This is a genomic window from Roseococcus sp. (assembly GCF_965227005.1).
Lineage (GTDB): Bacteria > Pseudomonadota > Alphaproteobacteria > Acetobacterales > Acetobacteraceae > Roseococcus.
This window is the reverse complement of the sequence record NZ_CBDDFJ010000017.1, coordinates 1-55,013: the sequence shown is the minus strand read 5'-3', so window position 1 is coordinate 55,013 and position 55,013 is coordinate 1. Positions and strand designations below refer to the sequence as shown.

The window sequence follows — 55,013 nt, the reverse complement described above, 5'->3', positions numbered from 1 at the left end:
GCGCCGGCTCGATGAAGCGCGGCTCGATGATGCGGCGCACGATGAGGAGCTTGGACGGCTCCTCGGGCGGCGGCTCCACCTGCTTCTCGCGCCAGCCAGCCCGCGCCTTGAGCCAGAAGATGCTGGCGCCGATGTTGCCGGGGGTTGTCGCCTGCTTGAACAGGCACTGCGCGACGCGCCTGTTGGCCTCAATCACGGCAACATCCAGCTCGTGGCGGAAGTGCTTTCGCAGCGTGCGCGAGGTGATGCCGATCACAACTGCGATGTCGTCCTGCGGCACGCCGTAGCCGGCCATCGCGTGGACCATGCGACGCTGCTCCGGCGTGGGGGCGAAAGCGGGCGCGCCCATCAGTGGAGCCCGTCGGGTTTGTAGGTCGGGAAGCTACGCTGCGGCATGTCGGGCCTCTCTAGTTCCTGCCGGGATTCTAACGAATCATTGGCGCGAGCGCATCGCGACATGATTGCGACGGAGTTCCTTGTTTTGCGATGTGGAGATTACGAGCCGGATGCGCAGAATGTCCGGGTCGGGACCGCTCCGAGCATGCGGCACTCATAAGCGGGCGCACCGCGGACAAGACGACCATTGCCCAGTCGGCTTTGTAGATCGCAAAGGCCAGCGCCACGTCGCGCGGAGCAGTGAAGTTCAGCTGGTGGATATGGTGGGTTTAGTGGATGTCTCCTGGCCCCATTCTGATAACTGTCACACACGCACGCCTTGCATGTGATGAGGAGATAATAACTATCCTCTGACAGTTTCCGCGTGGGGTTGACCAGACATCCACTAAACTCACCACATCCACCAAATTACGCTGCCGCGGCATGGCTCTCCTCCATCTCCAGCTTCCAGCGCTGGTTGCCCGACTGCATGGGCGCGCGCGCGATGCGCAGGTTGCTCACAACCCGCGCATGGTGATCTCCTATCCACCGGCCCAAACGTCGACTGTTGATCGCGCCGTTGTCGCCAGCCACGACCAGCAAAGCTTCGCGAAAATCAGGGCGGACGAATTCGAGCCGCGGGTAACCGATCGACCCTCCAGGGCCCGTCCGCTGCTCCGAGGCGCAGGCGATAATCTCCCGCACGGTCACCGCACTGGCACCGAGGCTCTGGTGCCAATGCTCAATCACCGTGACCAAGGACTCCAGTCGGGGGTCCTGAGCCCGAACGGTTTCCATGGTCAAAACTGGATCCGCGCGCCCAAGCCAAAGCAGCGCGCCCCGTACCCAGGTTGACCAGGTTTCGAAGGAGCCCAGTGGGGTCGGCGCATTCGGATATCCCGCGACGTGATATGCCCTCAGCACAGTCAACGCAGACACAAGCAGCTCGGGCCGATGCAAATGCGCCTCGCGCAGTGGGTCGCGATCGAAGGCGCGCAGCTCCGGTCGCTCGACGTGAGGGTCCAACTGGGACAGGACGGTGCGGCGGGTCATGTCGCCGAGCAGCGTGAGGTTATTGCCGGTCGCTGTCAGAAAGCTGTTGCAGGGAAGTTCAGGCGCCTCAGACCGACCTAGGATACGGCAGCGCACGAACTCTTGCGTGATCAGAGAACATAGGAATTCCCCACCCAGCGGCGTCTCGCAATTGTCGATGGCGATGACCTGTTCCCCGTTCAGAAGAAGGGCGCCGAGCCGCTTTTCGAGTTCCTCCTCGGTCCGCCCCTGCGCGATCACACCCGCCACTCGGCCGGTCGCGATGATGCTGCAGAGATCGACCAACATGGATTTGCCGGAGCCTGCCACTGGTGCGGTGTAGCCATGCAGCGGGGCCGTGCGGAGGGATCGGCGAATACTGGCGGTCAGGAGACCGGACAGAGCCACGCTGCGACTGGCATCGTCCACAAACGGAAATGTCGCAATGAGATCGATGAGGCGATCCAGCGCTACCTTGGCATCGGCATGGCTTGGTTGGTCAGGTATCACAGGGAAGTGCGTTTTGCGCGTGGCCAGCAAAAGACCGGTCGCAGGATCATAGCCAGGCTGGTCCAGGACCGTCCCGTCCGCGCGCAGCGTCGGAGCAGATAGAATGCCGGCTAGTACCGGCAGTTGCCAACGCCCACGTCGCTGCAATAGCACCGTGGCGACCTTCGTCGGCGCATCGATGTCGACCCATTCATTACTGCGGCCGTCGAAACGCTGCCAATGGGCGCAGAGCGTCATAGCCTCGGCCAGAGCCTGATCCTCAAGTTCGATGATCTGCAAGCTGGTGCGTGCGACCGCGTCGCCCACGCCGAGCCGGATCAGGCCCGGACGGACCAGGAAGGACCCGCGTTGATATGCCCCATGCGGCGGACCGATAAGTGCCTGTTCGGCATGTTGCACCACCTCCGGGAGATTGCCGCCCGTGACCCGGATCAACGGCTTTGGCGGGGGCGCCGTTGGCTGGAACTTCGCGCTCTGAAGGTCATCGATCGTTAGGCTTTTCTGCTCCAGCAATTGGCGCAGAAAGACGAGGCGGTCGCGGTCATTGCAATGGGCATGCCGGCAATGAATGACGAAGCCGTCGCTTTCTCCGGCACCGGGGTTGCAGATGAAGGTGGCAGCATCCGGATCGGTCCCCGTATGGGCATCGGCATTCGGACAAAGGATGTGATGGCGAACGTCGCCCGCGACCTTGCCAACGAACAGCTGGGGACTGCGGGACTTCAGGGCGGGAACGATTTGAAAGTGGCGCCCTGACTTGCGCGCCCACTTCCGCAGATCGAGAATCTCGCCAGTGTCCGCGTCCGAATAGGAGAGATCAGGGCTGAGGCCGAAGTCGATGCCACTGCGATCCTGATCTGGTTGGGTCGCTTTGCGGCTGCCTGGGGCGGCGCTACCGGCCTGCCGGCGCCCCCTCTTGCTGCTATTCGCGGAAGGCCCCTCGGGTTCGGGCGGGTCCAGCGCGAAGATGTCGCACCAATCGCCTTCGAGGATCTGCGTCTCCACCGGCGGACCATCTGCCGACCGACGCGGCAGAAAGAAGAGCCGCGACACATCCGAGCAGGAAATGTCATGCTGCAGGCGCAGAGCATGGGCGAGTGCGGCGTACTGCCGTTCCCAAGCCTTGGCGGCCTGGGCCTGGGTCTCGTAAGCCGCGGCCACCCAGGGGCGGGCCAGAGGTAGGGCGATCCGGAACTTTGGGCAGGGCTGGTGTGAAACGGTGACGAAGGTCTCGTCCTGCGCGGTGATCGTGGCGCCCTTGGCAACGCGAAGCAGCATCCCCTTTTCCTGAGCCAAGAAAGCTTCTGCCGCGCCCGGGTCATCGTTCAGCTCATTTTTGAGGACCCAGGTCTCGAATGCACCACGCTTAACTCGCGTTTCCGTGTTGAGATGTGAGTGCGTAGAGCTGACAACCGCGGCCAAACCAAGAAGGCCAATGGCCGCAACAATCTCATCCAATGTGGCGCCGCTGTCGCTATCCAGCATCACGACCTCGATGCGGCTGGCGTCTTTCTTGTTCCGATGGATGCCCCTGAACGCCGCAGGAACAATGCAGGTGCCTTCCTTGGGCCCGAGCTCGTGCGTGGTCAGAAGCGTCGCGAGCTTGGGCCAAGGCATCTCGCGACTGTCGGTCCAGGGCGTCGTCTGGTTGTAGATGCCGAAGGTGCAACGCAGGAGCGCTGCCCTCCCAACGCCCGCTTCCGGATCGGGGCCGAATGGAACGCTCACTGCGCGCCGCCGGTCTGCCGCTGCGCAGCTTCATAGGACTCCACGTCCTCGAGCGTGTAGACGACCCGCCCACCGACCTTGATGTACGCCGGCCCGGACTTAATCCAGCGCCATCGCTCAAGAGTACGCTCGGAGATGCGCCAGCGCTCAGCGAGATCGTGTTGGTGAAGATGACGAGTGGCCATGTCGATGTCCTCGCAGCAGGGTGAACTGATGCGGGATTCTGTGCCGCCCTGGCGGCGAACAGGCAGGGATCCAGAGGGCGAACAACAGGGCGAACAACTGCTAGAGTCTGAACCGCCAGCCTTCAGCGCTTTGCTCGAGGAGGGGCTGGAGCTTCTTCCAGTTTCCCGGGCCGAAGAACCTCCGCAGGGATCCGTCGCTGGTAACTTCCGTCGCCCTCGTCCACCCGCCCGATGCGGAGGTTGAAAGCAGCTTTCGTATGGCAGCCCTCCGATCTGGGCTCCTGAGTCGGATGATGATGGCGGAGCCGAGCATGAGGCCACCTTCATCCGCTGAGAGGTGAAGGCGGTCGGGCGCCTTGCCCTCCGGCGGACCGCGGAGCCGGCCGCCAAGGAACTCGGGAGAGAGCGAAAGCCGATCTGGGGAGAGAAGTAGTTCTTCCAGCGGGACGACAATGACCCCCGCCGGTCGCTCTCCCTGTTCGACGGATCTGCTGCTCGTTACGATCACTCGCAAACGCTCGGTGGGTCTGCTTTCTACAGCCTGCTTCAACGTCCACTGGACTTCTGGACGGTCACTCCGGCGGACGAACCAAAGCGAGTGGATGGAGCTTCGGAAAAAGCGGGGCGAGCCAAGATCCCAAATCACCCCGGGTACCAGCTCATGAGGAGGATGACGCAGCACGAACTTTAGCGCCTCAACCATGGAGCCGAGGAAGGCCGGGATGTTTACCCGATACATCATCAGTCGTTCGGGCTCGATAGAGACTGGGCCGTGCTCAGCATCAAACACGCCCAGCGATCCGTCGGCCAGCCGGATCACCGGCAATGGTACGTCGTCATCGCTCGCGGGCGATACGGCGACCGGTTCATGCCCGTGAGCGATCAATAAGCCAGCCTCGCGAAGCTGCCCCGCCGCTGGCTCGGCGACTTCGATCGCGGCGGCAGATATCATGGCACTCGGCGTCTCGAGCAGCTCGAGCAACAGATCAACCGCCGCTGGAGTAAGAGCCGACGGCGCGAGTCTACGCTGGGGCAACGATCCCCCAACGCGCGAGATACTTCCGCCCAATCAACTGCTCGCGTTTGGTCCGGTCCTTCACATCGCAGCCGGCCGGCAGGGTCACCGTCACGGGCATGGTTCGCTTGCCATGCGGCCCATTGAGATTGAAGTGCACGTTGAACGAGGCTCTCGTAATCCGATGGCCTCGCCGGAGCGGGTCGTTTTCGCCGAACTGATCAGCAGCGAGCTGCCATAGATCGCGCTTGGTTCCTCTCATACATTCGAGCGTGATTCTATCTCCTGGCGCATCGAACGGGATCAAACGGAGCGACTTGAGTTGAACGTGTTCGATCCCGTCCGACGGGTCTGTCGGGAATGGAAACCGTCGACGTAGGATATCGAGATTGAATCTTCTTAGCTGGACGCGTTCGCCGGATAGCGGCTGCTGAAGAAGGTGTTGAGATACCATATGCGCCAGCTGAGCCGGTGCACCTTCGTCCTGGCAACAACCTCTATCACGCCAATGTCCGGCTCATAAGTAAGAGAGGCTGCAACCACCGGTTTCGTTGGAACATGTTCTAGCTGGTCCCCCGTGAACTGACGGCGTAGCTCTGCCCGGCCCTCGCGGTATATGGCGATCTGGATGAGCCTCTTGGTGCTCTCATCTTCGAGCCGCGTCCGGTCACAGATCTCGACCATGGTGCGCTTGCTGTCAAAGTGATCGGCAATCGCCTTGCGCAGTCCCTCAACTACCTTGGCCGTTCGAAGGATCTCAATGCCTTTATCGGTTATGAAGGAATCCCACTGGTGACCGAGACGTCGGTCATCCGTGAAGCGAACCTCCTCACAACGCTCGAACAGCGTCGGGCGATGCAGCAGAAACCACAGACAACGGGCGTGGCTGCTTCTGTGCGACCGGGCTGATTCTTCGGCATAAGGGGCGACGGCATCGATGGCAGCCTGCCCAGCGTCGTCCGCCATGTGGCCCACACGTTCGGCATCTTGAAGTACGCGCTGGACTACGCCGGGCCCGAGCTTATCCAACATGGACGGGGAGACACTGACACGCCGCCCGCTCCCCTCGGACCAAACCATGTGCTCGCCAAGGTCAATTCCGCGCTTCTGGAAATACTCTGCGAGTTCCTCGGAACTGAAACTGCGCAGGAAGTCGGCTAGCGTCATCTCGAAACCCCCACACTGCCGATCCCCCGATTCGGCAGTCAGACCCAGCGAACTTATCACAACTACTCACTAGCCTGTTCCTTTGTTTTCGCTCGAATTCGCTGATTGCGATTTAGGCCTGTTGCTCCTGGGTGGCGATCGCGATGCTAGTTCTATGCGCAGCGAAGAACCAAATCCCCAACTGCCGCCTCACCTTCGGGAGGTATGCTCAATCCTATGCTTGGGACTGCTGCGGCTTCGGCGCCTCACAGATAAAGCCTCCGTCTGTTTGTTGGCGACCGCCGGGGAGAGTTCGCTACACTTCCTGGCCGACCAGAGCGGTCATGCGAACCTCGCAACTCGGAGAGCCGCATGAACCGCGCCACGAAAATCAAAGCCAAGCCTGTCGCCGGACCGATGATCGCCGCCATCCCCCCCGGCCGATGTGCTGGGCCGGCTGGCGGCCCTTAAGACCTCCTCCACGCCCGACCTGAAGCAGCAGTGGCGGGAGCTTTTCGCCACCGAGCCACCGCCCTACAATCGGCGCTACCTGGAAAGCCGCCTGGCCTATCGGATTCAGGAGCTGGCCTATGGCGGCCTGAAGCCCGAGACGATCCAGCGCCTCGAAGCGCTGGGTGAACAACTCGATGGTGGCAACCCCGTCCTGCGGCGCATCCGCGGCGACGACAAGCCGATTACCGGGACGCGGCTGATCCGCGATTACCATGGCGTCGAGCACAGCGTGACGGTGCTGCACGACGGCTACGAGTATCAAGGTCGCCCCTACCAGTCGCTGTCCTCCATCGCCCGCGCCATCACCGGCACGCGCTGGAATGGCTGGCTGTTCTTTGGCCTGAAGAATCGGAGGGGTTCGGCATGAAGCGCAAGCCAGCCGCCGACGCCGCCATGCCGGCCACGGTGAGGAAGATCCGCGCCGCCGTGTACACGCGGAAGTCGAGCGAGGAGGGGCTCGACATGGAGTTCAACTCGCTCGACGCCCAGCGCGAGAGCTGCGAGGCTTACGTCGCCAGCCAGCGGTCGGAGGGCTGGGTGCTGGTACCCGACCGCTACGACGATGGGGGCGTGTCTGGTGGCACGCTGGAACGGCCGGCGCTGCGGCGCCTGCTGGCCGACATTGAGCGCGGCCTGGTCGACGTGGTGGTGGTCTACAAGATCGACCGGCTGTCGCGCGCGCTGATGGACTTCGCCAAGCTGGTGGAGGTGTTCGACGCGAACAGCGTGACCTTCGTGTCCGTGACGCAGTCCTTCAACACGACCACCAGCATGGGGCGGCTCACGCTGAACATCCTGCTGTCGTTCGCGCAGTTCGAGCGCGAGGTGATCGGCGAGCGGATCCGGGACAAGGTGGCGGCGTCGCGGGCGAGGGGGATCTGGATGGGCGGCTTCGTGCCGCTCGGCTACGACGCGCGGGACCGCAAGCTGCTCGTGAACGAGCCCGAGGCCGAGCTGGTGCGGCGCATCTTCACAGGCTTCGTCGAGATCGGGTCGGGGACAAAACTGGTGGCGGCGCTGCGGGCCGAGGGCAGCCTCACCAAGCGCGGCCGCGCCTTCACGAAGAGCGACGTCTACCGCGTGCTGAGCAACCGGACCTACCTCGGCGAGGCCATGCACAAGGGGAAGTCGCACCCGGGCGAGCACGCGGCGATCGTGCCGCAGTTCATGTGGGACGCGGCCCATGCTGTCCTTACCGTGAGCCCGCGGGTCCGGGCCAACCGCACGCGCAATCAGACGCCGGCGCTGCTGCGCGGGCTGATCTTCGGCAGCGACGGCCGCGCCATGTCGCCCACGCACACACGCGGGCGCAGGGGCCAGCAATACCGGTACTACGTTAGCCAGTCCGTGCTGAAGGGCAGCGCCGCGGACGGGCCGGCTGTGGCTCGCATATCGGCCAAGGAGATTGAGGGTGCCGTTGTTGCGCAGGTTCGAGGCTTACTGCGGCAACCGGAAGTGATGCTCGGAACGTGGCAGGCCGCTCATAGCGCCCAGCGAGAGATCTCGGAGGAAGAGGTGAGGGGGGCGCTGGAGCAGTTGGAGCCGCTCTGGGAGCAGCTATTTCCAGCCGAGCAGGCGCGCATCGTTCAGCTGATGGTGGCTCGGGTCGATATCGGCGCCGATGGTGCAGATGTGCGGATGCGCGTGGATGGCCTTGCAACGCTGGCACGCGATCTCCGGCCATCGGCAACAAGGGCCGCGGCATGATCGCTTCGGAGCAGATGCTCACCGTCCGCGTGCCACTGGCTCATCGAAAGCAGGGAGGGCGCAAGCTGGTGGTGGCGCCTGCCGGCGGAGTTCTGCATGTCCCGGCCCGGATGGAAATGACGTTGGCTAAGGCGTTGGCGCGGGCGTTTCGGTGGAGGAGGCTGCTGCGCGAGGGGCGCTACAACTCGCTTGAGGATCTGGCGGCCAAAGAGGGTATCAGCCCGTCCTACGTCTCACGGGTGCTGCGGCTCACGCTGCTGGCACCGGTCGTCATCGAGGCGATTTTGGAGGGCCGGCAGCAGGACGGGCTTTCGTTGGCGGCGCTGATGCAGCCGTTTCCAGTCTGTTGGGTGGCGCAGGGTGATGCCTTTGGAACTCGGCTCGCTGCGGCGACGAGATAAGCGGCGTTTATCGAGGGCGAGCAGGGGAACGATCTAGATGCCCCGGTCCATCAGTTGCGAAACCGGATCGAATCAATAGATTCTATCTCATCAAATCGTTGGAAGCAGCTATGGTACTCCCACGATCGCATTCTAAATCATGAAATAAATCACCCAAATGATCGCCGCCCCGCCAGTAAGAAAATTTCCCCCATGGTTGCGCCTCGGAAAAGTGACGCTTGCCGCGGCAGGTCTGGCAATCGCCTGCTCGTCGCATGGCACGGCACAGACGGAGCGGGCAGTGCGCCCGCAGAATGAAGCAGATCGTCATCTGCGCTCGTGCAGCGCAGGAAACATCGACACAAGACGCCGATGCGAAACCGGTCGACAAACTTTCCTGCGAGCTTATGCCGGCGCCTTCAGGGGCGAATACGACGCGCAACGCATGGTCGCGCGCCTACTTGCCGCAGCCGCGGGAAGCCAGTCCGCTCAGACGCCATCTAGCGCCGTGATCCCCGACCAGGTTGAGGCATGTGCATGGAGGAGGGTTCTCATTAATCAGGACCAACTCGATCCGAGAGACGAAGCAAGAGAACGGCGCGATTGTAATCGGCTGATGGAATCGGACCGTCTTGCCGCCAACCTGCGGGCGTCCGAGCTTATGCTGCGGATCGGGAATGCCCGCGGCGCTGTGGCGCCCGAACGGCGAGGCGATTGCGGAGATGCATGCGGGGATGATCAATCTGTGGAGAGCGCAGACGCCGTGGCGTGGTGACCTGTAAGGCCGCGCATCCGGGAGGCGCAGACAGGCGGCGAAAATCGCGATGGAAGAGCTCACCGTCAACCCTTCCGATGGCATAAGGCTGGTTGCGCAGAACTCGAGGAGGCGATCACGGACGGGCAGCAGCCAGCGGGTCTGGCGGCGGATGGCCGAACGCAATCCTCGACCCGCCGCCGCCATTCGTTCAATTGCGTGCGGGGTAAGTGAACGCCGGCCGCGCCTTGAGGCTATCGACCGTCGCGCCCGGAAGCATCCACCGATCGCGTTCGCCATTCCAACGCAAATTGCTCAATGGGATAGCGATATAGCGCTCACCCATCCCAAGAAATCCGCCGACCGATAGCACGGCAATCGTCGCACCTCCGCCAGTGTCGACCATCAGATCGTGCACTTCTCCGACGTTGCGATTTTCTTCGTTGATAATATTCGCACCGATGATGGTGCTAGCGCGGCGAGCGCCGGGCATTGCCCTTGGCGTCACGACCGTTGTCGTAGGCGGCGTTGCGGTCACGGGCGCCGAGGGGGTCGCAGTGCCACTGGTTTGCGCAAGCGCGAAGGCGGGCATTGCCAATGCCGCCGCGGTCAGCACAGCCCGCCGAATAGGTGAATTGATCATCTATCTTCCTCCTTTAGGGATCCACTTGCAGATCGACCTTTTGAACGCGCCAGGTTGCCGGATAGTTCCCTGCCGTGGCCTCCTTCGGGCGAAAGTTCACGTTGGAGGAAAGATCGACCCGTCCGACGTGTCTCGGGTGCAGTGCCTCACGCTGCCGGCGTCAGACACGATGCCGCTGATCACACGCCGACCGTCCACGTGATGCGCGCCAGGCTGGTTCGTCGGCAGCAGCGGCGCAATCGATGCCCACTGCCGGTCCGTCAGCCAGAACTCTCCCGCCATGATCCACGCTCCCCTCATGCAGAGCTTGAATCATGGCCCGCCGCGTCGCAGCCAGAACTGATTGGGTTAGGAGCCTAGAGCGCTCCTCGATCTGAATGAATCGTGGGTCTTCCCCGACGCGGGGGAGATTTGACTCAAACTATCTGTCGGCGAGGAGGTCGACAGAGATGTCGAAGGCCCTTTCAGTCGATCTGCGGGAACGTGCGGTGGCTGCGGTCACGGGCGGCGCATCACGCCGCGCCGCAGCGGCGCGCTTTGGTGTTGGCATATCGACCGCCATTCGCTGGTGCGCGATGGCCCATGATACGGGTTGGGTAGCTCCCGGCCCATTGGGAGGTGATCGCCGCTCCGCCCGGGTCGAGGCCCATGCGACCAAAAACTCAACATCTTCCGCGCCTCCTTCCTCTGCGGCCTGCTGGGCTACTCCCTGCTCCGTAGGGCGCCGCAGGACTGGCCAGGAACGCCTTCGCGGTAGGTAAAGGGCCAGATGGGTGCAAGTCGGCACCGCTTTTGGCGAGCTCGACGGTTGCATGCCCATGGAAAGGCCCGGCGCGAGTCTCCGACCGGGCATTCTGGCGACTGATTTAGAGCACTAGTGGGCCGCATTGCGCGGCAACGATCCGGCAGGTTCCCTGGCGGTCAACCGAAGCGCATTCCGCCATCGCATCCTGCTCGGCAGACGAGCGGCTCGCGGCGGAACCTTGGCTAGTGGAGGTAACGGTAAAGGTGCTTGGATCAGAGGTCATGAAGAGGGCATGGGGCGACCGCTGAATGCCCTGGGCGATTGCCCCACACATTGAGGTAAATTCTCCGATCATCCGGCATCCAGCTCCTGATGCGGCGCAGCGTTGCTCGGCAATTCGATAAGCGGCAAGGCGATCGGAATTGCCAATGACCATGCCGAAGCCGCTGGACGGCGCGCGGGCTGCGTAGACAACGCCATAGCCGTTCGGCGCTGCCGTCATCTGCGGCAGAACTGCCGCGGGCCGTCTGCTCGCTGCAACACGCTGCTGGTTGCTCGTTACGCGGCGCTGCTGGCTGCTCACCACACCTCGCTGCTGGGTAAAGTTAGCTACGGCCCCGCACCGGATTCGGCACGCTTGGGCGGGAGGCTGGCGACCATGTTGGGCGGTCCGATCTAAACAGTCTGCCTGACATCTTTGTAGAACCGTCCCGAACGCGGTGGACGCAGGGCGGTTCGGTTGCGCTGAAGCCGAGTAAATGGCGAAGAGGGTTATTATAAAACTTAGACCGATAACGGAAATAGATTTTGTCATTATTTTTTCTCCGCTTCCCATTTCGGGTTGCAGAAATTCTCTAGAAGAACCTAATTTTATTTGCACGATATTTATATTTTCGGCGCGCTTTATAGTCCTGCAACTTTCAGGGACGTTGTGGGTAGCCGCTCGCGAAACGCCTTTTGATGATGACCAGCTTGCCATAAGTCGAGGTAGCCGGCCGCCGAGAGCCCCCACCGATTAGCGTGCTCACGCCGTCCGCCCCCGCCATCACCGAAGCCCCCAAGGTGTGGATGCTCAGAACGAGAGGCGCAGGCGCCGCGATTTGTTCATCACGACAAGAGCCTACTCCTGGCCGCCGTTGGCTTCCGCGCCGGCAGCAACTGCGGCAATGCCGAATTGCTCTACCGCCATTCGAGCGACAGCTGGCGCGAGGTCGAACTGGAGAGTTGGGAAGGGCGTTGTATACGACTTCGCGCGCATGTCGCTCTGGTGCGACGCGGACGAGAATTGTTGCTCGGCCGGCGGCGACGCGGTCGCCGAACTGCGCCTGGAGAGCGAGCGGCTGGCTCGCCTCAGGCTTGGTACACAGATGTTGAGGACGCAGCGCGAGAACCTGAGCTGTCATTCCAGAAGGCAGAAATTTGCCAATGCGACCTCGATATTCTTTCTGGCGCGACGCGCCAGCGGCCTATGGCCCGCACAAGACCATCTACAACCGTTTCATCCGCTGGAGCCGGCTGGGTGTGTTCAACCGCATCTTCGCAGGCCTTGCGGCCGAAGGTGGCAAGGCCGACCAGCTGATGATCGATGCCACCCATCTCAAGGCGCATCGGACGGCTGCCAGCCTGCTCAAAAAGGGGCTGTTCCCCGACGTATCGGCAGAACCAAGGGCGGCCTGAATTCCAAGCTGCATGCCATCTGCACGACCGTGGCCGGCCCCGCGTCATGCTGCTCACTGAAGGCCAGATGAGCGACTACAAGGGCCCCGCCCTGATGTTCGACGCCATACCTCCGGCCCCGGTCCTGCTCGGCGATCGGGGCTACGATGCCGACTGGCTCCGCCACGCGCTCGCCGCGCGTGGCTCCATCGCCTGCATCCCCTCACGTGAAAACCGCAAGGTACCGATCCCGCACGACGCCGCTCTCTACAAGCGTCGCCACAAGATCGAAAACATGTTCGGCCGCATCAAGGACTGGCGCCGCATCCACACCCGCTACGACCGATGCGCACGCGCCTTCATGGCCGCCATCGCACTCGCCGCCATCGTCATCTTCTGGATCAATGAGTCCTGAGCCTAGCACAAGCGCGCCTATGTCTCATTTCGCTCTCGAAGTACGGATTTCGCGCAAGTGAGGTTCGAACCACAGCGGCGCCGTTCGCGCTGAAACCGGCCTTTAACCTCATTTTTTGGACGCCGAACTAAATCGCCGCAGTCATGAGATCCGGAGAGAAAGCGCCGCCGGAGAGCGATTTTCGGTCGCCGTTGCGCCGAGCTGGTTCAGAGGTCTCACCCGAAGACGGCAGGAAACCTGCCACTCAGCGCCGCATCCGGTAACGGAGAGAACGCGACTGGCATACGGAGTGGCGGACAGGGTGGGATTCGAACCCACGGTGGGGTCACCCCCACGCCGGTTTTCAAGACCGGAGCCATAGACCACTCGACCACCTGTCCTCGCAGCATGCATGTCGCCAAAGGCGGGCGAGGGCGCAAGCCCCCCCTCAGAGGTTGCGTCGCGCATTCCGCAGCGTCGGCAGCCCGATCCCCGAGGCCTCGAACCCGCCATCCACGGCCAGGACCTGGCCCGTGATGTAGCTGGAGGCTTCGCTGCAGAGGAAATAGATCACCTCGGCCAGCTCGCTCTCCAGCCCATAGCGGTTGAGCGGGATGGCGTCGTGGTAGTCGGCGCGGATCTCGGGCGTGTGCACCGCCTTGGCCATGGCCGTGTCCACCGGGCCGGGCGCCACCGCGTTCACCCGGATGCCGAGCCCGGCCAGCTCCACCGCCTGCTGCTTGGTGAGGTGCGCCAGCGCGGCCTTGCTCGTCCCATATGCCACCCGCAGCGTCGAGGCGCGCAGCCCGGAGATGGAGGTGACGTTCACCACCGCGCCGCCGCCCGTCTCCGCCATCAGCGGCGCGGCCGCCTGCACGGTGAGGAAGGGGCCGGTGAGGTTCACCGCCATCACACGCGCCCATTCCTCGGGCGTGGTCTCGAGCATCGGTTTGAAGACGGCGGTGCCCGCATTGTTCACCAGCGCGTCGAGACGACCGAAATGCGCCGCGGCCCGGCCGATCGCCGCCCGGACCTCGGCGGCATCGGCCACGTCGCAATGCAAGGCGAGCGTCTCGCCCCCGAGATCGCCGACCGTGCGCGTCAGGGTGTCCAGGTCGATGTCGAGCAGCGCCACGCGCCACCCCTCGGCCAGGAAGCGCTTCGCGGTGGCGAGGCCGATGCCGCGGCCGGCACCGGTCACCACCGCGACGCGATCGGTCACGCGGCTATTCGCCGGCCAGTCGGGTTTCCATGCGCGGCACGCCCAGGCGCATCAGACCGTTCACATCGCCCGCGCCGGCCAGCCCGACCACCGCATCGGCCAGCTGCGTCGCCTGGGCCGCACCGAGCACGGCATCGGCCAAGCCATGGAACTTCGCCCGCAGCTCGTCCTCGGTGAGGAAGTTTGCCGGCTCGCCCTTGGGCACCACGACCATCTTGGTGAAGGTCTGGCCGCGGGCGCGGACGGTCAGCTTGCCCGACATATAGGCCGGGAACTCGGCCTGGACCTCGGGGTCCTCGACGCATTCGATCTTCGGCATGAGGGCGCGCAGCTCGGGCGCGTTCATCTTCGGATAGCTGTCCCAGCCGAAATGGCCATGCGCCAGGGCGCAGGCCACCACGAAGGGACCGCTGAACTGGCCGTCCACCACGTTCTGCGGGTTCTGCTTATAGGGCAGGGGGGCGCCCACCAGCAGCATGCCCTTGTTGGGCAGACCCATGGTAACCGATTCGATCTCTTCGGCCTTGAGGCCGTGCTCGGCGCGCAAGGCGAGGGCGGCATCCACATTCGCGTGGCCGTAGCGGCAGGAGGGATAGGGCTTCACCGCCGTCTCCATGAGCTCGAACTCGGTCCCCAGGCCGCGCACCGCGCGCTCGGGCACCGGGTTCGGCGCATAGGCGCGCAGGAAGCCGGCCTTGCCCTCGAGGGCCTCGGCGGCGCCGCGGAAGCCCTCGCGCGCCAGCAGCGCGGCCGAAAGACCGGCCATCGAGGCCCAGCCCACCTGGAACCGCTTGGTCCAGGCGCCGTTCTTCAGGAATTGCAGGCTGCCGGCCGACTGGCTGAGCGCGATGCCGAAGGCATCCTCGATCTGAGCGGCCGAGAGCCCCATGACCCGGCCTGCCGCCGCCGCCGCGCCGAAGACGCCGCAGGTGGCCGTCGGGTGATAGCCGCGGTCGTAATGATCGCCGCCGGGCAGGGCCACGGCGAGGCGGTTCGTGACCTCGTAGCCCGCCACGATGGCCGCGATCACGTCCTTGCCCGAGGCGCCGGTCAGTTCGGCTGCCGCCAGCGCGGCGGGGATCACGGGCGAGCCCGGATGCAGCGTTCCGGCGGCATGGGTGTCGTCGAAATCGAGGCTATGGGCGAAGGCGCCGTTCAGCAGGGCCGCGCCCATCGGCGACCAGCGGCTCGCCTCGCCCAGCACGGCGTGGTTGCCGTGCGACAGGCCCATGGTGCGGGCGGCGGCCATCAGGGGCGCGCTGCTCTCGGCGTCATGCCGGCCGCGGACGATATTGCCGAAGAGATCCAGGATCAGGAACCGCGTGCGGGTCTCGACCTCGGGGGGCAGATCCTCGTGGCGAATCGAAGCGGCATAGCGGGCAAACTGGACGGTGACATCGGTCATGACGTGACCTCCTTCCTCAAGATTTTCCCCAGTAAACCAGAGGCGGGCGGACCGCGCCAGCGCGCCCCCGCGCATCCGCGTTGCAGCCGCGGCCCGGAAGTGCCACTTAAGGCCGCATGTTCACGCGACGTTTCCTGCCGGCCTTTGCAACGGGTTTGGCAGCGACCCCAGCCTTCGGACGGAACGCACGCGGGCAGGGCAGCTTTCCTGCCTTCCTGGACGGGGTCCGCAGCGAGGCGCGCCGCGCCGGCGTCAGCGCCAATACCCTCAACCGGGCGCTGAACAACCTGCAGCCCAATGACCGCGTGCTGGAACTCGACCGCCGGCAGGCCGAGTTCACCCAGACCTGGCCGCAATATCGCGACGCGCGCCTCTCCCAGACCCGGATCGACGCCGGCCGGCGCGCCTATGCCGACAACCGCACGCTGCTGCAGGCCATCGAGGCCCGCTACCGGGTTTCGCCCCGCGTGGTCGTCGCCATCTGGGGGATGGAGACGAATTACGGCAGCTTCACCGGCAATTTCAACGTGATCGAGGCCCTGGCGACCCTCGCCTGGGAGGGCCGGCGCGCCACTTTCTTCCGGGCCGAGCTGATGGCCGCCCTGCGCATCCTCGACGCCGGCCATGTCAGCTTCGAGCGCATGCGTGGCAGCTATGCCGGCGCCATGGGCAACCCCCAGTTCATGCCCACCAGCTTCGAGCGCCTGGCCGTGGACTTCGATGGCGACGGCCGCCGCGACATCTGGGACAACAAGGCCGATGCCCTGGCCTCCATCGCCAATTACCTCGGCCGCTCGGGCTCCGGCTGGCGCGAGGGCGAGATCTGGGGCTTCGAGGTGCTGACGCCCCAGGGCTTCGATACAGCCCTGGCCGATCACCGCCAGCCCCGCGCCATGGCGGAATGGGCCCGGATGGGCGTGAGCCGCGCCAGCGGCGGCGGGCTGCCGGGCAGTGCCGGCGACTGGGCGATCGTGATCCCGGGCCTGTCGCGCGGCGACACCCAGGCCTTCATGGTCGGCCAGAATTTCATGCAGATCCGGCGGTACAACCCGTCCAATTTCTATGCGACGGCCGTCGGGCTGCTGTCCGACCGGGTGGCGTGAAGCACGCCGTCCTGGCGCTGCTGCTGCTGGCCAGCTGCGCGCCGACGCCGAGGGTGGTGCCTCAGCCGCGCTACAATCTCGGCGAGCCCTATCGGCAGGGCGGGTTATGGTCCTACCCCCGCGAGGCGTTCGACCTCGACGAATCCGGCATCGCGGCGATCCTGCCCGGCTCGTCGGCAGGCCTCACCGCCAATGGCGAGCCGCGCGACGCCCGCGGCATGCTCGCCGCCCACCGGACGCTCCAGCTGCCGGCCATCGTCACCGTCACCAATCTGGAAAACGGCCGCTCGCTGCGGCTGCGCGTGAACGATCGCGGCCCGCAGGCGGTCGGCCGCGTCATCGGCGTGACGCCGCGCGCCGCCGAGCTGCTGGGCGCGCGCGGCCCCTTCCGGGCGCGCGTCGTCGTGGACGGACAGGCCTCGCGCGCCGCCATCGAGGGCCTCGCCGGGCAGAACATCCTGCCGATCCAGGCCGCGCCCATGGGCCGGGTGGAGCGGGAAGGGCTGGCGCCCCCGGACGGCGCCCGCGGCTCCGCCGGGCCGCTCACCGTCGCCCGCGCCCGCACCGAGGAAGCCCCCGTGGTCGCCGCCACGCCCGAGCGCCTGCCGGAGCAGGTCATCCAGGGGCCGGTCGCCTATGCCGGCTCGATCTGGCTGGAGGCAGGCCGATTCTTCCGGCGCGATCTCGCCCAGGCCCAGGCCGCGCGCATCGGCGGCCGGGCCGAGCCCTTCGGCCCGGCGGGGCGCCAGCAGCAATGGCGCGTGCGTTCCGGCCCTTATTCGACCATCCCCGAGGCCGATGCCGCCCTGGCGCGCGCCCTTGCCGCCGGCCAGCCGGAGCTGCGGCTTGCGGTGGAATAGGCCAGGGGCGTATGGGCAGGGCCTGCCCGCTCACTTGGGGGATTCCCTTATGCTTCGCCGTGCCCTGATTGGGGCTTCCGCCTCCCTCGGACTGGCCGAAACCGCCGCCGCCCAGCCACGCGGGGCCGCCGCGGCCCGCCCGCAGGCGCGCACGCCTCCGGCGCCCACCGCCCCGCCGGCCTCCTCGCCGATCGGCCCCGTCGACACGATCGCCCGCAACGTGGTGCTGATCGACTTCGAGACGGGCGCCACCCTGCTGAACAAGCAGGCGGACGAGCGCATGCCTCCGGCCTCCATGTCCAAGCTCATGACCATGTATGTGGTCTTCGAGCACATCAAGGCCGGCCGCCTGCGGCTGGACCAGCTGCTGCCGGTGAGCGACACGGCCTGGCGCATGGGCGGCTCGCGCATGTTCCTCGAGCGGGCCTCGACCGTCTCGGTGGACGACCTGTCGCGCGGCGTCATCATCCAGTCAGGCAACGATGCCTGCGTGGCGCTGGCCGAGGGCATCTCGGGCTCCGAACGCGCCTTTACCGAGCTCATGAACAACATGGGCCGCGAGCTTGGCCTGACCGGCAGCAGCTTCCACAACGCCACCGGCTGGCCCGACCCCGAGCACCGGATGACCCCCCGCGACCTCGCGACCCTGGCGCGGCGGGTGATCCTGGACCACCCGGATTCCTACCGGCTCTACGGCGAGCGCAGCTTCAGGTGGAACAACATCAACCAGGAGAACCGCAATCCGCTGCTGGGCCGCGTCGCCGGAGCGGATGGGCTGAAGACCGGCCATACCGAGGAGGCCGGCTATTGCCTCACCGCCAGCGTGAAGCGCGGCGAGCGGCGGCTGATCCTTGTCGTCGCCGGACTGCCGACCATGCGGGCACGCTATGAGGAATCCGAGCGACTGATCGAATGGGGCTTCCGCGAGTTCGACAATGTCGTGCTGTTCCGCGCGGCGGACACGATCGACCAGGTGCCGGTCTATCTCGGCGACCGTCCGAGCGTGCCGCTGGTGGGCGGGCGCGAGGTGGTGGCGACCGTGCCGCGCGGCTGGCGGGAATCGCTGCAGGCCAAGGTGCGCTTCGACGCGCCGGTGCCCGCGCCGGTGGTGAAGGGCCAGGAGCTGGGCCGGATCGAGGTGTCGGGCCGGGGCGTGCCGCCGATGAGCCTGCCGCTCTACGCGGGGGCGGACGTGGATCGCCTCGGCGTGGTGGCGCGGATTCCCGCGGTGATCTCGCGGATGATCGGCGGCGGGACTTGATTCCCAAATTCGTCAGCTTCGAGGGCGGCGAGGGGGCAGGGAAATCTACCCAGGTTAAAATTCTTAGTTCCTATCTCGCATCCTTGGGGCATTCCATCCTAAGAACACGCGAGCCGGGCGGCTCGGCGGGCGCCGAGGCCGTGCGGGGACTGCTCCTCTCGCGCCCCTGGGATCCTCTGGCCGAGATGGCGCTGCACTTCGCCGCCCGGCGCGAGCACTGGGCCCGGAGCATCCGGCCGAGCCTCGCCGCCGGAAGCTGGGTCGTCTGCGATCGCTTCTTCGACAGCACCTTGGCCTATCAGGTGGGCGGGCAGGGGGCGCCGCACGAGGTCTGGACGCAGTTGCGCACCGCCCTGCTGGGCGATGTGGCACCGGACCTGACCCTTTTGCTGGACCTTCCGGTCGAGGCTGGGCTGGCCCGCGCCGATGCGCGGGGCGAGACCAATCGCTACGAGACGCTGGGGCCGGAGTTCCACGCCCGCGTCAGGCAGACATTCCTGGCCCAGGCGGCCGCCGAGCCGAAGCGCTTCGTGGTCATCGACGCCACCCAGCCCAAGGCGGCGGTGAGCGCCGCCATCCTCGCCGCCTGCCGCGAAAGGCTCGGCCTGCCGTGATTCCCCCGCCGCCCCGCGCCAATCCGATGCTCTTCGGCCATCAGGAGGCCGCGGCGAACCTCGCGGCCTCCGCGCGATCGGGCCGGCTGGCCCATGCCTGGCTCTTCACCGGCCCACCTGGGATCGGCAAGGCGACGCTCGCCTATCGCTTCGCGCGCTGGCTCCTGGCGGGCCAGCCGCAGGAGCCCGAGGGCGCACCGGCGCTCCAGCTGTTGGACGACGATCCTATTCTCCGCCGCGTCTCCGCCGGCAGCCATGCGGATCTGATGGTGTTGGAGCCCCAGCAGGAGCCGGGCAAGCGGCACATCATCAAGGTGGAGGAGGCCCGGGCCGCCCGGACCTTCCTCAACTTCACCGCGGCCGAGGGCGGCTGGCGCGTCGTCGTCATGGACGAGGTGGAGGCCATGGAAGCGGCTTCGGCCAATACCATCCTGAAGACGCTGGAGGAGCCGCCGCCGCGCACGGTGCTGCTGCTGATCACCTCGGCGCCCGGCCGTCTGCTGCCCACGATCCGCAGCCGCTGCCGGCGGCTGGACCTGGTCGGGCTGGAGCGGCCGGAGATGGACCGGCTGCTCGCCGAATGGCTGCCCGAAAAATCGCGCGGCGAGCGCGACGCCCTGGCCGTCCTGGCCGAGGGCTCGCCCGGCCGCGCGCTGGAGCTCGCGGCGGGCGAGGGGGTCGAGCTGGCGAGGCTGGCCGAGGCGACCCTGGCGAATCTGCCGGGCGCGGAGGGCGCCTTCGCTTTGGCCGATCGCATCGGCGGGCGGGAGGCGGCGCTGGCTTTTCCGGCCTTTTTCAACCTGTTGCAGCGCCATCTCTCCCAAGCCCTGCGCGAGGCGGCACGCGGCGGGGTCGCGCCCAACTGGCTCGCCGCCCGGCCGCTGGCGGCCTGGGCCGAGGCTTCGGAGGCCGTCCGCAAGCTGATCCAGGACACGGAACGACTGTCGCTCGATCGCCGTCAGGCCGTCCTGGTGGCGATGGACACCTTGCGAGGCCGCTAGAGCCGGCCCATAGGTCGCCTCATGCCGATCTACCTCACCACGCCCATCTATTACGTCAACGACAAGCCGCATATCGGCCACGCCTATACCAGCCTGGCGACCGACGTGCTCGCCCGCTGGCACCGGCTGTCCGGCCGGGAGGTCTTCTTCCTCACCGGCACCGATGAGCATGGCCAGAAGGTCGAGAAGGCCGCACTGGACGCCGGGGAGGCGCCGCAGGCCTTCACCGATCGCGTTAGCCAGGCCTTCCGCGACCTCACGATCACCATGGGCTTCTCCAACGACGCCTTCATCCGCACGACCGAGAAGCGGCATTACGAAGCCTGCCAGGCGCTGTGGAAGCGGCTGGAGGAGCGCGGCCACATCTATCTGGGCGCCTATGAGGGCTGGTACGCCATCCGCGACGAGGCCTTCTACGGGCCGGACGAGCTGGTCGAGCGCGACGGCGTGAAATACGCGCCCTCGGGCGCGCCGGTGGCCTGGGTGCGGGAGCCTTCCTACTTCTTCAAGCTCTCCGAATGGGGCGACAAGCTCCTGGAATTCTTCGACGCCAATCCCGATTTCATCGCGCCCGAGAGCCGGCGCAACGAGGTCATCAGCTTCGTGAAGTCCGGCCTTTCGGACCTCTCCATCTCGCGCACCTCCTTCAAATGGGGCGTGCCGGTGCCGGGCGACGACGCGCATGTGATGTATGTCTGGCTCGACGCGCTGACGAACTACATCACCGCGCTGGGCTATCCCGATGAAAAGGCGGAAAATTGGCGCTTCTGGCCGGCCAATGTGCATTTCGTCGGCAAGGACATCCTGCGCTTCCACGCCATCTATTGGCCCGCCTTCCTCATGGCCGCCGGCCTCCTCCCGCCGGCACGGGTCTTCGCCCATGGCTGGTGGACAAATGAGGGCCAGAAGATCAGCAAGTCGCTGGGCAACGTGATCGATCCGGTGGAGCTGGTGGAGGAATACGGGCTCGATCCGATCCGCTACTTCCTCATGCGCGAAGTGCCCTTCGGCCAGGATGGCGACTTCTCGCGCATCGCGCTGGGCCACCGCCTGAACGGCGAGCTGGCCGATGTGCTGGGCAACCTCGCCAATCGCACGCTCTCGCTCATCCAGCGCAATTGCGAGGGCAAGCTGCCCACGCTGCCGCCCGCGCGCGACATGGACACGACGCTGCTGGCGCCGCTCGATACCATCGTGGAATCGGTCGGCAAGCTGCTGGAAGCGCAGGAATATCATCTCGCGCTGGAGGAGGTCTTCCGCCAGGTCCGCGGCGCGAACGGCTATATCACCGTCCAGGCGCCCTGGGCCCTGAAGAAGACGGACCCGACGCGGATGACCGAGGTGCTGCGCCACCTCCACACCGCTCTGCGCGCCTATGCGACCGTGCTGCAGCCCTTCATGCCGACCACGATGGGCGCGCTGCTCAACCAGCTCGGCGTCCCCGCCGGCGCGCGCGACCTCGCCGCCCTGGCGACGCCGCTGCCCGACGGCATCGACCTGCCGCCGCCTTCGCCGCTGTTCCGCAAGATCGAGATCGCCGCGTGATCGTCGATAGCCACTGCCATCTGGACTACTTCTCCGAGACCGAGGTCGAGGAGATCCTGACCCGCGCGGCCGAGGCCGGCGTCGAGCGGATGGTCACCATCGGGACCTCCATCCCGCAGGCCGCGGAAGTGATCCGGCTCGTCGATCGCTTCCCGCAGGTCTGGGGCACGGTCGGCGTGCATCCGCATCGCGCGGCCGAGGGCGAGATGCCCACGGTCGAGGAGCTGGTGGCGCTGGCGCGGCATCCGCGCGTGATCGGCCTGGGCGAGAGCGGCCTGGACTATTTCTACGACAAGGCGCCGCGCGAGGTGCAGCAGGAAGGCTTCCGCCGCCATTGCCGGGCTGCGCGGGCGAGCGGCCTGCCGCTGGCCATCCATGCGCGCGATGCCGATACCGACATCGCGCGGATCCTGGCCGAGGAGCGGGAAGGGGGCGCATTTCCCTTCCTCCTGCATTGCTTCAGCTCCTCGCCCTGGCTGGCCGACCGCGCCGTCGAGATGGGTGGCTATATCTCCTTCTCGGGCATCCTGACCTTCCCCAAGTCGACCGAGCTGCGCGAGGTCGCGGCCCGACTGCCGGCCGACCGGCTGCTGCTGGAGACGGATTCGCCCTATCTCGCGCCCGTGCCGCTGCGCGGCAAGCGGTGCGAGCCGGCCTATACGGCGCATACCGCCAAGGTTCTGGCCGGCTGCCGCGGCGTGGGCATGGCGGAGATCGGCGAGATCACCACCGCCAACTTCCATCGTTTGTACCCCAAAGCCGCATGAGACTGCGCGTCACGCTGCTCGGCACCGGACCGTCCCAGGGCGTTCCGGCCGTCGGGGGAACCGACGGTTGTGGCAACTGGGGCGAATGCGACCCGGCCGAGCCGCGCAACCGCCGCGGGCGGACTTCGGCGCTGATCGAGGCCGAGGACGGCACCCGGCTGCTGGTGGATTGCGGCCCGGACCTGCGGACCCAGCTGCTGGACAACCGGATCGCGGGTTTCGACGCGCTGCTGGTGACCCATGCCCATGCCGATCACATCGCCGGCATCGACGAACTGCGCGCGGTGAACCGCGCCACGCGGCGCGTCCTGCCCATCTACGCCACGGAAGTGACGCTCAAGGAGCTCCAGGACCGCTTCAGCTACGTCTTCCGACCGGCCACCAGCGGCTTCTTCCGTCCCGCGCTCGAGGCGCAGGTCGCGGCGCCCGGCGAGACGATCCGCCTCGGGCCCATGGAGATCCGGCTCTTCGACCAGGACCACGTGGTCATGCGCTCGCTGGGCCTGCGGATCGGCGGCTTCGCCTATACGACGGACGTGCTGACTTTCCCGCCCGAGAGCTTCGAGCAGCTGCGCGGCCTCGACACCTGGGTCGTCGGCTGCATGACCTCGGGGACAAATCCGGTGCACGCCAATCTCGACCAGGTCCTGGCCTGGGTCGCCGAGCTGCGTCCGCGCCGGACGATCCTCACGCATCAGGGCGACCGTATGGACTATGCCAGCATCTCCGCGCGGCTGCCGGCGGGGGTGGAGATGGGCTTCGACGGAATCGCGCTGGAAGTGCCGATTTGAGCCAACCCACGGGATCCACAGAGTTTCCCCCAGCTCAATATTTTCCATAATATATCTTATGCGGTAATTCCGCCTGTGGATAAACCGGAGATGCCCGTGACCGAAGCCCCCTCGCTCGACGCCCTCCTCAAGGTCATGGCGCGGCTTCGCGACAAGGACACGGGATGCCCCTGGGACGTCGTCCAGGATTTCCCGACGATCGCGCCCTTTACGATCGAGGAGTCCTACGAGGTCGCGGATGCCATTCGCCGCGGCCCGGAGCCGGCCATGCTGGTGGACGAGCTGGGCGACCTCCTGCTCCAGGTCGTCTATCACGCGCGCATGGCCGAGGAGCGCGGCTGGTTCCGCTTCGAGGATGTGGCGGCCGGCAGCGCGGCCAAGATGATCCGCCGCCACCCTCACGTCTTCGGCGATGCCGACGCCTCCAAGGCCGTCGATATCTGGGAGGAACAGAAAGAGAGCGAGCGCGCCGCCCGCGCCGAGACCGGCGTCCTGGCCGGGATCGCCGCCGGCCTGCCCGGCCTGACCCGGGCCGCCAAGCTGACGAAGCGCGCGGCGCGGGTCGGCTTCGACTGGCCGGATGCCTCCGCCGTGCTCGACAAGCTCGACGAGGAAGCCGCCGAGCTGCGGGCCGAGCTGCCCCAGGCCGATCCCGCCCGGCTGGCCGACGAGGTCGGCGACCTGCTCTTCGTCCTGGCCAATCTGGCGCGGAAGCTGGACCTGGATCCGGAGCTTTGCATGGACCAGGCCAACCGCAAGTTCGAGCGCCGCTTCGGCGCCATCGAGGCCGCGCTGGCCACCGAGGGCCGCACGCCGGCGGATGCCACGCTGGAGGAGATGGAGGAATCCTGGCGCGAGGCGAAGCGCCAGGGCCTTTAATTCCTAAATCTTTAATCCTAGGCTACTTGACCTAAAAAGATAACAATCCTAGGTTCGCGGCAAGGGGATAAATTCCTTGTCGTCACCGGGAACGCGGCCGAACCGGCCCGCCTCCCAATCGTCCTTCGCTTGATTGATCCGCTCGCGACTGGAGGAGACGAAGTTCCAGAAGATATGCCGCGGCCCGTCCATCACCGCGCCGCCCAGCAGCAGCAGCCGCGCCCCCTGCCCGCTGCCATCCGCCACCGCCCGGATCGCCAGCGCGTCGCCGGCCCGGAAGACGAGCATCCGCCCGGCCCCGAATTCCTGCCCCGCGACCTCGACGGTCCCCGAGACCACATAGGCCCCGCGCTCTTCGTGAAGGTCCGGTAGCGGCCAGGCGGCGCCGGGCTGCAACTCCAGATCGGCATAGAAGAGCGGCCAGTGGGTCTCGACCGGCGCCCGCACCCCCCAGGCCTCGCCGGCGATCAGCCGCAGCCGCGCGCCGCCATCCTCCAGCATGGGCAGGGCCTCGGCCGGATAATGGGTGAAGGCGGGCGGCCGCTCCTCCTGGTCCTTGGGCAACGCCGCCCAGGACTGGATCCCGTAGAGCGTGTTGGGATGGCTGCGCAGGACGGGGTCCGTCCGCTCGGAATGGGCGATCCCCTGCCCGGCCGTCATCCAGTTCAGCGCGCCGGGCCGGATGGGCTGCGCGCTGCCCAGCGTGTCGCGATGAAAGACCTCGCCCTCGAAGAGGTAGGTCACGGTGGAGAGGCCGATATGCGGATGGGGCCGGACGTCGAGGCCCTTGCCGGTCAGGAATTCGCCGGGCCCCATCTGATCGAAGAAGATGAAGGGCCCGATCATCTGGCGCTCCTTCGTCGGCAGGGCGCGGCGAACCTCGAAGCCGCCCACGTCATGGGCGCGCGGGAGGATCAGGGTCTCGATCGAGGGCGGGAGGGGTGCGTTGTCCATCCTCTCACCATGGGCAGCCGCGCCCGGAAGTTCCAGGCCTGTCGCGGCTCTATCGGGGAGTCTGTCCGGGCCAGCTGCCGCCAAAGGAGGGACGGTCCTTCGCCGGCCAGAGGGCAGCGCCATAGCCCGCCGCCTCCGGGATCCGCAGGTTCGTGCCGCCCTGCCCGTCCGGCTCGGGCCGCGGCATCACGGTGACGACGGGAGTGGCGCGCGCGGCCGCGATGGCCTCGGCTGCCGTGGCATGCCGCGACAGGCGAAGCAGGTTGAGCCGCGTGGGGAAGACCAGGGTGCGCAGCCCAGCCTCGGCCTCCTTGATCACCTGGTCGGGACGCAGCCAGATGGCCTCCTCGGTCTCGCTGCCGTCATGCTGCGCCTCCTGCCCTTCCGGCGCCTCGGCGAGGAAGAAATGCGTATCGAAGCGCTTGGGGCTCTGCTCGGGGGTGATCCAATGGGCGAAGGGCGTCAGCGCCGCATGGTCAGGCGTGAGGCCCTGCTCACGCAGATGCGCGTGGAACTCGGTCCCCGAGTCGGTCGCCACGGCGGTAGGGCGGGCGAGCAGCATGCCCGTCTCCTCCCAGGCCTCGCGGATCGCGCCGATGCGGAAGGCGCCAAGCGGATCGCCCTGCGGGGCCAGCAGCGCATCGGCGTCGTCGATGCGCCCGCCGGGGAAAGCCATGGCGCCACCGGCGAAGCTCATGGCCTTGGCGCGGCAGATCATCAGCACCTCGAGGCCCGCGGCGGCATCGCGCAGCAAGAGGATGGCGGCGGCGGGGCGCGGTGTCACGGGGATGGTTGTCGAGGTGTTCATGCCCCCAATGAAGCCCGGAATGATCCGGCCGGCTACTCCGAGCGGATGTTGTTGTCGCGGATGATGGGCGCCCAGGTCTCGTTGTCGCGGCGGATGAAACTCGCGAAGTCCTCGGGCGTGCCGCCGACGATGCGCCCGGCCTGCTGGCGATAGACCGCTTCGGCAACCTCGGGCATGGCCGCGATCTTGCCGAAGACCTCGTTGATCCGCAGCACCATGCCGCGCTCCATCCCTGCCGGCCCCACGACCCCGTGCCAGACGGCGCAGTTGAAGCCCGGCAGGTCCTGCTCCAGCGCGGGAATGCCCGGCAGCAGCGGCGTGCCGCCCGGCCAGCTCACCGCGACCGCCCTCGCCCGCCCGTCGCGGATCATGTTCAGCGCCGAGGAGACGGTGGGGAAACCGAACTGGGCGTCGCCGCGCACCAGCGCCGTCACCATCTCCGCCCCCGAGCGATAGGGCACATGGACCATGCGGATCCCCGCCCGCTTCAGGAAGAGCTCCATGAAGAGATGGCTGCCATTGCCGTTGCCCGCCGAGGAGAAGGTGAAGGCATCCGGCCGGGCCTTCGCCGCCGCGACGATCTCGGCGACCGTGCGCTGCGGCACGTCCGGATGGGCGATGAGCGCGCCGGGCAGGCTGACCAGGTGGATGATGGGCGAGAAGGCCGTCATCGGGTCGTAGCTGAGGTTGGGGTTCATCTCCTTCGCGATGGAGTTGGCGCCCACATCGGCCATCATGAGGGTCAGCCCATCGGGCCGCTGCTGCGCGGTGAAGGCCCCGGCAATGGCGCCGCCCGCGCCGGGGCGGTTCTCGACCACGAGGCTCTGGCCATTGGCGTGCTCGGGGAAGCGCGCGGCGACGGTGCGGCTGAGCGTGTCGATGGCGCCGCCCGCGCCGAAGGGCACGATCAGGCGGATGGGCCGGTCGGGCCAGGGATTCTGCGCCACCGCCGGCGCCGCGAGCAGGCCCGCGCCTGCCCCCAACAGGACGCGCCGCGTCACCTTGTTCTGGATCATCCCTGCTTCCCCTCATGGCCGGATATGCCCCGGCCTTTCCTCCGATGTGCCGTTTCGCCGTGGAGCATGCAAGTTTCTTGCGGCTCCTCGCTGGCGGCAATCGAGGCAGGCCAGGATGTTCCCGCGGCCGCCTGCAAGATCCCCCAGGATCGGTCCGACGGAAAGATTTTCCAAAGAATTCAGGGATCGATGTAGCGTCGGAGGCCTGCAAAGGGGGCGGTCGCGCCTTGCGAGGACATGCCCTCGGATGCAACTTTGGAATGTAGCTTCGACTCGCGCCGTATTCCGGCGCACCCTGGAGGACGTGCCTTGACCTGGTCCCTGTTAGCCCACGAGCCCGAGACGGGCACCTTCGCCGTGGCCGTGACCACCTGCGCGCTGGCGGTCGGCGCGTCCTGTCCCTATGTGCGGGCCGGCATCGGCGCCGTCTCCACCCAATCGATCACCAATCGCTACCTGGGCCCCGCCGTGCTGGACGGGATGGCGCGCGGCCTTTCGCCCCTGGCGGCGATCGAAGGCGCGCTGGTCGGCGACGACGGCAAGCACCTGCGCCAGGTCCATGCGGTGGACCGCCATGGGCGCAGCGCCGCCTGGACGGGCGACAATTGCGTCGAATGGTGCGGATCGCGCTCGGGGACGGGCTGGTCGGTGGCGGGCAACATGCTGTCGGGCGAGGAGGTCGTGGCCGATACGTTGGCGAGCCACATCGCGCGGCAGGACCTGGCCCTGCCCGAGCGCATGCTCAATGCTCTGCAGGCCGGCGAGGCGGTGGGGGGCGACAAGCGCGGCCGGCAATCGGCGGCACTGAAGCTCATCACCATCGAGGATTTCCCCGATATCGACCTGCGGGTGGACGACCATGCCGCCCCGCTGGACGAGCTGGAGCGGCTGCTGAAGCTCTGGCGCAGCCAGCGCGCGCCGAGCCTGCGGCTCGCGCCGCGCCGGGCGAACCCGACCGGCAGCACGGACATGGACGGCATGGAGGCGAACTGGCGCAAGCAGGGGCTGGATCTGAAGTTCCGCCGCTGAGGCCGGAACAGGAGGCGCGCCGCGCCTCCCGCCTCGCTCAATCCGCGCCAGGCTCCGGCGATGCTGACTCGGGCGATGCCGGCTCTGCCGATGCGGGCTCGGCGCCCTTCAGCGACGCGACCTCGGCTTCCAGCACGCCGAGGCGGATCTCCAGCGCATCCGCATGCGCCCGCGCCCGGCGCGCGACCTCCATGGCCGCCTCGACATCCTCGGCGCGCGCCAGTTCGAGCTTCCGCACGATGGCCTCGGTCTGGGCCTTGGCCATGGCTTCCATTTCCGCGCGCAGCCCGCTCAGCAGCGAGAAGGCGCCGCCGGCCATGCCGGCGAAGTCGTCCATCCGCTGCTTGCCATCCTTGAACATCCGAAACTCCTTGCTACCCGACCGGGTGCATATAGGGTCCCGGCCGGCGTTGCGGCACCGGCCGGGCCGAATTTATCCCGGCCCTAACGGCCCTTGAACACCGGCTTGCGCTTCTCGTTGAAGCTGCGGATGCCCTCGATCCGGTCCTCGGTGGGGACCATGCGGTTATAGGCCTCGATCTCGAAGCGCAGCCCGCTGCGCAGGTCCATCTGCAGGCCGTAATGGATGCTGCGTTTGGCCTGCCGCACCGAGATCGGCGCATTGGCCGCGATGCGCTCGGCCGTCGCGAGCGCCGCCGGCATCAGTTCCTCCACCGGATAGAGCGCGTTGACGATGCCCCAGTCCAGCGCCTGCTGCGCGTTGAAGGGCGTGCCGGTCAGGATGATCTCCTTGGCACGGCGCTCGCCCACGGCGCGCGGCAGGGTCTGGGTGCCGCCGGCGCCGGGCATGATGCCGATGGTCACCTCGGTCAAAGCGAAGCGGATGCCCTCGGCCGCATAGGCGAAATCCGAGGAAAGCACCATTTCCAGCCCGCCGGCATAGGCATGCCCGTTCACCGCGGCGATGACGGGGATGGGACAGTCCAGCAGCGCCTGGAAGGCGCGCTCGAAGATCTCGTGCTGCGCCACCCACTGCGCGTCGGTCATGTCGTTGCGCTCCTTGAGGTCGCCGCCCGCGCAGAAGACGCGCCCGCCCGTGGCGGTGAAGACGACGCAGCGGATGTCGCCCGGCTCGGCGGTCAGCCCGGTCCAGAGCGCCAGGAGGTCGCGGCCCATCTGCGTGTTCAGCGCATTCGCGACCTCGGGGCGGTTGAGCCGGGCCACCAGCACATGCGGCGCGGGCGTTTCCAGGGCGATCGTCTCGAAGCGCGGTAGCGGGCTCATCGTGAATTCCTCCAGTCCATTTTGCCGGTTGGCGAAACTCCGGCGATCCCGCAATCTCCTCCGCAAGGGCGCCGGGAACAATCCGGCGCCATGGAGAGAAACGATGTTCCAGCGCCGTGGCCTTCTGGCCGCCCCCTTCGTTCTGGGCGCAGCGCCCGTTTTGGCCCAGACCGCCGTCTATCCGCAGCGTGCCGTTCGCGTCGTGGTCCCCTGGCCGCCGGGCCAGGCGACCGACCTCGCGGCCCGCATCGTCATGCAGCGCCTCGCCGAGACGATGGGCCAGCCCTTCGTCGCCGAGAACCGCGCCGGGGCGGGCGGCATGATCGGCACCGACCTTGTCGCGAAGGCCCCGCCCGACGGCTATACGCTGCTGGCAGGCTCGACCGGCCCGATCGTGACCTCGCCGCTCGTGCAGCGCATGCCCTATGACAGCGAGAAGGACTTCACCTGGCTCGGCATCACCGGCCTCTCGTCCTATGTGCTGGTGGTGCCGCCCAACTTCCCGGCGCGGACGGCGGAGGAGTTCGTGGCGCTGGTCCGCGCCAATCCAGGGAAGTACAGCTTCTCCTCCTCCGGCACGGGCGCCACGGCGCATGTCATTGCCGCCTGGTTCCACGCCCTGGCGCAGCTCGACGTGGTGCATGTGCCCTTCGCGGGCAGCGGCCCCGCCCTGGCCGCCGTGGCCGGTGGGCATGTGAACTTCTCGGTCGAGACGCTGGCGGGCACCGGCCCGCTGATCCGCAGCGGCTCGCTCCGCGCGCTCGGCATCTCGCTCAAGAACGGCTCCGAGCTCGCGGCCGACATTCCCCCGCTCGCCCGCCTGCCGGGCTGCGGGGATTTCGACGCGGGCGCGTGGATCGGGCTGATGGGGCCGGCAAACATGCCTGCCCCGGTCGTCCAGCAGCTCGATGCGGCGATCGGCAGCGCGATGCGGGAGCCCGAGATGCGCCAGCGCATGGCCACCGCGGGGCTGGAGCCGCAGCACCATGGTTCGGCCGCGATGGCGCAATACGCCGCCACCCAGCGCGCGGCCTTCCGGGAGGCCATTCGCCGCGCGAATATCCGCATCGACGGGTGAAAGCCCTCTGTGTTCCGAGGGGCTGGAGCCCCTCGGAACGAAGGAGGCTCGGAATGAGGGAGGAATGAAATGCTTCGCCGCCAATTCGTCTTCGCCACCGGCCTTCTGGCCGCACCCAGCCTCGTCCGGGCCGCGGGCACGACGCTCCATGTGATGACCTCCGGCGCCTTCACCGCGCCTTACCGCATCCTCGGGCCGCTCTTTGAATCCGTGACCGGCCACAAGCTGGAATCCGCCTATGGCGCTTCGATGGGCAATGCCCCCGACGCCATCCCCCAGCGCCTGGCGCGCGGCGAACCGGCCGATGTCGTCATCCTCGCGCGCGACGCGCTGGATGCCCTGGTCCGCGCGGGGCAGGTCCGTCCCGGCAGCGAGGTCGATCTGGTGGAATCGCGCATCGCCATGGCCGTGCGCGCCGGCGCGGCGCATCCGCGCATCGGCACGGTGGAGGAATTCCGCCAGGCGATGCTGAACGCGCAGAGCATTGGCTATTCCGCCAGCGCCAGCGGCGTCTACTTCGCGACGGCGCTGCTGCAGCGCCTGGGCATCGCCGACCAGGTTCTGCCCAAGACGCGCCGCGTTGTCAGCGAGCGCGTCGGCAGCGTTGTGGCGCGCGGCGAGCTCGAGATCGGCTTCCAGCAGGTGAGCGAATTGCTGCCCATCCCCGGGATCGAGATCGTCGGCCCCCTGCCCGCCCCGATCCAGCGCGTGACGACCTTCTCGGCCGGCATCGGGGCGCGCTCCGAGCAGCCGCAATCCGCCCATGCGCTGATTCAGTTCTTCGCCTCCGCGGCGGCGCATGAGGTCATCCGGCGGACGGGCCTGGATCCTGTCTCGGTCCCGGCCCCCGCTCTCCCGGCCCCGCCGGCCATGGCGCGCACGAATTAGGGCAGGTCCCGCTCAGGCTGCTTTGCCTGAGCGGGTGAAGCGGCGCCGCCGGTCGGCCTATTCCGCCGCCCTGGCGCGGACCGGCAGCTTCCAGTCCGGCCGGATGAAGTGGCAGGTGTAGCCGTGCGGGATGCGCTCCAGGTAATCCTGGTGCTCCGGCTCCGCCTGCCAGAAGGGCCCGGCCGAATCCACCTCGGTCACGACCTTGCCCGGCCAGAGGCCCGAGGCCTCCACATCGGCGATCGTGTCCAGCGCGACCTGCTTCTGCGCCTCGCTCGTCGGATAGATCGCCGAGCGGTAGCTCAGGCCCACGTCGTTGCCCTGGCGGTTGCGGGTCGTAGGATCATGGATCTGGAAGAAGAATTCCAGCAGCCGGCGATAGCTGATCCGCGCGGGGTCGAAGACGATCTCGATCCCCTCGGCATGCGTCCCGTGGTTGCGATAGGTCGCGTTGGGGACATCGCCGCCCGTATAGCCCACGCGGGTCGAGATCACGCCGTCCATGCGGCGGATCAGGTCCTGCATGCCCCAGAAGCAGCCCCCGGCGAGAATGGCCGTTTCGGTCATCAGACTTCCTCCACCTGGTCGAGATAGGCGCCATAGCCCTCGGCCTGCATGTCGTCGCGATGGACGAAGCGGAGCGAGGCCGAGTTGATGCAATAGCGCAGCCCGCCGCGATCGCGCGGGCCGTCGGGGAAGACGTGGCCGAGATGGCTGTCGCCATGGGCCGAGCGCACCTCGATGCGGACCATGCCCAGCGTCGCGTCGCGCAGCTCGGCCACATGGGCCGGCTCGATCGGCTTGGTGAAGCTCGGCCAGCCGCAGCCCGACTCGTATTTGTCGGCCGAGGCGAAAAGCGGCTCGCCCGAGACGATGTCCACGTAGATGCCAGGCTCCTTGTTGTGGAGATATGCGCCCGTGCCCGGATATTCCGTGCCGCTCTGCTGCGTCACGCGGTACTGCTCGGGGGTGAGGCTCGCGATCGCCTCCGGGCTCTTGCGGTATTCGGCCACTGCTCAACCTCCTTGCTGTCTGAGGCCGCGGATGCTCCGGCAGCGCTCTTCGGCGCCTGATGTGGCGGCTCCCGCCGCAGGAAACAAGCGCAAGGCGCGTTGCCACCCATCCAGCCCTCGCGCATATCGGAGAAAGGGCCGCGCGACCTTGCGCACGAGGCCCAGGGGAAGTCGGGATGGCGGAAGCTGTGATGGTGCTCGGTGCGGGCATGGTGGGCGTCTCGGTGGCGCTGCATCTGCGCCGGCGGGGCTTGGATGTCGTGCTGGTCGACCGCCAGGGTCCCGGCGAGGGCGCCTCCTTCGGCAATGGCGGGCTGATCCAGCGCGAGGCCGTCTATCCCCACGCCTTCCCCCGCTCCGTCTCCGAGCTGCTGCGCATCGCGCGCAACAACGCGGTGGACGTGTCCTACCACCCGCTCGCCTTGCCCAGCTATGCCTCGCCCTTGCTGCGCTACTGGTGGCATTCCGAGCCCACGCGCTATGCCGAGGTGGTGCTGGCCTGGGCGGCGCTGATCCGCTCCTGCCTCGACGAGCATCTGGCGCTCGCCCGCGGCACCGAGGCCATGGCGCTGCTGCGGCCCGTCGGCTTCATGCGCATGTACCGCGACGCGGCCGCGCTGGACGCGGCGGCGGCGGCGGCGGAGGTCGGCAAGCGCGACCATGATGTGAACTACGCCGTGCTCAACGGTCGCGAGCTGGCCGCCGCCGAGCCGCATCTGCTGGTCCAGCGCGCCGGCGCGCTGCACTGGACGGATCCGCTCTCGGTCACCGACCCGCATGCGCTGACGCTGGCCTATTTCCAGCGCTTCCTGGAGGCCGGGGGCAGCTTCGTGAATGGCGATGCGACGACGCTCGCCCCCACCGGCTCGGGCTGGAAGGTCCAGACCCAGGACGGGCCGATCCGCGCTCCGCGCGTCGTCGTCGCGCTCGGCGCCTGGGCGGGCAAGGTGACGCAGCCGCTGGGCTATACCCCGCCGATCTTCGGCAAGCGCGGCTACCACTATCACTACGGCATGCAGGGCAATGCGGTGCTGAACCGCCCGATCATCGACGCCGATGCCGGTTTCGCGCTGATGCCGATGCGCGCCGGCGTTCGCCTCACCTCCGGCGCCGAATTCGCGGCGACGGATGCCGGGCCGACCCCGGTGCAGATCGCGCGCGCCGAGCCCGTGGCGCGCAAGCTCCTGCCCTTGGCCGATCGCGTGGAGGACAAGCCCTGGCTGGGCGTGCGCCCCTGCATGCCGGACATGCTGCCCGTCATCGGCCCGCTGCCGCAGCATTCGAGCGTCTGGTGCGCCTTCGGCCACGGCCACCAGGGCCTGACGCTGGGGCCGAGCACCGGTCGCCTGGTCGCCGAGATGATGACCGGCGAGAAGCCCTTCGTGGACCCCGCGCCCTACCGGCCCGAGCGCTTCTGAGCGCAACCTTCCGGCCCTGGCGGGCTTCTGCACCAAGATGCCCGCCACCTTCACCACCCACATCCCCCAGCGCCTGGACCGCCTGCCCTGGAGCCGTTTCCACTGGCTGGTCGTCGTGGCGCTGGGCATCACCTGGATCCTGGACGGGCTGGAGGTCACGCTGGTGGGCTCGCTCGCCGGGGCGATCCACAATTCGCCGAGCCTGCGCCTCACCGCGACCCAGGTCGGCCTCACGGCCTCGGCCTATCTGCTCGGCGCGGTGTTCGGCGCGCTGCTCTTCGGCTGGCTGGCCGACCGGCTGGGGCGCAAGAAGCTCTTCACGCTCACGGTGCTGGTCTATCTGACCGCGACCATCGCGACGGGCTTTTCCTGGGACTTCTGGTCCTTCGCCATCTTCCGCTTCTTCACCGGCGCGGGCATCGGCGGCGAATATTCCGCGGTGAACTCCGCCATCCAGGAGCTGATCCCCGCCCGCAAGCGCGGCACCACCGACCTCGCGGTGAATGGCACCTTCTGGGGCGGGGCGGCGATCGGCGCGCTCTCCTCGGTGGTGCTGCTCGATCCGGTGGTGATCGATCCCGAGCTCGGCTGGCGCCTGGCCTTCGGCATCGGCGGGCTGCTGTCGCTCAGCGTGCTGTTCCTGCGCCGCTGGATCCCCGAAAGCCCGCGCTGGCTCATGACCCATGGTCGCCGGGAGGAGGCTGAGAAGATCGTCGGCGACATCGAGGCCTGGGTGGAGCGCGACACGGGCCGTCCTCTGCCCGCCGTCGACGGCGCGCCCCTCACCATTACCCCGCGCAGCCACACCAGCCTCGCCGAGGTTGCCACCACCTTGTTCCGAACCTATCCGCGGCGCGCGGTGCTGGGCGTGGTGCTGATGTCCTGCCAGGCCTTCTGCTACAATGCGGTCTTCTTCACCTACGCGCTGGTGCTGACGAAGTTCTACGGCATCGCGGCCTCGAGCATCGGCTGGTTCATGCTGCCTTTCGCGCTCGGCAATCTCATGGGGCCGCTGACGCTCGGCCCTCTCTTCGACAGCATCGGCCGGCGGATCATGATCACGGCGACCTATGGGATCGCGGGGGTGCTGATGGCCCTGACCGGCTTCGCCTTCGCGCAGGGCTGGCTCTCGGCCTGGGAGCAGACGGCGGCCTGGACGGTGATCTTCTTCTTCGCCTCGGCGGCGGCCTCGGCCGCCTATCTGACCGTGGGCGAAAGCTTCCCGCTGGAGATGCGCGCCATGGCCATCGCGCTGTTCTACGCCCTCGGCACGGCGGTGGGCGGCGTGGTGGGGCCGACGCTCTTCGGCTGGCTGATCGAGGGCGGGCAGCGGACGGACATCATGTGGGGCTATTTGCTCGGCGCGGCGTTGATGCTGCTGGCGGCGGGCACGGAGTGGAAGCTGGGATTCGCGGCGGAAGGCCGCTCCCTGGAGGACGTGGCGCGGCCGCTCTCGCAAGAGGCCTGACGAGTGTGCCTCTAGCCCGTGCCCCGCGCCACCTCGGCCAGCTGGTCGAAAGCGGAGTTGGTCCCGACCTCGAAACCGCCATCCAGATGAAGCTTCTTCATCCCAAGGGAGGCGAAGAGCGTGTGATGTGTCAGGCGCGTGCGGCCCGCCGCCTCGTCGAAGGTGAAGGTCATGACCATGGTCTCGGCCCCGGGCGCCTCGAAGGTGTTGTCGAAGACGATGCGCGCATCCGGCACGATCTCCAGATAGACGCCACCAAAGGGCGTGTTCTGCAGGCCGCTCGGCCCCGTCATCGCGAAGCGCCAGCGGCCGCCCACGCGGAAATCCACCTCGCACAAGGTCAAGGGCCAGCCCACGGGCCCGAACCAGCGCCGGAGAAACTCCGGCTGGCTGCAGGCCCGGAACAGCCGCCGCGCCGGCGCGTCGAAATCTCGGGTGATGGTGAAGCCAAGATCCTCAGCCATGGTCGTCCTCCTCGCTTTTCATGTCCTGAACCACACCGTCGAGGCGATCCAGGCTCACCTCCCAGAACTGGCGGTAGCCGCCGATCCATTGTCCCGCCGCGGCGAGCGGGGCGGCGGCCAGGCGGACGGGGCGGAACTGCGCCTCCCGCCCGCGCGAGACCAGGCCGGCGTTCTCCAGCACCTTGAGATGCTTGGAGATGGCCGGCTGGCTCAGGCGGAACGGCGCGACGAGCTGGTTCACCGTCGCTTCCCCTTCCGCGAGGCGGCTCAGGATGGCGCGCCGCGTCGGGTCTGCGAGGGCGCCGAAAACAAGATCGAGCCGGTTGGCGTCCTGCAACGAAGAGGTCGGATATCGCTCCATAGCTATATAGCTATATGACAGGCATGGGCTGGTCCAGGATAAATTCCGGAGGAACCGCGCCATCCGCCCGGCTGGACAGCGCGGCCCATCCGCGTCAAACCCTGCCACCCTGTCCCACCACCCGGAGTCCGCCGCCATGAGCCCGGCCGCGCCTGAAACCTTCGAGACCATCGCCGATATCATCTCGGAGACGGCCAATGTGGACCGGGCCAAGATCACGCCCGATGCCCATGTCATCAATGACCTCGGCATCGACAGCCTCGATTTCCTCGACATCGTCTTCGAGATCGACAAGCGCTTCGGCATCAAGGTCCCGGTCGAAGCCTGGACCGAGCAGGTGAACAGCGGCAAGGCCCCGGCCGAGCACTTCTTCGTCATGGGCCCCCTCGCCGAGCGCATCGAGGAACTCGTGGCGGCGAAACAAAGCTGAGAATTGGCAGGCCCGACCCTTGCGCCTGGAATATTTCGAGATGATCGACCGGGTGCTCTCCCGCGAGGAGGAGCGCCTGGTGGCCGAGGCCCATGTCCCGGAGGCGAGCCCCGTCTTCGAGGGGCATTTTCCCGGCTTCCCCCTCATGCCCGGCGTGCTGATGGTCGAGACCATGGCCCAGGCCTGCGGCTGGCTGATGCTCGCCCGCAGCGGCTTCACCCGCATGGCGCTGCTCGCCAAGGTCGGCGAGGCCAAGCTGCGCGGCATGGTGAAGCCCGGCGCCCTGCTCACCGTGACGGCCGAGCTCGTGCATGACGGATCGGGCTATGCCGTGCTCAAGGGCACGCTCGCCGAAGGAAACACCCGCGTGGCCGAAGCCGAGCTGACCCTGCGCACCATGGCCTTCCCCAGCCCCGAGCTCGAAGCCGGCGTCCGCGCCCGTGCCGCCACGATCGGGCTTTCGGCATGAAGCGCGCCGTTGCCATCACCGGCCTCGGCCTCGCCTCCTCCCAGGGCGAGGGCCGCGCCGCGCATGCCGCGCTGCTGAAAGGCGCGCCGCCCGTGCTGGACGAGACGCGCTTCGCGCCCCATCCCGTGCACCCGCTGGTGCCCCTGCCCTTCGACAAGGCCATCCCGCGCCGCGAGTTCCGGCAGATGGAGACCTGGCAGCGCCTGGGCGTCTATGCGGCCGGCCTCGCCATCGACGATGCCGGGCTGCGCGAGCGCGTGGCCGAAATGGATCTCGTGGTGGCCGCGGGCGGCGGCGAGCGCGACACCGCGCTCGACGAGCAGATCCTCGCCGCGAAACCCGACGAGGCCGGGCGCCACCGCATGCTGATGGACGGTCTGCGGCCGACGCTCTTCCTGGCGCAGCTGTCCAACCTGCTGGCCGGCTCCATCTCCATCTCGCACAACGTGGCCGGCTCCTCGCGCACCTTGCTGGGCGAGGAGATTGCCGGGGCCGAGGCCATCCGCATCCTCGCCGCGCGCATCGCGGCCGGCAGCTCGGAGCTCGGCCTGGTCGGCGCCGCCTTCGCCGGCGAGCGGATGGACCAGCTTCTGCTCTACGCCCTGGGCGGCGAGCTGCATGCCGGCCCCTGGACGCCCCTGCCCCAGCGTCAGGCCATGGTCTTCGGCAGCGCCGCCGCCTTCCTGACGCTGGAGCCGGCGGACAAGGCCGCCGCGCCGCTCGCCATCCTTTCCCATATCGCGACCGACCAGGGGCCCGCCCCGTCGCGCCCCGCCCGGCTCGCCGCGCTGCTCGCCGGACTGCCGGAGCGCCGTGCGGGCTGCCTCGTCATCTCCACGGCCACGGGGGCCGCCGCCCCCACGCGCGATGAGCTGGCCGCGCTCGGCGCCGCGCCGGACCTCTTCTCGGCCGACCTCATCGGCCATTCCGTCGAGGCCGCGTTCCCCGCCGGGATCGCGCTCGCGGCCCTGGCCATCCAGGCGGGCGCGCCCCAGGTGCTGGTCACCGGCACGGGGCAATGGCGCGGCGAGGCCGTGGCCCTGCTGGAGACTCCCCAATGAGGATCGCCGTCACCGGCATCGGCCTCGTCACCGCGCTCGGCTCGGGCGCCGGGACCAATTGGGCCGCGCTGGCCGCCGGCACCTCCGGCATCCGCCACATCACCCGCTTCGACACCACGGGCATGCGCGCCACCATCGCCGCCTGCGTGGACTTCCCCGAGGACGAGGAGCGCAACTTCACCACCGCCGCGCGCGTCGAGCGCCTGGCGAGGCTCGCCATCGCCGAGGCGCTGGCGCAGTCCGGCCTGCAGGCGCCCTTCGGCGGCCCGCTCGCCATCGGCATGCCGCCGGTCGAGATCGAATGGCCGCAGCGCAGCGCCATGGACGCGGACACCTATCCCGAGCTGCTGGCCAAGGCGCCGGGCTCCCTGCCGTTCTACGAGGAATTTCTCTTCGGCGGCGCCTCCGCGCGGCTGGCGGAGCGCTTCGGCACGACGGGCGTGCCCCAGGTCGTCACCACCGCCTGCGCCTCGGGCGGCTCGGCCATCCAGCTGGCGATCGAGGCCATTCGCCGTGGCGAGACGCGCAAGGTCATCGCGGCCGGCGCCGATGCCAGCCTCCAGCCCGAGACGCTGATCCGCTTCGGCCTGCTCCAGGCGCTCTCCACCCGCAATGACGACCCCCAGGCCGCCTCGCGCCCCTTCAGCCTGACGCGCGACGGTTTCGTCATGGGCGACGGCGCGGGCGCGCTGATCCTGGAGGAGGAGGCGCATGCGCTGGAGCGCGGCGCCACCATTCTCGGCTATGTGCTGGGCGCGGGCGAGGCCGCCGATACCTTCCATCGCACCCGCTCCACGCCGGATGGTTCAGCCATCGTCCGCTGCATGCAGCGCGCGCTGGACGATGCGGGGCTCGCGCCCTCGGACATCGGCTATATCAACGCCCACGGCACCTCCACGCCGGAGAACGACAAGATGGAGGCGCAGGCGGTGCGCATGCTCTTCGGCGAGACGCCACCGCCCATCAGCTCCACCAAATCGATGATCGGGCACACGCTCTCGGCCGCCGGGGCCATCGAGGCCGCGATCTGCCTGCTGGCGCTGCGCGAGCAGGCGCTGCCGCCCACGATCAACCAGGAGGATGTGGACCCCGAGCTCGGGCTCGACACGATCCCGGTCTCGCGTCCGCACCGGTTCCGCGCCGCGCTGTCGAACTCCTTCGGCTTCGGCGGTCAGAACGTCTCCGTGATCCTGGGCGCCGCGGACTAGGCTTTCAGGCCACGCTGTCCCAGGCCCAGCCGTGCCGGGCCTTATCCTTCTCCCGCCAGGCCGCGATGGCCTCGGCGTGCTTCATGGTCAGCGCGATGTCGTCGAGCCCGTCGAGCATCGCCTCGCGCTTTCGCTCGTCCACGCTGAAGGGAATGGCCTCGCCGCGCGGGGTGATGACCACGCGGCGCTCCAGGTCGACGGTGGTGCGGGCATTGCCAGGCGCCTCCTCCGTCTGCTCGGCGATGCGGCGGATGGCCTCGATCGGCAGCCGCACCGGCAGCAGGCCGTTCTGGAAGCAGTTCGAGAAGAAGATGTCGCCGAAGCTCGGCGCGATGACGCAGCGCACGCCCATCCCCATCAGCGCCCAGACCGCCCCCTCGCGCGAGGAGCCGCAGCCGAAGTTCTCGGCGGCGAGCAGGATGGGGCTGTCCTTATAAGGCTCGGCATTGGGGATGAATTCGGGATTGTCGCGACCGTCCGGCAAATAGCGCCGGCGCTCGAAGGCGAATTCGCCGAGCCCCTCGCGGCCCGAACCCACGAGGCGCTGGATCGGGATGATGACGTCGGTGTCGACATTCGCCTCCATGAGAGGGATGGCCGTGCCTTCGACGGTGCGGAACGCCTGCATCTCAATAGCTCCTGACATCGACGATGGCGCCGGCCAGGGCGGCGGCGGCGGCCATGGCGGGCGAGGCCAGGTGCGTGCGCGCGCCCGTGCCCTGCCGGCCCACGAAGTTGCGGTTGGAGGTGGAAACGCAGCGCGCGCCTTCCGGCACGGTTTCGCCATTGGCAGCGACGCAAAGGGCGCATCCCGGTTCGCGCCATTCGAAGCCGGCCTCGGTGAAGCGGTGGTGCAGACCTTCCGCCTCGGCCTCGGCCTTTACCCGCTCGCTGCCGGGCACGACCCAGGCGGTGACATGCTCGGCCTTGCTGCGACCCTTGATGACCTCGGCGGCGGCGCGCAGGTCGGAGAGGCGCGAATTGGTGCAGCTGCCGATGAACACCCAGTCGACCTTGGTGCCGGCGAGCTTCTGGCCCGGCTCCAGCCCCATGTAGCGCAGGGCCGCTTCCAGCCCGGCGCGGCGGCTGGGGACGGTGTCCTCGAGGGTGGGGACATGGCCGGTGACGGCGGCGACCATCTCGGGACTGGTGCCCCAGGTGATCTGCGGCACGAGCTCGGCCATGTCGATCACCTCGTCGCGGGTGAAGCGCGCATCGGGATCGGAGGGCACGCGGCGCCAGTCGGCCATGGCGGCGTCCCAGGCCGCGCCCTTCGGCGCGAAGGGGCGTCCCGCCAGATATTCGAAGGTGGTGTCGTCGGGCGCGACCATGCCCGTCTTCGCGCCCATCTCGATGGAGAGGTTGCACAGCGTCAGCCGCTCCTCGACGCTCATCGCCCGCACCGCGCTGCCGGCATATTCCATCGCCATGCCCGTGCCCGCCGCCGCGCCGAAACGGCCGATGGCGGCGAGGATCATGTCCTTGGCGGTCACGCCCGCCGGGCGCGCGCCCTCGTAACGGATGCGGAAGGTGCCGGGGCGGCGTTGCGGCAGGGTCTGGGTCGCCAGCGCGTGCACGAGCTCGCTGGAGCCGATGCCGAAGGCCATCGCGCCCACGCCGCCATTGGTGCAGGTGTGACTGTCGCCGCAGGCCAGGGTCAGGCCCGGCAGCACGATGCCCTGCTCGGGCGCGACGACATGGACGATGCCGTTGCCCGGCGTGCCGATGTCGAAGATCCGCACGCCCTCATAGGCGGCGCGCTCGCGCAGCGAGGCGAGCAGCTTCGCCCCCTTGGGATAACTGTGCTCGGTGCGCCCCGGCGCGCTGGACAGCGCGTGGTCCGGCACGGCGAAGACCTTGCCGGGCTCGGCCACGCGGCGGCCCTTCTCGGCCAGCTCGCGCATGGCGCGCCCGCCGCTGAGATCGTGCACCAGCAGCCGGTCGAGGTAGAGCAGCGACCAGCCCTCGCCGAGATCGGCGATGACCCGGCTGTCCCAGATGCGGTCGAACATGGTGCTCGCCATCGCTTCTCTCCCTTGCCCGCGCTTGTTGCGCCGGTCAGTTCTCCTGCAGCGCCGCGACCGTGATCGCGTCGTCCACGCAATGATCATAGCCCGGTTCGCGCGAGATGGCGCCCCCGCTGAACATGGAGGATTGCAGCCGCTCGAAGGGCTCCGCCGGGAAATGCGGCGTGGCGGTCCAGATGCCCAGATCGCGGTAGCGGGCGATGCACCGGGCGAGGAGCGCCGGGTCCATCCCGGGGAAGAAATCGGCGATGGTCGCCACGATCTCCTCCGCCGTCGCGGCCAGGAACCAGCGCTGCGTCGCGGCGAGCGCGCGGATCATGGCGCGGAACTCGGGCGCGTATTCGGCGATGTTTTGCACGCTCGAATAGAAGGTCGTGTAGGAGGTCGGCCCGCGCGAGGCGGCGGCGTGCCAGACATGGCCGGTGCCGTCGCGCTCCATCTGGCTGATGAAGGGCTCGAAGAGCTGGGCGACGTCCAGTTGGCCCTCGGCGACCGCGACGGCATTCGCCACCATCGACCGGTCGGTCACGCGCGTCACGCTCTCGGGCGCGAGGCCGGCGCGGCGGATGTCGTCCTGCAGGGTCCACCAGGGCGTCGGTACCTCGCTGACCGTGCCGAGGGTCAGCGTCGCGAGGTCGGTCAGCCTGAAATCCGGGCGCGGCACGCGTCCGACGAGGAAGAAGGGATCGCCCAGGATCGCCGCGCCGAAATTGCGCAGCGGCGAGGCAGGATCGGCGTCATGCGCGAGCAGGATGCGCATCGGGCCGCCCCAGGCGAGATGCGCCCGCCCCTCCAGAACGGAATCCTTGGCGAGCGAGGGCTGCGTGCCGGAGATCAGCTCCACCTCCACGCCCTGATCCTTATAAGCATCGCGCGCGAGCGTCGCGTAGAAGGGAGCGTAGAAGACGGCCCGGAAAGGCTCTTGCAATCGGATCTGGCGCATGGCTTGCATCGTGGCGCAGGCTCAGCCTGACGCCAAGAGAGGTCCTTATATGTTTCGTCGACATGCCATCGCCGGCGGCGCGCTCCTGCCCTTCGCCGCGACCCGCCCCGCGCGCGCCCAGGTCTTCACCCGTCCGCTGCGCCTGATCATCCCAGTCGGCGTCGCGGGTGTGACGGATATCGTGGGCCGCGTGATCGCGGACGGCATTCAGCCCCGCCTCGGCCAGCCGGTGGTGCCCGAGAACGTGCCCGGCGCCGGCAGCACTGTGGGTGCGGCCGCCTTCCATCGCGCGGCCAATGACGGCTCGGTGATCTATATCGGCACCAACAACCACCCGGTGATGAAGGCGGTCTATCCGAATTTCCCCTATGACCCGGTGACGGACTTCACCCCCCTGGCGCTGGTGGGGCAGCAGCCCTTCGTGCTGGCGGTCCATCCCGACGTTCCGGCCAACGACCTGCCCAGCCTGATCGCCTGGCTGCGCGCGCGCGGCGATCAGGCGAATTTCGGCTCGTCCAACCCCGGCGCGACCAACCACCTCGCCGGCGAGCTCTTCAAGCAGCTCTCGGGTACCAGTTTCACCATCGTGCCCTATCGGGCCGCCGCCAATGCCGTGCAGGACCTGGTCGCGGGGCGGATGAACCTCACCATCGACAGCCCGACCATGATGATGCCGCTGATCCGCGACGGGCGGCTGCGCCCAATCGCCGTCTCCTCCGCCACGCCCTCGGCGCTGCTGCCTGGCCTGCCGCCGATCGCGAGCGTCCTGCCCGGCTACGCCCTCACGGCGTGGCAGGTGCTGTTCTCGCGCCCCGGCGCGCCGGCCCCGGCGCAGCGCGCGGTCGCCGAGGCGACCCTCGCCGCCCTGGCCGACCCCGCCGTTCGGGAACGGCTGCGCCTGGTCAATGTCGAGACCTGGCCCGATCCCAGCGCCGATGCGGCCCGCCGCCATATCGCCGAGGAGATCGCGCGCTGGACGCCGATCGTGGCGCGCATCGCGCCGGGTTGACCATCGGCCCCCTGCCCGTGATCCTCGCGCGACCGCATCGCGGGAGGAAATAGCGTGTTTTCACTGGAGGGCCGCAGAGCCTTCATCACTGGGGCCTCCGGCCTGCTCGGCGGCCATTTCGCCCGCACGCTGCACAAGGCGGGCGCCGAGGTCGTGCTGGCCGCGCGCCGTCTGGAGGCTTGCGAGGCGCTCGCCGCCGAGCTGGGCCCGCGCGCACGCGCCGTGCGCCTCGACGTGCGGGACGAGGCGAGCATCGCCGCCGCGCTCGATGCCGGGCCGGTCTGCGACATCCTGGTCAACAATGCCGGCATCGCGGCGACGCGCGGCTTCCTCGACCAGACGGCCGGGGATTGGGACGGCGTGCTCGACATCAATCTGCGCGGCGCCTTCCTCGTCGGCCAGGCGGCGGCCAGGCGCATGGTCGCGGCGAAGTCGGGCGGGTCCATCGTCAACATCGCCTCCATCCTCGGCCTGCGCGTGATGCCGGGCGTGGCGGGATACACCGCCGCCAAGGCGGGATTGCTTCAGCTTACGCGGCAGATGGCCGTGGAGCTGGCGCGCCATTCCATCCGCGTGAACGCCATCGCGCCGGGCTATATCGCCTCCGATCTCAATGCCGAGTTCTTCGCCTCGGAGGCGGGACAGGCCATGATCCGCCGTGTCCCTCAGCGCCGGCTGGGCAAGCCGGAGGACCTCGACGGCGCGCTGCTGCTGCTCGCCTCGGCGGCCGGAGCGCATATGACGGGCTCGGTCCTCACGGTCGATGGCGGCCATTCGATCAACGCGATCTGAAAGCATTTTCTCATGGACTTCACCCTCGACCTCAAGAGCGAAGCCAAGCGCCAGGCCGTGCGCGCCTTCGTGAACGACCGGCTGATCCCGCTCGAGGCCGACCGCGCCAGTTACGACGAGCATGAGAATATCTCCCCCGCGCTGCTGAAGATGCTGCGGGCCGAGGTGAAGGCCGCCGGATTGTGGTGCCTGCAACTGCCGGAGGAGATCGGCGGCCAGGGCCTGCCCTTCACCGGCATGGCGGCCTGCTACGAGGAGATGAACCGCTCCATCTTCGGCCCCGTCTGCTTCAACTCCGCCGCGCCGGACGACGGCAATATGATGGTGATGAACAAGGTCGCCCGGCAGGACCAGAAGGACTGGTGGATGATGCCGGTCGTGCGCGGCGAGGTGCAGTCCAGCTTCGCCATGACCGAGCCCGAGGGCGCGGGCTCCGACCCGGGGATGACCTACACGACCGCCGAGCGCGTCGGGAACGACCGCTGGCGCATCCAGGGGCGCAAGTGGTTCATCACGGGCGCGGGCGAATCCAAGCACTTCATCCTGATGGCCAAGACCAGCGACGATCCGCGCAAGGGCCTCACCGCCTTCCTCTTCCACGCCGACACGCCCGGCTGGAAGATCGAGCGCCGTATCCCGATCATGGGTCCCGAAGAGCATGGGGGCCATTGCGAGATCAGCTTCGACGGGCTGGAGATCCCCGATGAGAACCGCCTGATGGGCGTGGGCGATGGGCTGAAGCTGACGCAGATCCGCCTCGGCCCCGCACGCCTCACCCATTGCATGCGCTGGACCGGCATGGGGCGCCGCGCGCTCGAGATCGCCATGGCGCGCACCGAGGAACGCTCGACCTTCGGCGTGAAGCTCGCTGACCGGGAGAGCATCCAGATGATGGTGGGCGAGGCCGCGATGCAGCTCGACATCAGCCGCCTGCTGACCATGCGCGCGGCCTGGAAGCTCGACCAGGGCGACTTCGCGCGCAAGGAAGTGAGCATGGCGAAGATCGTCGCCGCCGATGCGCTGCATAAGGCCGCCGACACCGCGCTCCAGCTGCTGGGCGCGCGCGGCTATTCCAAGGACACGCCCATCGAGTGGATGTACCGCTACGCGCGCCAGGCGCGGCTGGTGGACGGCGCATCCGAGGTGCACCGCATGGTGCTGGCGAATTTCCTGCGCCGCGAGGGCGGCGAGTTCTTCGCCTGGGGCCATCATGGATGAGACCCGCCGCGCGGCGCTGAACGCCTGGCTCTCGGAAGCGGCCGGCGCTCCGGTCGAGATCGGCGAGGCCGCGCTGCTCTCGGGCGGCGCGATCCAGCAGAACTGGGCGATTGCCGTCACGCGCGGCGGCGCGGCCGAGGAATGGGTGCTGCGGACGGACAATGCCGCCACGCTCGCCGTCTCGCTGTCCCGCACGGAGGAATACGCGCTGCTGCGCGCGGCCTATGCGGCGGGGGTGACAGTACCCGAGCCACTCTTCTGCTGCGAGGACCGTGGCGTGATCGGCGCGCCCTTCTTCGTGATGCGGCGCGTGGCCGGCACCGCGACGGCTTTCCGCCTTGCCAGACAGGCCGCGGCCGAGGGGGGCGACGCGGCGCTGGTTCGCCACGCCGGCCGTGAGATGGCGCGGATCCACAGCATCGCCCCACCGCGCGGGGATCTCGCCTTTCTTGGCGAGCCCCCGGCCGATGCCGGCGTGGAATTCGTCCGCGCCATGCGCGAGCGTCTGGACGCCGCCGGTACGCCGCGCCCCATCCTGGAATGGGGCCTTTCCGCGCTGGAGCGGAACCCGCTGCCCCCGCTGCCACCCGTCCTCTGCCACAATGATTTCCGCACCGGGAACCTGATGGTCCAGGACCACGCCATCACCGCCGTGCTCGATTGGGAATTCGCCGCCTGGGGCGATCCGCATGCCGATCTGGGCTGGCTCTGCGCACCCTGCTGGCGCTTCGGCAATCTCGCGCTGGAGGCCGGCGGACTCGGCCCGCGTGGGGCGCTGCTGGAGGGGTATGGCCCCGGCGCCGATCCATCCCGCCTGCCCTTCTGGGAGTTGGCCGCCAGCCTGCGCTGGGCCGTCATCGCCGCCGACCAGGGCGCGCGCCATCTCTCCGGCCAGGAGCGCGGGCTGGAACTGGCGCTGACCGCGCATATCATCCCCGAGCTGGAACTGGACATCCTGCGCCAGGTGGAGGCCCTCGATGCTGGAAGCCCCTGACGCCGCCGACCTCCTCGCCACCGCGCGCGAGGCGCTGCTGCAGAAGCTGCTGCCGGCTTTGCCCGCGCATCTCCATTACGAGGCGCGGATGGCGGCCAATGCCATGGCCATCGCCGCGCGGGAGATCGCGGCCGATCCCGCTCCGATCGAGGCGCGCCTCTCGGCCCTGGCGGGCGATGCGGCGGGCCTTGCCGCGCGCATCCGCGCCGGAGAATTCGCGCCCGGCACGCCGCGCCATATCGAGGTGGCAACCCTGTTGAGGGACATGGCGCGGCTGCGCTGCTCGGTGAGCGCGCCCCGCGCCCTTCGCGACTGACGCGCTCCCGGGGAGCAGGCGTCACTGCGCCCGCACCTGTTTCAGGAAATCGCCCGCCTTCTCGCGCAGGACGCCGGCCTGGCGCGCCAGGTCGTTCGAGGCCTCCAGCACCTCGCCGGCCGAGCGCCCGGTCTCGCCGGAAGCGCCGCGCACATCGTGGATGCGGCGCGTGACGGCCCCCGTGCCCTCAGCCACCAAGGCTGCGCTGCGGGCGATCTCGCGCGTCGCGGCGCCCTGCTCCTCCACCGCGGCCGCGATCGCGGTCGTCACCTCGTTCATCCGCTCGATGGTGACGCTGATGGAGCGCAGGGCGGTGACCGCCTGCTCCGTCGTGCCCTGGATGCCGCCGATCTGGGCCGCGATCTCCTCCGTGGCCTTGGCGGTCTGCGCGGCAAGGTTCTTCACCTCGCTCGCCACGACGGCGAAGCCCTTGCCCGCCTCGCCGGCGCGCGCGGCCTCGATGGTGGCGTTGAGCGCGAGAAGGTTGGTCTGCCCCGCGATGTCGCTGATCAGCCGCACCACGTCGCCGATCCGGCTCGCGGCCTGGGCCAGGCCCTGCACCGTGCCGTCCGTCGCCCGCGCCTCATCGGCCGCCGCCCGCGCGACCTGGGCGCCCTCCGCCACCTGGCGAGTGATCTCGGCCACACTGGCGGCGAGTTCCTCCGCGCTGGCGGCCACCGCCTGCACATCGGCCTCCGCGCGACCCGAAGCCTCGGCCACCGCCTCCGCCTCACGCCCCGAGGTCGCGGCCGAGCCGCTGAGCATATTGGCCGAGGCCTGCATCTGTCCCGCCGAGGTGGCGACCGCATCCACCACGCCGCCGATCTCGCGCTCGAAATTGTCGGCCAAGCGCGACTGCGCGGTGGCGAGGGTCCAGACCAGCATCGGCGCCAGATATTCGCCCGCACGGTCGCGGATGGCGGTGATGTTGAGGTCCATCACCTCCCCGCCGATGACCAGGCGCGAGCGGTGCGGCAGGCGCCTGGCATCGGCCATGATCTCGCGCTGAGGGCCGGGCCGGGCATGGAAGATATCGGCGCTCTGGCCCAGGATCTCGCCGGCCTTCACGGGCAGGCCCGTCTCGATCAGCCCCATCAGCCGCCCGCCTTCGGGGTTCATGTAGCGGATGCGGAAGTCGTCCTTCGGGTCGGCCATCATCACGCCGAGGGGCATCTGCTCCAGCATCTGCTGCTGCCCGAAGGCCTTCTCGACGCCGCCGCGCAGTTCCTCCAGCGCCATGGCGATCTGGCCGATCTCGTCGCGGCGGTTGCGGTCGGGCACCGGTTCGGCCGTCTCGCCGGCGGCGATGCGGCGGACGGCCAGGGCGATGCGGCGCAGCGGCGTGCCGATGGCCCGCGCCGTCAGCGCGCCCGACAGGATCTGGATGACGGCCACCACGGCGCCGATGATCCAGACGCTGCGCTCCAGCGCGCTCATGGCCGCCGCCGCGGATTCGGCGCGTTCCTGCGCATCCGCCGCCAGGGTCCGCGTCACGGCGGCGAAGGTGGCCATCATGCTCTCGCGCAGCGGGGCGGTGCGGCTCATGCGGATCTCCATGATCCCCGTGGCGATGCCCATCAGGGCCTCCGCCTCGCCGGAGATGCGCAGGCCGGCCGCGGTGAGGCGCGCCATATCCTGCTTCACCTCATCGGGGGCGATCGAGGCCAGCCGCCGGGCATGGACGCGCCCCTGGGCCGCTGCGCGCCGCACCCTTTCGGCGACGGTGGCGTCGTCGGTCGCGAGATAGCGCTGGATCCCCAGCCGCACCTCGTTCACCGAGGCCGTGTAAGTGGCCATCACGTCGCGCGTCTCGTCGCGCGCGCTTGCGCTTTGGGCGAACTGAAGATTGGCCGTCGCCGCCTCCAGCGCCTGGTCGAATTCGGGGAAGCGCGGGAAGAAGTCCTGGTCGCGCTTCGTCAGGAGCTCGCCCCGGGCGGCCGCCGTGTCGCTCATGGCCGTGCGGAAATTCGCGACCTCCGCCTCCAGCGCATCGAGCGATTGGACGAGCTCGGGCCTGCTGGCCTCGCGCCGCACGGCCTGCAGCGCGACGGCGGCGCGGTCGAGGTGGCCGCGCATCGCGCTCGCCTCGCGCTCCAGGCGGGGCGCGTCATTGGCGAGAAGGACACCGCGCTGCGAGCTATAGGCATCGCCAAGGAGCCGCTGCGCCTCGTCGGCGGCGTTGCGGGCGGCCACCGCGCGGTGCTCGGCCTCCTGCTGCTCATGCACATGGCCGCTCTCGCGCGTCACGAGCAGGATCAGCGCCGCCAGCAGCAGCACGGCGACACCGACACTCGTGGCCAGCTTTCGCCCGACCGACAGATCACGGAAGAATTGCATGGGGACCCGATCTCCTCTTCGGGACCAGTCTCGGCCGCATCCGGTTAAAGCCCGGTGAACGGCGCACCCCCTCGACTCTTCCTGCGGCCCAGCCCAATTTTGGGCCACACACCTTGAGGCCAGTTCCATGTTCTTCGATTTCGAGACGCTCCCCGCGTCCCAGCGCTACAAGCTCGTCGTCTCGACGGTGGTGCCGCGCCCCGTGGCCTGGGTGGTGAGCCAGGACGAGGCAGGCGTGGTGAACGCCGCGCCGTTCTCCTTCTTCAACGTCTTCACCGACGACCCCGTGGTGATCGGCATCGGCATCGGCCCCAAGCCGGGCGGAAGCTTCAAGGACACGCTGGCCAATATCAAGGCGCTCAAGCAGTTCGTCGTCTGCCTGGTGCCGCACTCGCATCTCGATGCGATGAACGCGACCGCGATCGATTTCGACCCGCTGGTGGACGAGCTGGACGAAGCCGGCCTCACCAAGGTCGCCTCCACCAAGATCAAGGTGCCGCGCATCGGCGAGAGCCCGGTCGCAATGGAATGCGAGACCTTCCAGCTCATCCCCGTGGGGCATCACACCATCGTGCTCGGCAAGGTCGTGGCGATGCATATCCGTGACGAAGCGGTGATGGACCCCGCGAAGAACTATATCGACACGCCCAAGCTCGACCTCGTGGGCCGCCTGCATGGCCGCGGCTGGTACACGACCACGCGCGACCGCGTGGAGGTGCCGCGCCTCGACGTCGCGGAATGGGACGCGAAGAAGAAGGGCTGAGGCCTTGAGCGCGGCGAACCTCGCGGCGCCGCGCCGCCGCGTGCCGCTGTGGGTGTGGCTGACCTGGCCGGCGATCCTGCTGATCGCCCTGCCGCTCGTCGCCGTGCTCGTCGCGGCGATGGTGCCGGCGAGCGAGGTCTGGCGGCACATCTGGCAGACCTCGCTGCCGGAGCTTCTCGCCAATACGCTGATCCTTGGCGTTCTGGTCGCGCTCATGGCCGGCAGCGCGGGCGCGATCACGGCCTGGCTGGTGACGGCCTGCCGCTTTCCCGGCCGGGACATCCTGCAATGGGCGCTGCTCCTGCCGCTGGCCATGCCGGCCTATGTGAACGGCTATGCCTGGGTCTGGCTGATGGATGTCGCCGGCCCGCTGCAAAGCGGCCTGCGCGCCGCCACGGGCTGGCGCTACGGCGGCTACTGGTTCCCGGAGATGCGCGGCCTGACCGGCGCCGCCGTGGTGCTGGCGATGGTGCTGTACCCTTACGTCTATCTGCTGTGCCGCGCGGCCTTCCTGGCGCAATCCACCTGCCTCGTGGAGGTGTCCCGCACGCTCGGCTATTCGCTGTCGCGCACCTTCTGGCACGTGGCGCTGCCGCTCGCGCGGCCGGCCCTGGCGGCGGGCGTGGCGCTGGTGCTGATGGAGGTCCTGGCCGATTTCGGCACGGTCCAGCATTTCGGCCTGCGCACCTTCACCACCGGCATCTACGAGGCCTGGTTCGCCATGGCCGATCGTGGTGCGGCCTCGCAGCTCGCGGCCGCGCTGCTGCTCTGCGTGGGGCTGCTGCTGGCTCTGGAGCAGGCGAGCCGCGGCGGGCGGCGCTTCCACCCGATGACGACGCGCCAGTCCCCGGTGCGGCCCGTCGCGCTGCCGCCGGGCAAGGCCGCGCTCGCCCTGCTGGCCTGCGCCCTGCCGCTCACTTTGGGCTTCCTGATCCCGGCAGGCACCATGCTCTCCCTGGCCTGGCGGGCCGGCGACGTGATGGAGCCGAGCCGCTTCCTGCCCTTCCTCGCCAATTCCCTGACGCTGGCCGCGATCACCGCCGTGCTGGCGACCGCCCTGGCCGCGTGGCTCGCCTGGGCCCTGCGCCTGCATCCCAGCGCGCCGGGCCGCCTGGCCCATCGCGTCGTGGGGCTGGGCTATGCCATCCCCGGATCGGTGATCGCCGTGGGCACGCTCGTGCCCTTCGGCCTCTTCGACAATGCGCTGGATGGCTGGCTGCGCGCCCATTGGGGCGTGAGCTCGGGCCTGCTGCTCTCGGGCACGGTGGCGGCGTTGGTCTTCGCCTATCTCGTGCGCTTCCTGGCGGTCGGTCTGGCCGCGGTCGATAGCGGTCTGGCGCGGCTGAAGCCGTCCTTCCAGGCGGCCGCGCGCTCGCTCGGCGCCGGCCCCGCGCGGGCGGTGTGGCGCGTCGAACTGCCGCTGTCCCGCGGCGCGCTGCTCACGGCGGGAATCCTGGTCTTCGTGGATACGATGAAGGAACTGCCGGCCACGCTCATCGTGCGGCCCTTCGACTTCGATACCCTCGCCGTGCGGATCTACAACCTCGCGGCGGATGAACGGCTGTCGGAGGCCAGCACCTCGGCGCTGCTCATCCTGGTGGTGGGTCTGCTGCCGGTGGGCGTGCTCGCGCGGGCGATGAGGACGTAGCGCGAGGGGCTACCCCCTCGCGCTACATCATGGGCCTTACTTGTCGTGCTGCTCGGGCGCTGCGGCGCTGTTGAGCTGGATGTAGTTCGCCACGCCCATCTGCTCGATCATGTCGAACTGCGTCTCGAGGAAGTCCTGGTGTTCCTCCTCATTGGCGAGGATGCCCTTCAGCAGGTCGCGGCTCACATAGTCGCGCACGCCCTCGGAATAGGCGATGCCCTCGCGAAGGTCGTCGATGGCCTTCATCTCGAGCTTGAGGTCGCATTCCAGCACCTCCTTCACATTCTGCCCGATCAGGATGTGGTTCAGGCGCTGCACGTTCGGCAGGCCGTTGAGATAGAGGATGCGCTTGATGAGCTCGTCGGCGTGCTTCATCTCCTCGATGCTCTCCGCCATCTCGTGCTTGGCGAGCTTCGTCACGCCCCAATCGTCCAGCATGCGCGCGTGCAGGAAGTACTGGTTGATGGCGGTCAGCTCATTGGTGAGCTGGATGTTCAGGTGCTCGATGACCTTGGGATCGCCCTTGGGCATGATGGCTCGCTCCGGCTTGTGTACCGACGTGATGTCACAAGCGGAGGGCTAAAATCAAGTACCTGTAAAAAAACAACTTAATCGCGAATCCGACTGAAACTCGTTCGCAAGTTCTTGTCGATACTGCGTCGAATTCGCAGAGGTGATCAGGCGCGCGCCTTATCGCCCGGCATCTCACGGAGAATGCTCAGGATAGTGGCCGTGCAGCACCCGCATTGGGGATTGCAGCCGCAGCCTTCGTAGACTTCCTTGGGGCGCGTGGCGCCGTTGGAGGCGGCGGTGCGGACGTCGCCGTCGCTCATGCCGTTGCACAGGCAGATGACCATGATCTGGAACCGGCTCCCTTAGCGCCAGCCGGCGCGCTGCATGAGGCGAAGCGCCTCGGGGGCATTGGCGAGCAACTTCTGGCCGTCCGGCGATTCCTGGCGGAAGTCGCCCAGGGCCAGCAGGAAGGGATGCGTCTCGGCCTCGGTGGCGGCCGGGAATTCCATATTGCCGAGGGCGAAGATGCGCTGCGCGGCCGGCGTGGTGAGGAATTCGAGGAAGGCGCGCGCCTCGGCGGGATGCGGAGAGGTCTTCACCAGCGCCGCGCCCGAGATGTTCACATGGGTGCCGCGATCGCCCTGGTTGGGGAAGATCACGCCGACGCGCTGCGCCAGCTCGCGCTCCTCGATCTGCTGCGAGATCGACATCAGCCCGAGGTAGTAGGTGTTGGAGACGGCGATCGCCCCCTGCCCGGCCATCATGGCGCGGATCTGGTCGCGGTCGCCGCCGGCGGGCGGGCGGGCCAGGTTGGCGGCGATGCCGCGCGCCCAGGCCTCGGTCGCCTCGGCTCCATTGGCGGCCAGGAAGCTGGAGGCCAGGGCGACGTTATAGCCATTGCCCGAGGAGCGGACGGTGATCTGCCCCTTGTAGCGATCGTTCGCGAGGTCCTCGTAGCGCACGAGGCCGGCGGGCGCGCCCTTTGCCTTGTCGTACATGAGCACGCGGGCCCGGCGCGAGGCGGCGAACCAATGGCCGCCCGGCTCGCGCAGGCCCTCGGGAATGCGGCTGTCGATCACGGCGGAGGCGTAGGGCTGGGTGATCCCGGCCTCCATGGCGCGGGCCAGCCGGCTCGCATCCACGGTCAGGAAGATGTCGGCGGGGCTATTGGCGCCCTCGGCGCGGATGCGCTCGATGAGCTGATCGGCCCCGGCCTCGATGATGCGGATGCGGATGCCGCTGGCCTGGGTGAAGGCCTCGTGGATCTGCTTGTCGCTGTCGTAGTGCCGGGCGGAATAGATGCTGACGGTACGCTCCTGCGCGCGGAGCACGGCCGGCGCGAAAAGACCGGCGGCGGAGCCGGCGAGAAGAATCCGTCGTTGCATGCAACCCTCTGAGTCTGGCGTCAGGAGGCATGCCTAAGGCAACTGCGACGCGTTCGCAAGGTCAATTGCGACAGCCTCGCATTTGTAACGAAAACGGCGGCGGCCGGACAGGCGTGCCGTCCCCCCGCGGGGACGGCACCGGAGACGGCGTCAGGCCAGGCCGCGCAGGAACTTCGCGCGCGCCGAGGCGCCGGACATCAGGAAGGAGTGGTCGGAACCGCCGAGGACGAATCTCGCGCCCATGGCGATGTAGTCCCGCGCGACGACCTCGTCGTAGACGCCGCCCATGCCCATCACCTTGCCGTGCTTCTTGCAGGCGGCCGCGACCTTCTCATAGGCCGCGCGGATGCGCGGATGGCCGACCTGGCCGAAGATGCCCATGTCGGCCGAGAGATCGCCGGTGCCGAACAGCAGCACGTCCACGCCCTCGACGGCCGCCATGGCCTCGCAATTGTCGATGGACTGCTCGGATTCCAGCATGCAGACGACGAGGATCTCCTCATTGATCTCCCTCTGCGCCGTCGTCATCTCGGGCGCGGCGAAGCCGTAGAGGATCGGCGGGCCGCCCCAGCTGCGCTGCCCCAGCGGCGGGAAGCGATAGGCCTGCACGATCGCGCGCGCCTCGTCGGCCGTATCCACATGCGGCACCACGACGCCCATCGCGCCATTGTCGAGGCAGCGCCCGCCCTCGAAGAGCGCGTCCTTGCAGCAGCGCACGATCGGCGTGCAGCCCTGGTTCAGCGCGGCCATGCTGATCTGCGCGGCGCCCTCCACGCTCATCGCATTGTGCTCGAGGTCGATGAAGAGCCAGTCGAAGCCCGCCGCGGCGCCGAGCGCCCCCACGGCCGAGCCGCGCAGATGGTGCACGCCCATGCCGATCGAGAGCTTGCCCTCGTTCAGGCGCTGCTTCGCCAGGTTCTTGATGATAGCCATGCCGCGTTTCCTCTGTGCCAGCCGGATTCTCTTGCGCCGAGGGCATCACGGGGCAAAGGCAGGGTCAATCCGCGATGCCGGTCGGCTTGCCGCATCCGAGCCGGCCATCGGCGCCGCATTCCTGCCCGGAAGTTTGCCATGATCCCCCCATCGAACCGGAGAACGCCGTCATGATCCGCCTCCCGCTCGCGCTGCTTCTGCTCGCGACGACCTCGCTCTCCGCCGCCGAGCTGCCGGTGCGCAGCGTCACCCTCTCCTCCGCCGGCCTCGCGCAGATCGAGCGCGCGGGCCAGGTGCCCGCCGCCGAATCCGCCCTCTCCTTCCGCGTCCCGACCGAGGATGTGGACGACATCCTTCGTTCGCTCGTCGTCAGCGACCCCGCCGGGCGCGTGGAGGGGCTGCGCCTGCCCGCCCAGGACCTCGCCGCCGAGGCCTTCCGCGGCCTGCCCGTTCGCCCCGAGGATTTCGAGAGCCGCGCCGCGCTGGTGAACGCGCTCCGCGGCGAGCGCATCGCCATCGGCGGCGTCGAGGGCCGCATCGCCCAGGCAGCCGAGACGCGCGGGGGGTTGCGCGTGTCGCTGCTCACGGAGACGGGGCTGCGCAGCCTGATGCTGGCCGAGGATGCGGAGCTGCGCCTGCTCGATCCCGAGCTCGCCGGGCGCATCGCCCGCGCGGCCGAGGCCGTCGCCGCCACCCGCGCGGCCGATACCCGCCAGCTCTCGGTCGCGCTGCGTCCGGGCGCCAGCGCCGAGCGCGAGATCGCGCTCGCCTATGTGGCCGGGGCGCCGCTGTGGAAGCCTTCCTGGCGGCTCGCCATCCCCGAATTCGGCGCCTCGGACGGCCGCGCGCGGCTGATGGGCTGGGCCGTGGTGGAGAACCGCAGCGGCGCGGACTGGACCGGCATCCGGCTCTCGCTCGTCTCGGGCGAGGCGGCCGCCTTCCGCCAGGCGCTCTACACCCCCGTGATCCTGCCGCGCCGCGAACTGCCGATCGA

The 55,013-nt window shown here is 68.3% G+C and carries 54 protein-coding genes, 1 tRNA gene and 3 pseudogenes (1 of these 58 running past the window's edge); 31 read left to right on the top strand and 27 right to left on the bottom strand.

Annotation, left to right across the window (positions count from 1 at the left end):
• The 5 genes from ACO057_RS06785 to ACO057_RS06765 all read right to left on the bottom strand — a co-directional run.
• Positions 1 to 349, bottom strand: the 5' portion of a protein-coding gene (locus ACO057_RS06785; RefSeq protein WP_421989933.1) for a hypothetical protein. It extends 38 nt beyond the left edge of the window; 349 of the gene's 387 nt are visible here — the first part of the coding sequence; it begins with the start codon at positions 347 to 349; the stop codon falls past the left edge of the window.
• 455 nt (positions 350 to 804) lie between these two features.
• Positions 805 to 3,645, bottom strand: coding sequence for a hypothetical protein (locus ACO057_RS06780; RefSeq protein WP_421989931.1), 2,841 nt, complete (start codon positions 3,643 to 3,645; stop codon positions 805 to 807).
• The gene (locus ACO057_RS06775) at positions 3,642 to 3,830 is read right to left on the bottom strand and encodes a helix-turn-helix transcriptional regulator (RefSeq protein WP_421989929.1); all 189 of its coding nucleotides are present in this window, start codon (positions 3,828 to 3,830) and stop codon (positions 3,642 to 3,644) included. Before ACO057_RS06775 ends, ACO057_RS06780 begins: the two co-directional genes overlap by 4 nt.
• Before the next feature lie 100 nt (positions 3,831 to 3,930).
• A complete protein-coding gene (locus ACO057_RS06770; RefSeq protein ID WP_421989927.1) occupies positions 3,931 to 4,812 on the bottom strand; it encodes a hypothetical protein in 882 nt (293 codons plus the stop codon).
• Positions 4,813 to 5,244: 432 nt separating this feature from the next.
• Positions 5,245 to 6,012, bottom strand: a complete 768-nt coding sequence (locus ACO057_RS06765) for a hypothetical protein (protein WP_421989925.1) — start codon at positions 6,010 to 6,012, stop codon at positions 5,245 to 5,247.
• A 424-nt stretch (positions 6,013 to 6,436) separates the two neighbouring features.
• On the opposite strand from ACO057_RS06765, the gene ACO057_RS06760 reads away from it, so the two are divergent.
• The 3 genes from ACO057_RS06760 to ACO057_RS06750 are packed head-to-tail and all read left to right on the top strand — an operon-like array spanning position 6,437 to position 8,612.
• On the top strand, positions 6,437 to 6,871 hold the full coding sequence (locus ACO057_RS06760) for a DUF2924 domain-containing protein (protein ID WP_421989923.1): 435 nt from the start codon (positions 6,437 to 6,439) through the stop codon (positions 6,869 to 6,871).
• The gene (locus ACO057_RS06755) at positions 6,868 to 8,211 is read left to right on the top strand and encodes a recombinase family protein (protein WP_421989921.1); all 1,344 of its coding nucleotides are present in this window, start codon (positions 6,868 to 6,870) and stop codon (positions 8,209 to 8,211) included. The genes ACO057_RS06760 and ACO057_RS06755 overlap by 4 nt, the downstream gene beginning before the upstream one ends.
• Positions 8,208 to 8,612, top strand: a complete 405-nt coding sequence (locus ACO057_RS06750; RefSeq protein WP_421989919.1) for a hypothetical protein — start codon at positions 8,208 to 8,210, stop codon at positions 8,610 to 8,612. The genes ACO057_RS06755 and ACO057_RS06750 overlap by 4 nt, the downstream gene beginning before the upstream one ends.
• 944 nt (positions 8,613 to 9,556) lie before the next feature.
• On the opposite strand, the gene ACO057_RS06745 is transcribed toward ACO057_RS06750, so the two are convergent.
• Positions 9,557 to 9,988, bottom strand: coding sequence for a PRC-barrel domain-containing protein (locus ACO057_RS06745; RefSeq protein ID WP_421989917.1), 432 nt, complete (start codon positions 9,986 to 9,988; stop codon positions 9,557 to 9,559).
• A gap of 449 nt (positions 9,989 to 10,437) precedes the next feature.
• Here ACO057_RS06745 and ACO057_RS06740 point away from each other — a divergent pair.
• Positions 10,438 to 10,641: pseudogene (locus tag ACO057_RS06740) on the top strand (IS630 family transposase); the annotation flags it as partial.
• Positions 10,642 to 10,854: 213 nt separating this feature from the next.
• On the opposite strand, the gene ACO057_RS06735 reads toward ACO057_RS06740, so the two are convergent.
• Positions 10,855 to 11,316, bottom strand: a complete 462-nt coding sequence (locus ACO057_RS06735) for a DUF4189 domain-containing protein (protein ID WP_421989915.1) — start codon at positions 11,314 to 11,316, stop codon at positions 10,855 to 10,857.
• A gap of 863 nt (positions 11,317 to 12,179) precedes the next feature.
• Between ACO057_RS06735 and ACO057_RS06730 the strand changes: the two are divergent.
• Positions 12,180 to 12,804, top strand: a pseudogene (locus tag ACO057_RS06730) (IS5 family transposase); the annotation flags it as partial.
• A 290-nt stretch (positions 12,805 to 13,094) separates the two neighbouring features.
• Here the strand turns inward: ACO057_RS06730 and ACO057_RS06725 are convergent.
• The 3 genes from ACO057_RS06725 to ACO057_RS06715 all read right to left on the bottom strand — a co-directional run bounded on the left by ACO057_RS06725 (position 13,095) and on the right by ACO057_RS06715 (position 15,410).
• A tRNA-Ser gene (locus ACO057_RS06725) sits at positions 13,095 to 13,184 on the bottom strand.
• Between the two features lie 47 nt (positions 13,185 to 13,231).
• Positions 13,232 to 14,005 (bottom strand): SDR family NAD(P)-dependent oxidoreductase, encoded by a 774-nt coding sequence (locus ACO057_RS06720; RefSeq protein ID WP_421989913.1) that lies wholly within the window; start codon positions 14,003 to 14,005, stop codon positions 13,232 to 13,234.
• Between the two features lie 4 nt (positions 14,006 to 14,009).
• Positions 14,010 to 15,410, bottom strand: coding sequence for an MmgE/PrpD family protein (locus tag ACO057_RS06715; protein WP_421989911.1), 1,401 nt, complete (start codon positions 15,408 to 15,410; stop codon positions 14,010 to 14,012).
• 116 nt (positions 15,411 to 15,526) lie between these two features.
• On the opposite strand from ACO057_RS06715, the gene ACO057_RS06710 reads away from it, so the two are divergent.
• The 9 genes from ACO057_RS06710 to mazG all read left to right on the top strand — a co-directional run bounded on the left by ACO057_RS06710 (position 15,527) and on the right by mazG (position 24,231).
• A complete protein-coding gene (locus ACO057_RS06710; RefSeq protein ID WP_421989909.1) occupies positions 15,527 to 16,513 on the top strand; it encodes a lytic murein transglycosylase in 987 nt (328 codons plus the stop codon).
• Complete coding sequence (locus tag ACO057_RS06705) at positions 16,510 to 17,373, top strand: septal ring lytic transglycosylase RlpA family protein (protein WP_421989907.1); 864 nt, start codon at positions 16,510 to 16,512, stop codon at positions 17,371 to 17,373. The genes ACO057_RS06710 and ACO057_RS06705 overlap by 4 nt, the downstream gene beginning before the upstream one ends.
• Positions 17,374 to 17,422: 49 nt before the next feature.
• The gene (locus ACO057_RS06700; RefSeq protein WP_421989905.1) at positions 17,423 to 18,634 is read left to right on the top strand and encodes a D-alanyl-D-alanine carboxypeptidase family protein; all 1,212 of its coding nucleotides are present in this window, start codon (positions 17,423 to 17,425) and stop codon (positions 18,632 to 18,634) included.
• Positions 18,631 to 19,248: a dTMP kinase gene (gene tmk, locus ACO057_RS06695; RefSeq protein WP_421989903.1), complete on the top strand. Its 618-nt coding sequence runs from the start codon at positions 18,631 to 18,633 to the stop codon at positions 19,246 to 19,248. Before ACO057_RS06700 ends, tmk begins: the two co-directional genes overlap by 4 nt.
• Positions 19,245 to 20,249, top strand: a complete 1,005-nt coding sequence (locus tag ACO057_RS06690; RefSeq protein ID WP_421989901.1) for a DNA polymerase III subunit delta' — start codon at positions 19,245 to 19,247, stop codon at positions 20,247 to 20,249. The genes tmk and ACO057_RS06690 overlap by 4 nt, the downstream gene beginning before the upstream one ends.
• A gap of 21 nt (positions 20,250 to 20,270) precedes the next feature.
• Positions 20,271 to 21,794, top strand: a complete 1,524-nt coding sequence (metG, locus tag ACO057_RS06685) for a methionine--tRNA ligase (RefSeq protein WP_421989899.1) — start codon at positions 20,271 to 20,273, stop codon at positions 21,792 to 21,794.
• Entirely contained in the window at positions 21,791 to 22,561 is a 771-nt protein-coding gene (locus tag ACO057_RS06680) for a TatD family hydrolase (RefSeq protein WP_421989897.1), read from the top strand. Before metG ends, ACO057_RS06680 begins: the two co-directional genes overlap by 4 nt.
• Entirely contained in the window at positions 22,558 to 23,352 is a 795-nt protein-coding gene (locus tag ACO057_RS06675) for an MBL fold metallo-hydrolase (RefSeq protein WP_421989894.1), read from the top strand. The genes ACO057_RS06680 and ACO057_RS06675 overlap by 4 nt, the downstream gene beginning before the upstream one ends.
• Before the next feature lie 90 nt (positions 23,353 to 23,442).
• Positions 23,443 to 24,231 carry a nucleoside triphosphate pyrophosphohydrolase gene (gene mazG, locus ACO057_RS06670; protein WP_421989892.1) on the top strand — a complete coding sequence of 263 codons (789 nt, stop codon included), beginning with the start codon at positions 23,443 to 23,445 and terminating at the stop codon, positions 24,229 to 24,231.
• A 48-nt stretch (positions 24,232 to 24,279) separates the two neighbouring features.
• Here mazG and ACO057_RS06665 read toward each other — a convergent pair whose 3' ends face one another.
• The 3 genes from ACO057_RS06665 to ACO057_RS06655 are packed head-to-tail and all read right to left on the bottom strand — an operon-like array spanning position 24,280 to position 27,009.
• Positions 24,280 to 25,185 carry a pirin family protein gene (locus tag ACO057_RS06665; protein WP_421989890.1) on the bottom strand — a complete coding sequence of 302 codons (906 nt, stop codon included), beginning with the start codon at positions 25,183 to 25,185 and terminating at the stop codon, positions 24,280 to 24,282.
• Between the two features lie 49 nt (positions 25,186 to 25,234).
• Positions 25,235 to 25,993 (bottom strand): NUDIX hydrolase, encoded by a 759-nt coding sequence (locus ACO057_RS06660; RefSeq protein WP_421989888.1) that lies wholly within the window; start codon positions 25,991 to 25,993, stop codon positions 25,235 to 25,237.
• Between the two features lie 32 nt (positions 25,994 to 26,025).
• Positions 26,026 to 27,009: a Bug family tripartite tricarboxylate transporter substrate binding protein gene (locus ACO057_RS06655; RefSeq protein WP_421989886.1), complete on the bottom strand. Its 984-nt coding sequence runs from the start codon at positions 27,007 to 27,009 to the stop codon at positions 26,026 to 26,028.
• 309 nt (positions 27,010 to 27,318) lie between these two features.
• Here ACO057_RS06655 and ACO057_RS06650 point away from each other — a divergent pair, with 309 nt between their 5' ends.
• Complete coding sequence (locus tag ACO057_RS06650) at positions 27,319 to 28,038, top strand: DUF1028 domain-containing protein (protein ID WP_421989884.1); 720 nt, start codon at positions 27,319 to 27,321, stop codon at positions 28,036 to 28,038.
• 37 nt (positions 28,039 to 28,075) lie between these two features.
• Here ACO057_RS06650 and ACO057_RS06645 read toward each other — a convergent pair whose 3' ends face one another.
• Both ACO057_RS06645 and ACO057_RS06640 read right to left on the bottom strand, forming a co-directional pair.
• Entirely contained in the window at positions 28,076 to 28,399 is a 324-nt protein-coding gene (locus ACO057_RS06645; RefSeq protein WP_421989882.1) for an accessory factor UbiK family protein, read from the bottom strand.
• An 83-nt stretch (positions 28,400 to 28,482) separates the two neighbouring features.
• A complete protein-coding gene (locus ACO057_RS06640; protein WP_421989880.1) occupies positions 28,483 to 29,283 on the bottom strand; it encodes an enoyl-CoA hydratase/isomerase family protein in 801 nt (266 codons plus the stop codon).
• Positions 29,284 to 29,386: 103 nt separating this feature from the next.
• Here ACO057_RS06640 and ACO057_RS06635 point away from each other — a divergent pair, with 103 nt between their 5' ends.
• Positions 29,387 to 30,361 carry a Bug family tripartite tricarboxylate transporter substrate binding protein gene (locus ACO057_RS06635; protein ID WP_421989878.1) on the top strand — a complete coding sequence of 325 codons (975 nt, stop codon included), beginning with the start codon at positions 29,387 to 29,389 and terminating at the stop codon, positions 30,359 to 30,361.
• A gap of 69 nt (positions 30,362 to 30,430) precedes the next feature.
• Positions 30,431 to 31,249: a molybdate ABC transporter substrate-binding protein gene (locus tag ACO057_RS06630; protein WP_421989876.1), complete on the top strand. Its 819-nt coding sequence runs from the start codon at positions 30,431 to 30,433 to the stop codon at positions 31,247 to 31,249.
• 57 nt (positions 31,250 to 31,306) lie between these two features.
• Here ACO057_RS06630 and msrA read toward each other — a convergent pair whose 3' ends face one another.
• Positions 31,307 to 31,816 (bottom strand): peptide-methionine (S)-S-oxide reductase MsrA, encoded by a 510-nt coding sequence (gene msrA, locus ACO057_RS06625; RefSeq protein WP_421989874.1) that lies wholly within the window; start codon positions 31,814 to 31,816, stop codon positions 31,307 to 31,309.
• Positions 31,816 to 32,262 carry a peptide-methionine (R)-S-oxide reductase MsrB gene (gene msrB, locus ACO057_RS06620; protein ID WP_421989872.1) on the bottom strand — a complete coding sequence of 149 codons (447 nt, stop codon included), beginning with the start codon at positions 32,260 to 32,262 and terminating at the stop codon, positions 31,816 to 31,818. The genes msrA and msrB overlap by 1 nt, the downstream gene beginning before the upstream one ends.
• Positions 32,263 to 32,438: 176 nt before the next feature.
• Here msrB and ACO057_RS06615 point away from each other — a divergent pair, with 176 nt between their 5' ends.
• Entirely contained in the window at positions 32,439 to 33,680 is a 1,242-nt protein-coding gene (locus tag ACO057_RS06615) for an NAD(P)/FAD-dependent oxidoreductase (protein ID WP_421989870.1), read from the top strand.
• A 37-nt stretch (positions 33,681 to 33,717) separates the two neighbouring features.
• The gene (locus tag ACO057_RS06610; RefSeq protein WP_421989868.1) at positions 33,718 to 35,148 is read left to right on the top strand and encodes an MFS transporter; all 1,431 of its coding nucleotides are present in this window, start codon (positions 33,718 to 33,720) and stop codon (positions 35,146 to 35,148) included.
• Positions 35,149 to 35,159: 11 nt separating this feature from the next.
• Here ACO057_RS06610 and ACO057_RS06605 read toward each other — a convergent pair whose 3' ends face one another.
• Together ACO057_RS06605 and ACO057_RS06600 are read right to left on the bottom strand one after the other, a co-directional pair.
• Positions 35,160 to 35,612, bottom strand: coding sequence for an SRPBCC domain-containing protein (locus ACO057_RS06605; RefSeq protein WP_421989866.1), 453 nt, complete (start codon positions 35,610 to 35,612; stop codon positions 35,160 to 35,162).
• Positions 35,605 to 35,973, bottom strand: coding sequence for an ArsR/SmtB family transcription factor (locus tag ACO057_RS06600; protein WP_421989864.1), 369 nt, complete (start codon positions 35,971 to 35,973; stop codon positions 35,605 to 35,607). Before ACO057_RS06600 ends, ACO057_RS06605 begins: the two co-directional genes overlap by 8 nt.
• 136 nt (positions 35,974 to 36,109) lie before the next feature.
• On the opposite strand from ACO057_RS06600, the gene ACO057_RS06595 reads away from it, so the two are divergent.
• From ACO057_RS06595 to ACO057_RS06580, 4 genes are read left to right on the top strand one after another with little or no spacing between them, the layout of a single operon-like run.
• Positions 36,110 to 36,403 carry an acyl carrier protein gene (locus ACO057_RS06595; protein WP_421989862.1) on the top strand — a complete coding sequence of 98 codons (294 nt, stop codon included), beginning with the start codon at positions 36,110 to 36,112 and terminating at the stop codon, positions 36,401 to 36,403.
• Positions 36,404 to 36,422: 19 nt separating this feature from the next.
• Positions 36,423 to 36,872, top strand: coding sequence for a 3-hydroxyacyl-ACP dehydratase FabZ family protein (locus ACO057_RS06590; protein ID WP_421989860.1), 450 nt, complete (start codon positions 36,423 to 36,425; stop codon positions 36,870 to 36,872).
• Positions 36,869 to 37,933 carry a beta-ketoacyl-ACP synthase gene (locus ACO057_RS06585; protein ID WP_421989858.1) on the top strand — a complete coding sequence of 355 codons (1,065 nt, stop codon included), beginning with the start codon at positions 36,869 to 36,871 and terminating at the stop codon, positions 37,931 to 37,933. Before ACO057_RS06590 ends, ACO057_RS06585 begins: the two co-directional genes overlap by 4 nt.
• The gene (locus ACO057_RS06580; protein ID WP_421989856.1) at positions 37,930 to 39,141 is read left to right on the top strand and encodes a beta-ketoacyl synthase N-terminal-like domain-containing protein; all 1,212 of its coding nucleotides are present in this window, start codon (positions 37,930 to 37,932) and stop codon (positions 39,139 to 39,141) included. The genes ACO057_RS06585 and ACO057_RS06580 overlap by 4 nt, the downstream gene beginning before the upstream one ends.
• Positions 39,142 to 39,145: 4 nt before the next feature.
• Here ACO057_RS06580 and leuD read toward each other — a convergent pair whose 3' ends face one another.
• From leuD to ACO057_RS06565, 3 genes are read right to left on the bottom strand one after another with little or no spacing between them, the layout of a single operon-like run.
• Complete coding sequence (gene leuD, locus ACO057_RS06575) at positions 39,146 to 39,769, bottom strand: 3-isopropylmalate dehydratase small subunit (protein ID WP_421989854.1); 624 nt, start codon at positions 39,767 to 39,769, stop codon at positions 39,146 to 39,148.
• Between the two features lies 1 nt (position 39,770).
• Positions 39,771 to 41,165, bottom strand: coding sequence for a 3-isopropylmalate dehydratase large subunit (gene leuC, locus ACO057_RS06570; RefSeq protein ID WP_421989852.1), 1,395 nt, complete (start codon positions 41,163 to 41,165; stop codon positions 39,771 to 39,773).
• Between the two features lie 34 nt (positions 41,166 to 41,199).
• Positions 41,200 to 42,111 carry an ABC transporter substrate-binding protein gene (locus ACO057_RS06565; protein WP_421989850.1) on the bottom strand — a complete coding sequence of 304 codons (912 nt, stop codon included), beginning with the start codon at positions 42,109 to 42,111 and terminating at the stop codon, positions 41,200 to 41,202.
• A gap of 49 nt (positions 42,112 to 42,160) precedes the next feature.
• Here ACO057_RS06565 and ACO057_RS06560 point away from each other — a divergent pair, with 49 nt between their 5' ends.
• From ACO057_RS06560 to ACO057_RS06540, 5 genes are read left to right on the top strand one after another with little or no spacing between them, the layout of a single operon-like run.
• The gene (locus ACO057_RS06560) at positions 42,161 to 43,120 is read left to right on the top strand and encodes a Bug family tripartite tricarboxylate transporter substrate binding protein (protein ID WP_421989848.1); all 960 of its coding nucleotides are present in this window, start codon (positions 42,161 to 42,163) and stop codon (positions 43,118 to 43,120) included.
• Between the two features lie 54 nt (positions 43,121 to 43,174).
• Complete coding sequence (locus ACO057_RS06555) at positions 43,175 to 43,912, top strand: SDR family NAD(P)-dependent oxidoreductase (protein WP_421989846.1); 738 nt, start codon at positions 43,175 to 43,177, stop codon at positions 43,910 to 43,912.
• 12 nt (positions 43,913 to 43,924) lie between these two features.
• Complete coding sequence (locus tag ACO057_RS06550) at positions 43,925 to 45,130, top strand: acyl-CoA dehydrogenase family protein (RefSeq protein ID WP_421989844.1); 1,206 nt, start codon at positions 43,925 to 43,927, stop codon at positions 45,128 to 45,130.
• Positions 45,123 to 46,124, top strand: coding sequence for a phosphotransferase family protein (locus ACO057_RS06545; RefSeq protein ID WP_421989842.1), 1,002 nt, complete (start codon positions 45,123 to 45,125; stop codon positions 46,122 to 46,124). Before ACO057_RS06550 ends, ACO057_RS06545 begins: the two co-directional genes overlap by 8 nt.
• Positions 46,108 to 46,440, top strand: a complete 333-nt coding sequence (locus tag ACO057_RS06540; RefSeq protein WP_421989840.1) for a DUF6285 domain-containing protein — start codon at positions 46,108 to 46,110, stop codon at positions 46,438 to 46,440. Before ACO057_RS06545 ends, ACO057_RS06540 begins: the two co-directional genes overlap by 17 nt.
• 21 nt (positions 46,441 to 46,461) lie before the next feature.
• On the opposite strand, the gene ACO057_RS06535 is transcribed toward ACO057_RS06540, so the two are convergent.
• A complete protein-coding gene (locus ACO057_RS06535; protein ID WP_421989838.1) occupies positions 46,462 to 48,777 on the bottom strand; it encodes a methyl-accepting chemotaxis protein in 2,316 nt (771 codons plus the stop codon).
• Between the two features lie 127 nt (positions 48,778 to 48,904).
• On the opposite strand from ACO057_RS06535, the gene ACO057_RS06530 reads away from it, so the two are divergent.
• Positions 48,905 to 49,540, top strand: a complete 636-nt coding sequence (locus ACO057_RS06530) for a flavin reductase family protein (RefSeq protein ID WP_421989836.1) — start codon at positions 48,905 to 48,907, stop codon at positions 49,538 to 49,540.
• Positions 49,541 to 49,544: 4 nt separating this feature from the next.
• On the top strand, positions 49,545 to 51,188 hold the full coding sequence (locus ACO057_RS06525; protein WP_421989834.1) for an ABC transporter permease: 1,644 nt from the start codon (positions 49,545 to 49,547) through the stop codon (positions 51,186 to 51,188).
• 36 nt (positions 51,189 to 51,224) lie between these two features.
• Here ACO057_RS06525 and bfr read toward each other — a convergent pair whose 3' ends face one another.
• The 4 genes from bfr to ACO057_RS06505 form a co-directional block, all read right to left on the bottom strand.
• Positions 51,225 to 51,719 carry a bacterioferritin gene (bfr, locus tag ACO057_RS06520; protein ID WP_421989832.1) on the bottom strand — a complete coding sequence of 165 codons (495 nt, stop codon included), beginning with the start codon at positions 51,717 to 51,719 and terminating at the stop codon, positions 51,225 to 51,227.
• 146 nt (positions 51,720 to 51,865) lie between these two features.
• The gene (locus ACO057_RS06515) at positions 51,866 to 52,045 is read right to left on the bottom strand and encodes a (2Fe-2S)-binding protein (RefSeq protein WP_421989830.1); all 180 of its coding nucleotides are present in this window, start codon (positions 52,043 to 52,045) and stop codon (positions 51,866 to 51,868) included.
• Positions 52,046 to 52,063: 18 nt separating this feature from the next.
• A complete protein-coding gene (locus tag ACO057_RS06510; RefSeq protein WP_421989828.1) occupies positions 52,064 to 53,086 on the bottom strand; it encodes an extracellular solute-binding protein in 1,023 nt (340 codons plus the stop codon).
• A gap of 150 nt (positions 53,087 to 53,236) precedes the next feature.
• Positions 53,237 to 54,019, bottom strand: a complete 783-nt coding sequence (locus ACO057_RS06505) for an HpcH/HpaI aldolase family protein (RefSeq protein WP_421989826.1) — start codon at positions 54,017 to 54,019, stop codon at positions 53,237 to 53,239.
• Positions 54,020 to 54,189: 170 nt separating this feature from the next.
• On the opposite strand from ACO057_RS06505, the pseudogene ACO057_RS06500 reads away from it, so the two are divergent.
• Positions 54,190 to 55,013, top strand: a pseudogene (locus ACO057_RS06500) (hypothetical protein); the annotation flags it as partial.

Bases quoted from the DNA above. Each gene is read 5' to 3' on its own strand.
- ACO057_RS06775 (WP_421989929.1), bottom strand. From the start codon at position 3,830: ATGGCCACTCGTCATCTTCACCAACACGATCTCGCTGAGCGCTGGCGC.
- ACO057_RS06540 (WP_421989840.1), top strand. From the start codon at position 46,108: ATGCTGGAAGCCCCTGACGCCGCCGACCTCCTCGCCACCGCGCGCGAG.
- ACO057_RS06755 (WP_421989921.1), top strand. From the start codon at position 6,868: ATGAAGCGCAAGCCAGCCGCCGACGCCGCCATGCCGGCCACGGTGAGG.
- ACO057_RS06535 (WP_421989838.1), bottom strand. From the start codon at position 48,777: ATGCAATTCTTCCGTGATCTGTCGGTCGGGCGAAAGCTGGCCACGAGT.
- ACO057_RS06550 (WP_421989844.1), top strand. From the start codon at position 43,925: ATGGACTTCACCCTCGACCTCAAGAGCGAAGCCAAGCGCCAGGCCGTG.
- leuC (WP_421989852.1), bottom strand. From the start codon at position 41,165: ATGGCGAGCACCATGTTCGACCGCATCTGGGACAGCCGGGTCATCGCC.
- ACO057_RS06510 (WP_421989828.1), bottom strand. From the start codon at position 53,086: ATGCAACGACGGATTCTTCTCGCCGGCTCCGCCGCCGGTCTTTTCGCG.
- msrA (WP_421989874.1), bottom strand. From the start codon at position 31,816: ATGACCGAAACGGCCATTCTCGCCGGGGGCTGCTTCTGGGGCATGCAG.
- ACO057_RS06715 (WP_421989911.1), bottom strand. From the start codon at position 15,410: ATGACCGATGTCACCGTCCAGTTTGCCCGCTATGCCGCTTCGATTCGC.
- ACO057_RS06595 (WP_421989862.1), top strand. From the start codon at position 36,110: ATGAGCCCGGCCGCGCCTGAAACCTTCGAGACCATCGCCGATATCATC.
- ACO057_RS06615 (WP_421989870.1), top strand. From the start codon at position 32,439: ATGGCGGAAGCTGTGATGGTGCTCGGTGCGGGCATGGTGGGCGTCTCG.
- leuD (WP_421989854.1), bottom strand. From the start codon at position 39,769: ATGCAGGCGTTCCGCACCGTCGAAGGCACGGCCATCCCTCTCATGGAG.
- ACO057_RS06660 (WP_421989888.1), bottom strand. From the start codon at position 25,993: ATGAACACCTCGACAACCATCCCCGTGACACCGCGCCCCGCCGCCGCC.
- ACO057_RS06640 (WP_421989880.1), bottom strand. From the start codon at position 29,283: ATGAGCCCGCTACCGCGCTTCGAGACGATCGCCCTGGAAACGCCCGCG.
- ACO057_RS06515 (WP_421989830.1), bottom strand. From the start codon at position 52,045: ATGGTCATCTGCCTGTGCAACGGCATGAGCGACGGCGACGTCCGCACC.
- ACO057_RS06665 (WP_421989890.1), bottom strand. From the start codon at position 25,185: ATGGACAACGCACCCCTCCCGCCCTCGATCGAGACCCTGATCCTCCCG.
- ACO057_RS06610 (WP_421989868.1), top strand. From the start codon at position 33,718: ATGCCCGCCACCTTCACCACCCACATCCCCCAGCGCCTGGACCGCCTG.
- metG (WP_421989899.1), top strand. From the start codon at position 20,271: ATGCCGATCTACCTCACCACGCCCATCTATTACGTCAACGACAAGCCG.
- ACO057_RS06600 (WP_421989864.1), bottom strand. From the start codon at position 35,973: ATGGAGCGATATCCGACCTCTTCGTTGCAGGACGCCAACCGGCTCGAT.
- mazG (WP_421989892.1), top strand. From the start codon at position 23,443: ATGCCCGTGACCGAAGCCCCCTCGCTCGACGCCCTCCTCAAGGTCATG.
- ACO057_RS06565 (WP_421989850.1), bottom strand. From the start codon at position 42,111: ATGCGCCAGATCCGATTGCAAGAGCCTTTCCGGGCCGTCTTCTACGCT.
- ACO057_RS06580 (WP_421989856.1), top strand. From the start codon at position 37,930: ATGAGGATCGCCGTCACCGGCATCGGCCTCGTCACCGCGCTCGGCTCG.
- ACO057_RS06710 (WP_421989909.1), top strand. From the start codon at position 15,527: ATGTTCACGCGACGTTTCCTGCCGGCCTTTGCAACGGGTTTGGCAGCG.
- ACO057_RS06630 (WP_421989876.1), top strand. From the start codon at position 30,431: ATGCTTCGCCGCCAATTCGTCTTCGCCACCGGCCTTCTGGCCGCACCC.
- ACO057_RS06745 (WP_421989917.1), bottom strand. From the start codon at position 9,988: ATGATCAATTCACCTATTCGGCGGGCTGTGCTGACCGCGGCGGCATTG.
- ACO057_RS06765 (WP_421989925.1), bottom strand. From the start codon at position 6,012: ATGACGCTAGCCGACTTCCTGCGCAGTTTCAGTTCCGAGGAACTCGCA.
- ACO057_RS06655 (WP_421989886.1), bottom strand. From the start codon at position 27,009: ATGATCCAGAACAAGGTGACGCGGCGCGTCCTGTTGGGGGCAGGCGCG.
- ACO057_RS06560 (WP_421989848.1), top strand. From the start codon at position 42,161: ATGTTTCGTCGACATGCCATCGCCGGCGGCGCGCTCCTGCCCTTCGCC.
- ACO057_RS06605 (WP_421989866.1), bottom strand. From the start codon at position 35,612: ATGGCTGAGGATCTTGGCTTCACCATCACCCGAGATTTCGACGCGCCG.
- ACO057_RS06675 (WP_421989894.1), top strand. From the start codon at position 22,558: ATGAGACTGCGCGTCACGCTGCTCGGCACCGGACCGTCCCAGGGCGTT.
- ACO057_RS06700 (WP_421989905.1), top strand. From the start codon at position 17,423: ATGCTTCGCCGTGCCCTGATTGGGGCTTCCGCCTCCCTCGGACTGGCC.
- ACO057_RS06505 (WP_421989826.1), bottom strand. From the start codon at position 54,019: ATGGCTATCATCAAGAACCTGGCGAAGCAGCGCCTGAACGAGGGCAAG.
- ACO057_RS06645 (WP_421989882.1), bottom strand. From the start codon at position 28,399: ATGTTCAAGGATGGCAAGCAGCGGATGGACGACTTCGCCGGCATGGCC.
- ACO057_RS06545 (WP_421989842.1), top strand. From the start codon at position 45,123: ATGGATGAGACCCGCCGCGCGGCGCTGAACGCCTGGCTCTCGGAAGCG.
- ACO057_RS06585 (WP_421989858.1), top strand. From the start codon at position 36,869: ATGAAGCGCGCCGTTGCCATCACCGGCCTCGGCCTCGCCTCCTCCCAG.
- ACO057_RS06530 (WP_421989836.1), top strand. From the start codon at position 48,905: ATGTTCTTCGATTTCGAGACGCTCCCCGCGTCCCAGCGCTACAAGCTC.
- bfr (WP_421989832.1), bottom strand. From the start codon at position 51,719: ATGCCCAAGGGCGATCCCAAGGTCATCGAGCACCTGAACATCCAGCTC.
- ACO057_RS06750 (WP_421989919.1), top strand. From the start codon at position 8,208: ATGATCGCTTCGGAGCAGATGCTCACCGTCCGCGTGCCACTGGCTCAT.
- ACO057_RS06635 (WP_421989878.1), top strand. From the start codon at position 29,387: ATGTTCCAGCGCCGTGGCCTTCTGGCCGCCCCCTTCGTTCTGGGCGCA.